The sequence below is a fragment of the Pseudomonas sp. B21-009 genome, assembly GCF_024749345.1.
Classification (GTDB): domain Bacteria; phylum Pseudomonadota; class Gammaproteobacteria; order Pseudomonadales; family Pseudomonadaceae; genus Aquipseudomonas.
In genome coordinates this window covers 55,442-112,232 of sequence record NZ_CP087199.1, presented here as the reverse complement: position 1 = coordinate 112,232, position 56,791 = coordinate 55,442, and the positions used below count along the sequence as shown (strand labels likewise).

Sequence of the window (56,791 nt, the reverse complement as noted above, 5' to 3'; positions counted from 1 at the left end):
CGGCACCGTGCGCCAGGAGTTGCTGGCCACCGTCCTGCATGAGCTGACCCACATCTATGATCGCGCCCGTTTGTGGCAGGGTGCCGAGCGACAGCTGATCACCCGTTGCACCCGACAGCAGAACAGCCAGGGCAAAATCGGCCTGCCTGAGCAGTGCCGCGGCCAGACCGAACGCCGCTTTACCCTCAGCGATGATCCGCGACTGCTCGACCTGGCCGGCTGGCCGCAATATGTCGGCCGCCGTGGCGAGCGCGAGCAGCACAACCGCCAGGTGGCGCGCAGCCCCGACAGTTATGAGCTGAGCAGCCCCAAGGAATTCATTGCGGTCAACATGGAGTACTTCCTCCTTGACCCAAGCTTTGCCTGCCGCCGCCCGGCCTTGCAGGCCTACCTGAAAGCCCATTTCGACTGGGCACCCGAACATCCAGCGTGCCCGGGCGCCTTGCCGTTCCTCAATGCCGGCAACGACTTTGCCAAATCGCCGCTGGGCGAGATCAACCCCGAGCGCGTCTACGCGGTGGATTACCTGCTGGCCGAAGCCAATCAGAACTGGGTCAGCCGTTGGGGCCACAGCATGTTGCGCCTGGTCATCTGCGCCCCCGGGCGCCCACGCGGGCCGGACTGCCGCCTGGACCTGGACCAGCACCTGGTGCTGTCGTACCGGGCGTTCGTCAACGACGTGCAGCTGTCGAGCTGGGACGGCTTGACCGGCGCCTATCCGTCGCGGCTGTTCGTCTTGCCACTGGCGCAGGTGATCGACGAGTACACCAAGACCGAACTGCGCAGCCTGGCCTCGATTCCGCTCAAGCTCAACCGCGACGAGCTGGAAAGCCTGGTGCGCCAGGCCGCCGAGATGCACTGGAGCTACGACGGCAACTATTACTTCCTGTCGAACAACTGTGCGGTCGAAACCCTCAAGCTGTTACGCAGCGGTACTGCCAACCCGCGCCTGAACGACCTGGACAGCATCGTCCCCAATGGCTTGCTCGAAGTGCTCGAAGGTCGCGGCCTGGCTGATGTCAGCGTCCTCGATGATCCGCGCGAGGCACTGCGCCTGGGTTATCGCTTCGACTCCTACCGCGACCGCTACCAGGCCATGTTCCTGGTGCTGAAAAAGCAACTGCCGATCAAGCAGGACAGCGTCGAGGCCTGGCTCGAGCAATCGGCCGAACAGCGCCAGCCGTGGTTTGCCCAGGCCGACCTGCGTACCAGCGCAGCGTTGCTGCTGCTTGAACAAGCCAGCCTGCGCCGCCAATTGCTGCTGGCCCAGGACGAGGTCAAGCAGCGCTACCTGAGCGGGCGCGAGCGCAACGACGCCAGCGTCGGCAAGGCCAACAACACCCTGCAGCAGATTCTCGCCAACAGCGGCTTTCTCAGCCGCCCGGCCGAACTGCTGGGCAGCAGCGGCTACGGTCTGCCCCAGGCCAGCGAGCGCGAGAAACTGCTGAGCGAAACCCGCCAGCGGCAAAAACAGCTGCAAACCCTCAGTGCCGACCTCGACAAAGAGGTGCGGGCCTTGCTCGGCCCGGACCGCGCCGCGCAAATCAAAGCGGTCGAGGCCAACATCAAGCAGGTCGGCGAACACCTGCGCGCATTGCACAAAGCCGCAGGCGGGCTGCAATTGCCCTGAGCCGGTGGTTGACTTTGTAACTGTCTGTGCCACTATTTCGCCGCTATAAAAATGGCGTTTTGATGCCATTTTGCTAGATGAAGGCCTCGCTTCGGGGCCTCTCGCAAAATCTCTTTCTATCGACGTGACAGCCTGGCTGTGAAGGGCAGGGCTGCGCACGAACGACCGTTGGCATGGTGGGATTATATGGACGTAGTCGGAGACGACCGCGAGTACGAGTGGTCGCTGGATGGGCAACGCTGGTTGCAGGATGCCCACGGCAGGTTCTCCCTGACCCACGTCGCTGGCAAGGCGCTGGAAGGCGATCAGCCTGACCTGGATTTCCTCGTCGGGGCGCAGCAAGCGCCTGACGGGCAGTCCTGGCTGCCGGCCAGCTTCCGCCATTGCCCGCAGACCGGCGCGCCCCTTGAACCTGTTCGTTACGCTCTCCAGCAGCGCTGGTTGCCACCTTATGGCAACGGTAGCGGCCGGCGGGTGGTGGAGGGCAGTTGCAAGCTCGACGCTGCCGAGCAGACTGTCGCCGCCGTGTACCAGCGCCTTGATCGCGCCAGCCCGCGCAACCTCAATGCCGCGCGCAAGTTCGACCAGCTGCCACGCAGCAACGGTTTGAATTTCCTCGTCGCCAACCTCGGCGGCCATCGCGAGGCGCTGTTTGCGCTGGCGCGCGATGGCAGCCTGTTCCGCTGGCAGCGCAAGGCCGAAGAATGGGTCGGAGTGCTGCCGCACAGCACCCCGATCGGTCGCTGCAGCCTGCAAAGCTGGGCCTGGGGCGTGAGCCTGCGCGAGCAGGGCAGCCAGCAACATCTGCTGCTGGCTTGTGACGAGGGCGCGACTGAAGTGCGCGTCGATCCGCTCGCTGGCCGCTACCACCTGGAGCGCTGCCCTGGCCGCGCTATCGCCGCCCCCGGCGAACTTGAAGAGCAGGTGCTGATTCCCCAGCAGATGCCCGATGGCAGCTTCTGCGTGGTCGCCCGCCAGAATGATCAGTGGCTCGCACACCCGATTGCCCTGGCCAATCCGCAACACCTGCACAATCTCTCGGCGCCGCTGCGCGACCCGGCCTCGCGGCGCCTGCTGTGGATCGGCGCCCACGGCTACTTGAGCGTCAAGCTCGGTGAAAGCCTCGAAGCCCAATGGCTGAGCTGGCCGCCCGGCGCCCAGGCGCGCCCCGAATATGGCCCGCCGTTCGTCAATGGCTACGGCATCTGGCAGCAACTGTTCGAAGGCAGCGAGCAGTACTGCCTGCGCCTGGACTCCGACGAGCGCAAGGAAGTCAAAGGCTCGCGCCTGAGCACCGGGCAGCTGAACTACATGTTCAACGTGCGCCTGGACGCCCCGTGGGGTGAACACGACGTCGACAACAACCCCGCCGACCGCGAAGTGGTGTACCCGTTCATCGAGTTCAGCGACAACCCGCACCTGCTGTCGTGCCGGGTGCGCTGGCCCTCGAGCCTGCAGCAGTTCTTCGGCAATGAGCAGCCCGTCGAGACCGAGTACTGCCTTGAGCGCATCGGCCAGCCGGCCTTGAGCCTGCTGCTGAAGGTGGCGCAACCGTGGAACGCGCAGTGGTTCTGCTACGACAACGCCCTGTGGCTGTACATCGATTCGACTGGAGCGCTTTACCGATGGAACGCCTGAACCGCCTGCTACGCCACAGCCTGCTGCTCGTCCTGAGCCTGGTCTGCATAAGCGCCCATGCGGCGCCACTGCGCCAGGTGTTGCTGGTACAGAACTCCGGCTGGATGGAGCCGTTCTACCTCGACCCGGCCTCGGGCTTCAAACCGCTGGTCACGCAACTGGCTGCCAGCGCCGCCGGCAGCGGCGAAGTGGTGATTGGTGCCTTCAACCAGGCCGACAGCAGCCACCCCTCGCCGCAATGGACATACCGCGGGCCAGGCACCCACGCCAAGCTCGCCGACAGCGTCAATGCCCTGAGCCTGGCCCGCAAGGCCAGCGGCGCCTATGCCGACACCGACTTCAAGGAAGCCTTGCTGGCGGCGATCAACACCGGCCTGGAAGGGCGCGAAGGCATCATCTGGATCGTCACCAACAACAAGAACAGCCCCAACAACAGCAACGAAACCCAGCTCAAGAACCGCGAGTTCTACGACCTGCTGCACAAGGAAGCAGTGATCAGCCGCATCGCCGCCTTCCCGCAGAAGATGCCGGTCAAAAGCAGCAATTTCGAGGCTAACGGCCTGATGATCTACGCCCTGGCCTATGGTGCCAACGCCGGTGCCGCGCTCGAGCAGGTGCTGGCCCAGCCGGCCCTGGCAACACTGCTCAAAGACGCCGGGGTGCGCCTCAAGCCACTGACCCAGGCGGCCGTGCGCTTTATTCCGACCGGGGTAAAAGACACCCCGGACGTCAGCGCCGAGCTCGCACCCGACCAGCAAACCGTGGTGCTCAACATCGATGTCGACGGCTCGCCGAAAACCGCGGTGCTGCTGGGCCGCTTCGAGAACCAGTTCAACCCCTACCAGATCCACTCGGCCAAGGTCGCGATGAGCCTCGATATGCCGGGCGAAGCCCTGCAGTCGTCGATCTCCCTGGACCGCATCGAAAACCTCGAGCCAGGCGCCCGCTCCGAAGAGCTGTCGATCAGCCTGCAATTGCCACCGCTGCCTTCGCAGTGGTCCAGCGAAGTGCTGCTGTCCAGCGGCTACCAGCGTGCCGGCGCCATCGAAGTGCGCCTGAGCGAACAGCAGTTGCAGATTTCCCAGCAGTTCATCGAGCGCATGAACGAACTGTTCCCCAACGATGCCTTGCCGGACGTGTTCCTGCCCTCCAGCGAGGCCAGCGCCTCGGCTACCCGCCTGCCGATCGTGTTGCAGATCAGCTACCCGCTGGGCCCGGTGCTGCTGTTGCTGGCCCTGTTCGTGTTCGCCTTGTTCGGCCTGCTGCTGGCCAAGAGCCTGGTCGGCGGCAAGAAGCCGGTCACGGTCATGGTCGAAGGCGTGGCCCAGCAGTACCCGCTCAAGCCGTTCAGCAGCGCCAGCGTCTACGACGCCCGGCAGAACAAAGTCGCGACGGTAAAGCGCGGCCTGTTCGGCGCCACCCTTGAAAAGCTCGCCGCCGACGTCGCCGTGCGCCTCAAATAACCTTAGGACCCTGTCATGACCCAAACCAGCTCCCTGCCAGCCCCAGTAGAAAACGAAGCCGCTCCGGCCACCAGCACCTCCACCCTGAGCGTGCCGACGCCAGTGCTGGACCTGGGCCCGAAAAAAGTCGACAGCCGCGATGCCCTGGTCGGCGTGGCCGTGTTGGTGGTGCTGGCGTTGATCTTCTTCGTGATCAAGAACGCCTACGCCAACTGGCGCGTGCGTGAGCGCGTGGCGCCAAGCCGTGCCAACGCCTCTGGCTGGTTCCTGTTCCTCGGCCTGCTGCTGGTTTCGGCCATGGCGGTGCTGGCAGTAATCAACTCCGGGCAGTTCCTCACCCCGCTGTACCTGGCGCCACTGGCGGGCGTGGCCGGCATTTCGCTGGTGGCCTGGCTGATGACCTTCTCGGCCAAACGCTGAGCCAGGATTGCTGCGCCCGCGTCAGGCCAGGCCTGACGCTTCAACCGATGATGGATTTAGTACGCCGAGCTGACTCGGCCAGCCCAGCCAGGGCTCATGGAGTTTGAAGATGAACGAGAATGCACAACCTTCCGGCCCGGCGGCGCTGAACGCGGTCAGCGAGAAGATCCACCCGACGCTGTTCATCGCCCTGGGCGGTACCGGCATGAAGGTGAACATCCGCCTGCGCCGGCGCATTCTCAATGCGATCTGGGGCGGCAACAACCAGGTTCAGCAGATTGCCGATTTCCCCCTGGTGCAGTTCGTCAACTTCGACCTGGATGCCGGCGAAGTCACTCAGGACGGCAAGTCGATCAAGACCGACGTGCTCGCCGAGCAGGTCGCCTTCACCTCCGAAGAGAAGATCATCGAGCCGCTCAACCTGAGCAAATACACCCACTCGATGGACGAGCTCAACCGCCACCGGGAAGTGGCCGAGTGGTTCCCGCTGACCCCGGACAAGATTCGCGCCCTGGGTATCGACCCGTCCAAGGGTGCCGGGCAGATCCGCGCGCTGTCGCGCCTGTACTTCTACGACAAGTACCCGGTGATCCGCGACAAGCTGCGCGACAAGGTCAACCGCCTGCTGGCCAACATCGGTGGCCATGCCGACAAGCTGAAAAAGCTCGGCCTGGAAATCGACCCGGGCAAGATCCGCATCGTCATCAGCGGTTCGGCCGCCGGCGGCACCGGTTCCGGCTCGTTCCTCGACATGGGTTACCTGGCCAAGGCGATCCTCAAGGAGAACAACATTGCCGGCAAGGTCGACCTGTTCTTCGTCCTCCCCGGCGGCTTCCATGCCTTCAACACCGAGCGCGTGCAGGCCAACGGCTACGCGGCACTGATGGAGCTGGAAACCAGCATGCGCGGCAACCGCCTGGTCAAGCACTGGGACGCAACCGACAACCTGTTCATCGACAGCCGTCCGTACGACGACGTCTACATCGTCGACAACAGCAACGTCGCCCAGGCCAAGACCAGCGACCAGGAAGACATCTACGAGATGCTGTCGGACGTGCTGTTCACCGACTTCACCTCCCAGGACTTCGCCAACAAGAAGCGCTCGATCGCGGTCAACCAGAACCAGCACAAGATCCGCTCCTACACCGTGCGCCTGCCGCAGGACTACGGCGACGATACCGAGCTGCGCTTCCCGTGCTCGTACTCCGCGCTGGGCCAGGCGGTGCTCGACACCCAGATCGATGCACGGCAGAACGTGCGCCTGAGCCGTCAGGTGCAGCAGATGCTCAAGGCCTTCTTCGGCATCGCCAACGCCGCGGCCAACGACAACCGGCCAACCGACCGCGAGCGCGATGACTTTTTGCGCGAGCAACTGAACGTCACTGCGCGCACCTTCACCGAGCTGCCGGACTTCCTTTCCAAGGTCGAGCTGACCCTGGCCACCGGTGAGTTCACCCACTATCAGGTGGCTGACGACCTGCTGCTGGTCGAGGGCGACAACAGCGTCACCGCGCAGATCGAGCAAAAGGTCGAGATGCTCTTCGAGCGCCTGCAAAATGGCGGCGCCGACAAGGACCAGTGGCTGACCCACGTGCGTGAAATCCAGCAGCAGCTGGAGCGCGACACCAAGGGCAGCAACATCGACAGCGCCGAGCGCAACCACGAAGTGCGCATCAAGGAAAACCGCCAGCGCCGCCTGGCCGAACTGGTACGCGAAGACGCCCTGCCGGAAAAACTCTTCCGGCGCCTGGACGACGATGAGCGGGGCGGCCTGGATTACACCCTGGCGCTGGTCGAGATGCTCAAGGACCGCCTCGAAAACGAAGGCAGCGGGATCATCCCGGCGCTGGAAAAGAACGCCGCGCGCTTCAAGGAACTGGCCGAGAAGCTGGAGTCCTCGGAGCTGGCCCGCGAGTTCGAACGCCTCAAGGAAACCACCGGCGGCGGCCTGATGGCCCGCCTGAGCGGCAAGGACAAACAGGCCGAGACCGTACTCACCCAGGTCAAGGACACCTTGCGCGACAGCCTGCTGTTCTACGTGCGCCATGTCGCTGCCCGTGAAGCGGCGCAACTGCTGCGCGAGCTGTCCGAGTGGCTGGGCCGCAAGGAGTCGGTCGACCACAGCGGCCGTGCAGTATGGAACGGCTTCGTTGGCCGCCTGCAGGACGGACGCAATGCGGTTGACCAGCTGTTGCGCCGGATCGAAACCGATATCAGCAAGATCGACGCCAGCATCAAGGAAAAACACGCCACCCTGATCCCGCTGGCGCTGGTGCAAAGCAGCGAGGAACAGGTCGTCGATGGCGCCCAGGTGCGCGAGTGGGCCAAAGACGCCTTCAAGGACTTTGGCGGCTCCAAGGTGCTGTTCGGCAAACTGCAGGACGAAGAGGGCCAGGAAGAATTGCTGGGCAAACTGCGCAGCAAGGCCGTGCAGCAGTTGCCCAAGCAAAACCAGGGCATCGACCCGCTGCTCAGCGCCCTGGCCGCGCTGACCCCGGACGAACAGCGGGAAAAATTCCGTCAGCTACTGCAACGGGCCATGCCTTGGGCGCCGCTGAACCTCACCGGCGGCTTCGGCATCGTCAAGGACCGCTACACCTGCCTGGTGGGCGTGCAGGATGCCAACGAATTCAAGCGCACCTACGGCGCCATGCTCGCCCAGTGCCTGCCGCAGGGCACCGGCATGACTGCCGGGCAGATCCAGTTCGTCGAGTCCGGCACCCCGGGCAAGCTGATCTGCTTCACTGAGCTGAGCGGCTTCCCGCTGCCGGCCCTGACCCCGCTGCCGACCTACCTGGCCAGCTACCGCAAGGAAAGCACGACGATTCCGCTGCACAGCCACAAGCGTATCAGCCAGTTCGTACAGCCGATCCAGTTCACCCAGGAGCAGTACCGCCAGTTCGCCGAAGACTTCAAGCTGTACCTGCACGCGGTGGCCGTTGGGGTGTTGCGGCGCAACCCGTCGGAACGTTACGAGCTGATGATCGACCAGGACTACTTCAGCATCGGTGACGAGTTCGCGATCCGTCAGAACGGTCTGAACCAGGTGCAACGCAAAGACATCGAAGACCAGTTGCGCCAGCGTTACGAGCAACTGCGCAGCCCGCAGCAGCTGGCGGCCATGGTCGCGCTGTTCGAAGACCTGCGCCGCGGCGCCTACAAGCCGCAGATGCGCCAGAACGAGCTTGGGGTGTCGTCGCTGTACCAGACCTTCCCGTACAAGATCGCTGAGCTGCTGAAGAACGAGTACGACAACCGCCTCAAGCGCCAGGCCCCGGATACCGCGGAACGCCTGGTAGAGCAGGCGCGAGCGCTGCTGGAGCAATTCGCCGAACCGGTCAACGGCTCACGCGCCGACGTCTATCGCGACGAAGTGCATGACGAGCACAGCGAAAAACGCACCCTGCGCAAGGAGTGCTTCAGCAGCGGCTGGCTCGACGCGCTGTTCCAGCCGTCCGCCAGCGCCGCACCGGCACCGATGCCGGGCATGGCTGCGCCACCGCCAGGTGTTGCCGGTATCGCGCCGCCACCGGTGGCTACGCCGCAGTTCAGCTATCACCTGAGCGTGGCTGGCAGCAACTACGGCCCGTACACCAGCAGCCAGCTGCAGCAGTATGTGCAAACCGGCCAGATCACCCGCGACAGCCTGCTGTGGCGCGAAGGCATGGCCGCCTGGCTGAGCGCCGGACAGATCCTCGAGCTTGCCCATCTGTTTGCCCCGGCCCCTGCTGCGGCGCCGCCGGTAGGCACGCCACCGCCCGTCGCGCCGATGGCACCACCGCCTGTGAACTGAGGAAGGCCTGAGCCCTATGTCCGCATCTGCGAAAAAACCGGCCTTCCCCCTCAACTGCGCCAATGGCGAGTGTGGCAAGGCCCTGTGTGGCCCGGTGCTGTTCTGTCCATATTGCGGTGCCAGCAGCCAGGTGGTGACCAGCGCACCGGTTGCCGCTCCGGCAGCCATGGCAGCGGTCGCTGTCGCGAGCGAAACGCCGACAGCCCCAGCACCGGTGGCCAAAGCGCCCGAGCCGCCACGGCAAGTGACCATCTCCAGCGCCGAGATCGAGCGCGCCGTGGCAGCCACCGCGCCGCCGCAAGCGCCGGTCGTGGCCCAGGTGAGCAAACCACGCAATGTCGCGCGCCAGGCCGCGCTGGCCATCGCCGTGCTGGTTGCGGTGGGTGGTTATGCGGCCTATCAGATGAACGCTCGCAAGGCCTTGCAGCAGTTCGAGGCAGAACTGGCCGCAGGGCAGGGCTGCCTGCGCCTGAACCAGTACAACTGCGCACTGGAAAAGGCCGAAAGCGCCCTGCGCATCGAAAGCAAGGACCCGCGCGCCATCAGCTTGCTGCAACGCGCACAGGCCGGGCTAGAGGGTCAGCAACGCGATCAGCAGGCCCAAGCCCAGGCCGCCGCCGCTGCCGCAAGCGCTGCAGCAACGCGCAAGGCAGCAGCCGAACAGGCGCAGCGCGAGCAGCAAGCCCGTGAGCTGGCGGCCAAGGAGCAACAGCTTCATGACGAACAGACCCAGCTTGCCAAACGCCAGCAACAGCTGGAGCAGCAGGCGCGCTCGGCACCCCCAGTACAGCCGCGGGTGGCACCTGTTGCCCGGCCGGTGCAACGACCGGTGGCGCCGGCAGCCAACGCCGGGTTGGTGGGCCAGCAGCTGAGCCAGGCGCGCAGTGCCCTGGCCCGCCGCGACGGCGCCACCGCGCGCTCACTGGCCAACCGGGTGCTCAGCCAGGATCCGGGCAACCGTCAGGCGCAGATCATCCTGCGCCAGGCCGAACAGCTGCGCGGTCAGTCGTTCAACACTCCCAAGGGCCTGGGCGGGGTGATCATCGAGTAAGCCGCTGAACGCCTAGAGCGTCTCCCCGGGCTCGCCGGGCAGATGCTCGTCCAGGTGCAACCAGGGTAGGCGGCTATCGATCCAGATATGTCGGTTCGGTGCCGCCAGCTGCGGCTGGTCGAGAGTGGTCACGGTAACATCGATGCTCTGCGGGCTCAGATCGGTGGTCAGCGCCACATGCGCCCCGCACCGGCTGCAGAAATAGCGCACGCAACTGGCAGACGAGTCGTAGCGCTGCGGCGTACCGCTCAACCATTGGAAATCCTCGCAACTCACCGTCAGCCAGGTGATCAGCAAACCACCACTGACCCGTCGGCACACCGAGCAATGGCAGTGGGCAACATCCGTCAACGGACCTTGAATCCGGTAGCGCAGGGCGCCGCAATGGCAGCCGCCTTCGTACGTATCACTCATCGCTCCCTCCTGTTGCCTACAGGCTGATAACCAACAATGCACCTCTCGTCGGCTTTGGGCCAGCGAAAGCTGGCTGAAAGCTTCCCACCTTAGGATTGCCACCACTACCGGCACAAGACCGGTCAGCCAGGGCCCCGTTCGTTGCATGCGGCGCCCGGCCCAATTAACAACAACAATGGTGATACTGATGCTTTCCTACGCCCGCCTCCCTGCAGCAATCCCTCCGTTATTCCACGCGCTGCGCCCTGTGCGCTGATCCGCCCGAATCGTTCTTCCTTCGCCGCGCTACGCCTGGAGTACTCCCATGCTGACCTTCCTCGGCTTTGCCATGGTCATCACCTTCATGTACCTGATCATGACCAAGCGCCTGTCGGCCTTGATCGCGCTGATCCTGGTACCGATCCTGTTCGCCCTGTTCGGTGGTTTTTCCGCCAAGATCGGCCCGATGATGCTCGAAGGCATCAGCAAACTGGCGCCGACCGGGGTCATGCTGATGTTCGCGATCCTGTATTTCGCCCTGATGATCGACTCCGGCCTGTTTGACCCGGCCGTGCGCAAGATCCTCAAACTGGTCAAGGGCGACCCGCTGAAAGTCTCGGTCGGCACTGCCGTGCTGGCCCTGGTGGTGTCGCTGGATGGCGACGGCGCCACCACCTACATGATCTGCGTGGCCGCCATGCTGCCGCTGTACAGCCGCCTGGGCATGAGCCCACGGATCATGGCCGGCCTGATCATCCTTGCCGGCGGCATCATGAACATGACCCCCTGGGGTGGCCCGACCGCGCGCGCCGCCAGCGCCCTGCATGTCGACCCCTCGGACATCTTCGTACCGATGATTCCGGCGATGCTCGCTGGTGTCGTCGCCCTGTTGGCGATTGCCTACGCCTACGGCAAGCGGGAACGCGCGCGCCTGGGTGAACTGCACCTGCCCGGTGATGAGATCGATCACAGCGAAATCAGCGTTTCGCAGTTCCCCGACGCCCGTCGCCCGAAACTGCTGTGGTTCAACGGCGCGCTGACCGCCGTGCTGATGGTCTCGCTGATCATGGGTCTGCTGCCGCTGCCGGTGCTGTTCATGATCGCCTTCAGTATCGCCATGATCGTCAACTATCCGTGCCTGCAGCAGCAGAAAGACCGTATCGCCGCCCATTCGGGCAGCGTGCTGGCGGTGACCGGGCTGATTTTTGCCGCCGGTATCTTCACCGGCATCCTCTCCGGCACCGGCATGGTCGATGCCATGTCCAAGAGCCTGCTGGCGGTCATTCCTGATGCGCTGGGGCCTTACCTGGCGGTGATTACCGCAGTCGTAAGCATGCCGTTCACCTTCTTCATGTCCAACGACGCCTTCTACTACGGGGTGTTGCCGGTACTGTCGGAAGCGGCCAGCCACTATGGCATCTCGCCGGTGGAAATGGCCCGCGCGTCGATCGTCGGCCAACCCGTGCATCTGCTCAGCCCGCTGGTACCCTCTACCTACCTGTTGGTGGCCCTGGCCGGCATCGAGTTCGGCGATCATCAGCGCTTCACCCTGAAGTGGGCAGTGCTGATCTGCCTGTGCATAATGCTCGCCGCGCTGCTCATGGGAATTTTCCCCCTGTTCAGTAGCCTATAAGACAACAGAATCACCTAACCGCTGCCGCGCCCCATCGCCTGGGGCGTTGTGCTTACATCGTTCGAAGGAATACACATGGAATGGCTGACCAGCCCAGAGATCTGGGTTGCCTTTTTACTCTGACGGCGCTTGAGATCGTTCTCGGTATCGACAACATCATCATGATCTCGATCCTGGTCAGCCGCATGCCCAAGCACATGCAGCAGCGCACCCGGATCTTCGGCCTGGCGCTGGCCATGGTCACCCGCATCCTCCTGCTGCTGTCGATCACCTGGGTCATGCGCCTGACCGCCGACCTGTTCGTGGTGTTCGGCCAGGGTATTTCCGGGCGCGACCTGATCCTGTTCTTCGGCGGCCTGTTCCTGTTGTGGAAAAGCTCCCAGGAGATCTACCACGGCCTGGAAGGTGAAGACGAAACCAGCGACGAGCCAAGCGGCGCCGGCGGCAAGTTCTTCTACACCATCATCCAGATCGCCATCATCGACATCGTCTTCTCCCTAGACTCGGTGATTACCGCGGTGGGCATGGTTTCCCACGTACCGGTGATGATCGCCGCGATCGTCGTCGCGGTGCTGGTGATGATGCTCTGCGCCGGCGCCATCAGTAACTTCATCGACAAGCACCCGTCACTGAAGATGCTCGCCCTGTCGTTCCTGATCGTGGTCGGGACCGTGCTGATTGCCGAATCCTTCGACGTTCACGTACCCAAAGGCTACGTCTACTTCGCCATGGCGTTCTCGCTGGCGGTCGAGGCGATCAACATCAAGATGCGCACGGCCATGGCCAAGAAGAAGCAACAGAGCGATCCGGTGAAACTTCGCAAGGACATCCCGGGTCAGTAATCCCGGTGCTGGTGAAAAGGGCCCTGCGCAGGGCCCTTTTTTCATCTTGCGTCATGACAGTTTTGTTTCAAAGGCTGGCGTGGCTATGCGATGCTGGCGCCACGGCCATTGGCCGACTACAGCTTAAGTGAGCACTGGGAAAAACCGCCTGGCAGCAGGACAGGCTCACGGCATCATCCATTTGCCCCGCTGGGGCGCACAACAGGGGGCCTTTTCAATGCTGACCCTGCTCAATCTGCTTTCCGCCGTGGCGTTGCTGATCTGGGGCACGCACATCGTGCGTACCGGTATCCTGCGGGTGTACGGCTCGAACCTGCGCCGGGTGCTGAGCCAGAACATGTCCAAGCGCCCGCTTGCGTTTATCGCCGGCATCCTGGTGACGGCGATGGTGCAAAGCAGCAACGCCACGGCGATGCTGGTGACCTCGTTCGTCGGCCAGAGCCTGATGGGCCTGACCCCGGCGCTGGCGATCATGCTCGGCGCCGATGTCGGTACCGCGCTGATGGCGCGGGTGCTGACCTTTGACCTGTCATGGCTGTCGCCGCTGCTGATCTTTCTCGGGGTAATCTTCTTTCTTTCCCGCAAGCAGACCCGCGCCGGGCAACTGGGCCGCGTCGGTATCGGCCTGGGCCTGATCATCCTCGCCCTGCAGCTGATCGTCGAAGCGGCGGCGCCGATCACCCATGCCCAGGGGGTGAAGGTACTGTTCGCCTCGCTGACCGGCGATATCCTCCTCGATGCCCTGGTCGGCGCCCTGTTCGCATTGATTTCCTACTCCAGCCTTGCCGCCGTGCTGCTCACCGCCACCCTGGCCGGCGCCGAGCTGATCAGCCTGCCGGTGGCCATCGGCCTGGTCATTGGCGCCAACATCGGCAGCGGCCTGCTGGCCTTTCTTAGCACCAGCATGCAAAACGCCGCCGGGCGCCAGGTGGCACTGGGCAGCTTGCTGTACAAGCTGATCGGCCTGGTGCTGATCATTCCCGTGCTGCATCCGCTGGTGGCGTGGATGGACAGCCTGAGTTTCAGCCCCCAGGAGCTGGTGATCGGCTTTCACCTGCTCTACAACACCCTGCGCTGCCTGATCCTGTTGCCGACGGTGACGCCCATGGGCCGCCTGTGCAGATGGTTGCTGCCCGAGCGCGAAGAAGCCAACGGCCGCGCCCGTCCGCGTCACCTCGACGCGACCGCACTGACCACGCCAAGCCTGGCCCTGGCCAACGCGGTGCGCGAAACCCTGCGCATGGGCGACCTGGTCGACAGCATGCTCGATGCCATGCTCAACGTGTTGCGCGGTACCCAGACCGCCATGACCCAGCAGATGCGCGGCCTGGGCGAGGACGTCGAGGCGCTGTACAACGCCATCAAGCTGTACCTGGCGCAAATGCCCCGCGAAGACCTCAGCGAGCAGGACAGCCGGCGCTGGGCGGAGATCATTGAGCTGGCGATCAACCTCAAGCTGGCTGCCGACCTCATCGAGCGCATGCTGCGCAAGGTCCAGCAGCAGAAGACTTCGCAGCGCCGCGAGTTTTCCGAGGTGGGCCTGGAAGAACTGACCGGCCTGCACAGCCAGTTGCTGTCCAATCTGCGCCTGGGCCTGTCGGTGTTTCTCAGCGCCGACCCGGAAAGCGCCCGCCAACTGCTGCGGGAAAAACGCCGCTTCCGCGCCCAGGAGCGGCGCCTGGCCCATGCCCATGTCAGCCGGTTGCAACGTAAAGTGGTGCAAAGTATCGAGACCAGTTCGTTGCACCTGGAGCTGATCGCCGACATGAAACGATTGAACTCCTTGTTCTGCAGCAGTGCCTATGTGGTATTGGGCGGCGCCGATACTGGCGGCCTGCTGCTCGACAGCGTGCCGGACGACGCTCATTCACCGTGATCGCGACACCCCAAGAACTCCCGCAAGGAAGCTCGCCATGCGTTGCCTGATGTTCATTTGCCTGCTGCTGGGCTGCGCGCCCGGCTTTGCCCTCGACCGCTCCCAGGTCGAGGGCTACCTGCTGCCCAACGGTCTGCAGGTGGTGCTCAAGTCAGGTTACGAACGCAACCATGTGTCGATCCGCCTGGTGGTCGGCGTTGGCTTCGATGATTTTCCCTGCGAGCGCCAGGAGCTGCCACACCTGCTCGAACACCTGTTGTTCAGCGGTATCGACGAGGGCGGTGAGGGCGGCCTGGAAGAGCGCATGCAAGCCCTGGGCGGGGAGTGGAACGCCTATACCAGCAGCGCCGATACCACCTTCGTCATCGAGGCGCCGGCACGCAACCAGCGCAAAGTGCTCGACCTGCTGCTGGCGGTGATCAACGACACCCAGATCGATGAAAAAGCCCTGCAGCTGTCCAAGCGCATCGTCGAGCGCGAAGACGGCGGCCATTACTCGCACCTGCAGCGCTGGCTCGATCGCCAGGACCTCGGCCATCGCGCCAGCGACCAGCTGGCCGTGGAGTTGGGGCTCAAATGCGCCGAACGTTCGTCGATCGAGGACATGACCCTGGAGCAGGTCAACGACCTGCGCCAGCACTGGTACGCGGCCAACAACATGACCCTGATCGTGGTTGGCGGCCTCGACCGCCTGCTGCCGGCTTATCTGGAACGCACCTATGGCGAGCTGCCAGCGGTCGAACCAGGCGAGCGCCGGGTACTGGACGGCGTCACCCACAAAGCCGAGGCACGCCGGGAGTTGATTCGCGGCTGGCTGGGCGACAGCGCCCGCCTGCACTGGCTGTTCCTCGAACCGGTGCTGAACAACGACCACAGCCAGACCTGGGACCTGCTGCAGCGCTACCTGGACTGGGCGCTGTACGACGAATTGCGGCTCAAGCACGGGTTTTCCTACGGCCCGTTCAGCCAGCGCGAGAGCTTCGGCGATACCGGGCTGATGGTACTCAACGCCGACCTCGACCGCGCCGATGTCGATGCCGCCGAGCAGGCCCTGGCGGCCATGCTCGAGCGCCTGCGCAAGAACGGCCTGGACCCGGCGACCTTCCAGCGCATCAAGCAGGCTGCCATCGACCGCGAAGCCTGGTCGACCCAGGGCAACAGCGCCCTGGCCGATTACTACTGGGGCGCCTTGAACGACTTTGACGAAGGGCGCTTTGCCGATCCGGCGCGGGCCTTGCGCCGGATCAGCCTGGAAGATGCCAACCAGGCCCTGCAGCAGTTGCTGGCCGAGCCCGGCTATGTGCGGATCGAGAAGCCACTGCTCAGCTACGACGAGCTATATGGCTGGGTGGCGCTGGCGGTGGGGGTGTTGTTGGCCGGGGTGCTTATCTGGGGGCGGCGGCGTTCGCGCTGAAATCATCGCGGGGCAAGCCCGCTCCTACAGAGTATCCTGTGCAGGTTTTTACCTGAACTTGCGAACACCTTCATGCCTCTTTACCTCCAGCGCTTGATCGAGCTGATCAAGCGCTACCCCGGGGTCATCGCCCTCGGCGGTTTCATCTCCGGTGTCGGCAGCTTCATCCTGGTCGATCGCCAGGAAAGCCTGGCCAGCTGGATTGCCATCGTCATGCTCATCAGCTGGATCTGGCTGATGCTCGAGAACACCTTCACCAAGGTCTTCGCCAAGGTCTTCAAGCGCGAAATCCCCCAGCCGCTGTTGCGCTACGCAACGCAGATGATCCACCAGGAAAGCCTGTTCTTCGTCCTGCCGTTTTTCTTCGTCACCACCACCTGGAACAGCGGCCAACTGGTGTTCACCGGCATTCTCGCCGCCGCCGGGCTGATCTCGATCATCGACCCGCTGTACTACAAGTGGCTGGCCCCGCGGCGCTGGCTGTACCTGGCGCTGCATACCCTGACGCTGTTTGCCGCGTTGCTCACCGCGCTGCCGATCATCCTCCACCTGACCACCTCGCAGAGCTTCAAGCTGGCCCTGGGCATCGCCATGCTGCTGTCGTTCCCAAGCCTCGCCAGCAGCTTCCCGATCAGCCACTGGCGCCGGGGGATCATGCTGGTGGTGATGACCCTGGCCGTCGGCGCCGGCGGCTGGATGCTGCGTTCCTGGGTGCCGCCGGCAACCCTGTGGATGACCGAAGTGGCAGTCAGCACCCAGGTCGAGAACCGCACCCCGGGCAAGAGCCTGGAGCAGATCAAAGCCAGTGAAATACGCGCAGGCCTCTATGCCTTCACCGCGATCAACGCCCCACGCGGGCTGAACGAGCGGATTTACCACGTCTGGCAATTCGAGGGCAAAGAGGTTGACCGCATCGCCCTGGACATCCATGGCGGGCGCAAGGAAGGCTACCGCGCCTGGACCCACAAGCAGAACTTCCCCGGCAACCCGGTGGGGCGCTGGCAGGTGCGGGTGCTCACCGAAGACGGCCAGGTCATCGGCGTACTGCGCTTCAAGGTGGTTGACGATGGTCAAGCACCCGCGGCCGAGTAACGCTATGCTCTGAGGCTGCGAACCGTTGGTCGGACTGCATGGAGCCTATGACTACACACGCCAGCGCCACCCTGGACACTGCAAGCAGCCCGCCACGGCTGCGGATCGTCGGTGACTGGACCCTGGCCAACTACACCAGCCTCAAGCGCAGCAGCGACAGCCTGGCCGGCCAGTACGACGCCTCTACCGAGGTCGACCTCGACCAGCTCGGCAAGCTCGACACCGCCGGCGCGGCGTTGCTGGTCGAGCTGCTGGGCGCCGAACGCCTGGCGCGGCTGACCGAAACCGCCACGCACTTGCCCGCCGCCAGCCAGGCGCTGCTCAAGACCGTGTATTGCTCGGTGCAAGACTTCTGCATCCCGGAAAAACAACCCGAGCGCTCGGTACTGATCCAGCTGCTCACCCGCATTGGCCGCGCAGTTGACACCCTGTGGCAAGACACCCTGCAGATCCTCGGCTTCGTCGGCCTGATCCTGCAAACCCTGTTCCTGCGCCTGTTCCAGCCCAAGCGCTGGCGGGTCACCTCGGTGGTTGCGCATATCGAGCAGACTGGCCTGGACGCCGCGCCCATTGTTGCCTTGCTGACCTTTCTGGTGGGGGCGGTGGTGGCCTTTCTTGGCGCCACGGTGCTGGCCAGCTTTGGCGCGAGCATCTTTACCGTCGATCTGGTGGCATTCTCGTTCCTGCGGGAATTCGGCGTGCTGCTGACCGCCATCCTGATGGCCGGGCGCACCGCCAGTGCCTTCACCGCGCAAATTGGCTCGATGAAGGCCAACGAAGAGATCGACGCCATCCGTACCCTGGGCCTCGACCCGGTTGAATTGCTGGTGGTGCCGCGGGTGCTTGCACTGCTGATCGCACTGCCGTTGCTGACCTTTGTCGCCATGCTCTGCGGCATTATCGGCGGCGCGGTGGTCTGCGCGCTGTCACTGGGTATCTCGCCGGCGATGTTCCTGTCGCTGCTGCAAAGCGATATCGGCGTGCAGCACTTTCTGGTCGGCCTGGTCAAAGCCCCGTTCTTCGCCTTCCTGATCGCCGCCATCGGCTGCCTTGAGGGCTTCAAGGTCAGTGGCAGCGCCGAATCGGTCGGCGCCCACACCACCTCCAGCGTGGTCCAGTCGATCTTCGTGGTCATAGTCCTGGATGCCGTGGCGGCGCTGTTCTTCATGGAGATGGGCTGGTGAGCGAGATCCACACAAAGCCACGTGAAGCGGTGATCGAGGCCCGCGGCATCTGCAACCGCTTCGGTACCCAGAGCGTGCACGAGCAGCTCGACCTGGACCTTTGCCGCGGCGAGATCCTCGCCGTGGTCGGTGGCTCGGGCAGCGGCAAGTCGGTGTTGCTGCGCAGCATCGTCGGCCTGCGCCGACCCAACGAAGGCCAGGTGCGAGTGTTCGGCCAGGACTTGAGCAGCGCCAGCGACGAGCAACGCTCGCTGGTCGAGCGGCGTTTCGGCGTGCTGTTCCAGAAGGGCGCGTTGTTCTCGTCGCTGACTGTCACCGAGAACGTCGCCTTGCCGCTGATCGAACACGCAGGCCTGAGCCGCGCCGATGCCGAGCACCTGGCCGGGGTCAAGCTGGCGCTGGCCGGCTTGCCGATTTCGGCGGCAGACAAATACCCGTCGTCGCTGTCCGGCGGCATGATCAAGCGCGCGGCCCTGGCCCGGGCGCTGGCGCTGGATCCGGACATCCTGTTCCTCGACGAACCCACCGCCGGCCTCGACCCGATTGGCGCAGCGGCCTTCGACCAGTTGATCCTGACCCTGCGCGACGCCCTGGGCTTGAGCGTGTTCCTGATCACCCACGACCTGGACACCCTTTACACCATCACCGACCGCGTCGCCGTGCTGTCGCAGAAGAAGGTGCTGGTGGCCGGGCCTATCGCCGAGGTCGAAGACACCGACGACGCCTGGATTCACGATTATTTTCATGGCCCGCGTGGCCGCGCGGCGTATCAGGCCGCTACAGCGCCCAAGGAGCTCTGAGATGGAAACCCGTGCACATCATGTCCTGATCGGCCTGGTCACCGTGCTGGTGGTGGCCGGCGCCATGCTGTTCGGCCTGTGGCTGACCAAGTCGAGCGTCGACAGCACCTTCAAGGATTACCAGGTGGTATTCAACGAGGCCGTCTCCGGTTTGTCCCGGGGCAGCTCGGTGCAGTACAGCGGTATCAAGGTCGGCGACGTCACCAGCCTGCGCCTGGACCCCAACGACCCGCGCCGGGTCCTGGCCCAGGTGCGCCTGAGCGCCGATACGCCGGTCAAGGAAGACACCCTGGCCAAGCTGACCCTGACCGGCATCACCGGCACCTCGTTCATCCAGCTCAGTGGCGGCACGCCGCAAAGCCCGGAGCTCAAGGGCAAGGACGGCAAGTTGCCAGTGATCGTCGCCTCACCGTCGCCGATTGCCCGCCTGCTGGACGACAGCAGCGACCTGATGACCAACATCAACGCCCTGGTGCACAACGCCAACCAGCTGTTCTCCGAAGACAACGTCACCCGCCTGAGCAACACCCTGAGCAACCTTGAACAGACCACCGGCGCCTTCAACGACCAGCGTGGTGACATCCGCGAGGGTATCCAGCAACTGGCCCAGGTCGGCAAGCAGGCTGGCGCCATGCTCGAACAGACCAGCGAACTGATGCGCAACGCCAATGGCCTGCTCAGCAGCCAGGGCAAGCAGATGTTCGGCAGCGCCGAGCAAGCCATGCAGTCGCTGGCGCAAAGCACCGAAACCATCAACAAGCTGCTCAATGACAATCGTGAAGCCATCGATGGCGGCGCCCAGGGCTTCAACCAGCTGGCGCCGGCCATCCGCGAGCTACGCGACACCCTGACCTCGCTCAAGGGCATTTCCCAGCGCCTGGAAGCCAACCCCAGCGGCTACCTGCTGGGCCGTGACAAAAACAAGGAGTTCGAGCCATGAGCCGTACCTGTCGCTACCTGGCCCTGGCCACTGCACTGAGCCTGGGCAGCGCCTGCTCGATCCTGCCGCAGGCCGAGCCTGCCGATGTTTATCGCCTGCCTTCGGCGCAAAGCACCCGCTCGCTGACACAAAGCGCGCCGTGGTCGCTGCGGATCAACAAGCCAATCGCCAGTGATGCCCTGAACAGCCCGCGCATCGCCGTGGTGCCGCAGGGCAACCTGATCAGCAGCTACAAGGGCGCGCGCTGGAGCGACCCGGCGCCGACGTTGCTACGCAACCGCATGCTCGATGCCTTCCAGCGTGACGGCCGCGTGCAGCGCCTGAGCGCCGACGACAGCAACCTGCAAAGCGATTATGAAATTGCCGGCGAACTGCAGGCCTTCCAGAGCGAGTACAGCGCCGGCGGCCTGGCTGTGGTGATCCGCTACGACGCCCGCCTGGTGCAGGGCCGTAGCCAGCGCATCCTTGCCAGCCAGCGCTTCGAAGTACGCCAGCCGTTGAGCGACAAGCAGGTAGCCGCGGTAGTCAGCGGCTTCGGCTCAGCCAGCGACCAGTTGATGAAACAACTGGTCGACTGGACGGTAAACCAGGCCGCTCAGCTTCAGGCGAAGAACCAGTAGCAGACGAAGATCGCCGCGATCACCCCGGACAGCTCGGCCAGCAGCGCACAACCCACCGCATGGCGGGCGCGCTGGATGCCGACGGCGCCAAAATACACCGCCAGCACATAGAAAGTGGTTTCGGTGCTGCCCTGGATGGTCGCTGCCACCAGGGCCGGGAAGCTGTCGACGCCGTGGGTCTGCATGGTTTCGATCAGCATTGCCCGCGCCGCACTGCCGGAGAACGGCTTGACCAACGCGGTGGGCAGGCCCTCGACAAAGCGCGTGTCCCAGCCCAGCCACGCGACTGCATGACGGATACCATCCAGAGCCAGCTCCAGCGCCCCTGAGGCGCGCAGCACGCCGACGGCGCAGAGCATGGCAACCAGGTAGGGCAACAGGCTTTTGGCGACGTCAAAGCCCTCCTTGGCGCCTTCCACGAAGGTTTCATAGACCTTCACCCGCTTCAGCGCGCCGACCACCAAAAACAGGATGATCAGGCCGAACAGGGTCAGGTTGCCGAGAATCGACGACAGCCCCGCCAGCGCGGTAGCCGACAGGGTGCCGAGAAACGCCATGAAACCGCCCAGCAGCAACGCACCGGGAATCAGGTACGCCAGCACCACCGGGTCCCACAGGCGCAGGCGCTGCATTACCGCCACCGACAGCAGGCCGACCAGGGTCGAGGCGCTAGTGGCGAGCAGGATCGGCAGGAACACCAGGGTCGGGTCCATCGCCCCCTGCTGGGCGCGGTACATGAAGATGGTCACCGGCAGCAGGGTCAGCGACGAGGCGTTGAGCACCAGAAAGAGGATCTGCGCGTTGCTGGCCGTGGTCGAGCTGGGGTTGAGCTCCTGCAGCGCACGCATGGCCTTGAGGCCGATAGGCGTGGCGGCGTTGTCCAGGCCCAGGCCGTTGGCGGCGAAGTTGAGGGTGATCAGGCCCAGGGCCGGGTGACCGGGCGGGACTTCCGGCATCAACCGGGCAAACAGCGGGCCGAGGACCTTGGCCAGCCATTCGACGATGCCGGCTTTTTCGGCAATCTTCAAAAAGCCCAGCCACAGCGTCAGGGTGCCGAACAGCAGGACCATGACCTCGACCGAAAGCTTGGCCATGGCAAAGATGCTTTCGACCATTGCCGCGAAGATCCCGGCGTTACCGCCCACCAGCCATTGGGCCATGGCCGAAATGGCCGCGACAATGAAAAAACCAAGCCAAAGGCCGTTGAGCATCCGTTGTTCCCCCCAAAGATGGCGCAAATGATAGCGGGCCGGGTTGGCTTCGCGCCATAAACGTCGAGTTACTCCCGATGTAGCCAACAAAAAAGCCCCGACCAGGTCGGGGCTTTTCGTACAGCCAGGTTAGCGCTTACTTGCTGGCAGTTTTGCCAGCCGGTACGGCTTCCTTGCTGCGCCAGTGCGGCAGCGAGTTCCAGTAGCGCTGGCCCTTGGCATCGTCGTACATGCCTTCCCAACGAGCGATAACCAGAACCGCCAGGGCGTTGCCGATTACGTTCAGGGCAGTACGGGCCATGTCCATGATGCGGTCGACACCGGCGATGAAGGCCAGGCCTTCCAGCGGGATACCGACGCTGCCCAGGGTGGCCAGCAGGACCACGAAGGACACGCCCGGTACACCGGCGATGCCTTTGGAGGTGACCATCAGGGTCAGCACCAGCAGCAGCTGCTGGCTCAGCGACAGGTCAATGCCGTACAGCTGGGCGATGAAGATCGCCGCGATGCTCTGGTACAGAGTCGAACCGTCAAGGTTGAACGAGTAGCCGGTCGGTACCACGAAGCTGCAGATGGCTTTCGGCGCACCGTAGGCTTCCATCTTCTCGATCACGCGCGGCAGCACGGTCTCGGAGCTGGCGGTGGAGTAGGCCAGGACCAGTTCGTCCTTGAAGATGCGCATCAGCTTGATCACCGAGAAGCCGAACAGGCGGGCGATCAGGCCAAGGACCATGAAGGCGAAGAAGGCGATGGCGAAGTACACCAGCAGCACCAGCTTGGCCAGCGGCAGCAGCGAGGCGAAGCCGAAGTTGGCGACGGTCACCGCGATCAGCGCGAACACACCGATTGGCGCGTAGTTCATGATCATGTGAGTGACCTTGAACATGGCTTCGGAGACGCCCTGGAAGGTTTTCACCAGCGGGTCGCGGATGTCTGCCTGCAGGCTCGACAGGCCCAGGCCGAACAGCACCGAGAAGAAGATGATCGGCAGCATCTCACCGCGCATCAGCGCTGCGAAGATGTTCGACGGGATCAGGTTGAGGATGGTTTCGATGAACGCATGCTCATGCTGAACCTCGGCCGCCGTGGCCTGGTACTTGGAGATATCGACGGTACCCAGGGTGCTCATGTCGATGCCGGCGCCCGGGTGGAACAGGTTGGCCAGGACCAGGCCGACGACGATGGCGATGGTAGTCACCACCTCGAAGTAGATAATGGTCTTGAGGCCGATACTGCCGAGTTTTTTCGCATCGCCAACCCCGGCGATACCCACGATCAGCGACGAAATCACGATCGGGATGACGATCATCTTGATCAGGCGAATGAAGATGTCACCGGCAGGTTGCAGGACGTTACTGATCCACCATGCCTTTTCTGCACTGAAATGGTTCAGTAAAGCGCCGATTGCAATCCCCAGTACCAGACCGATGAGGATCTGCCAGGCGAGGCTTAGCTTTGCCTTCTTCATGTCGTTACCTTTTCTTCAAGTGGAAACGGCCACCAGGCTGATAACCTCGACCCAGAGCTGTTGCCAGCAATCCGTATCGTTTCTTGTTATCTACCGATGGCACCGTAAAAGGTCACCGCAAGCGAGCGTAGGAACGCTCAGGCCAGCGAAAAAAGGCGCAACTATTCCCACGTGGGGGGGCTCCGTCTAATGCCGTAAACGACTACCCCATGCCGAATCGGCATGAGGTTTATCGGCCAAAACGTACGTCACAATGGGTTATTCGCCTACCGTTCGGAAATCCGACGATGGCCAAAGCGCCATAATCCGGCCGATATAGAGGTATGCGCCCGAGTGACAAAGGGCGTTGTTCGACAATCCGAATGGGTGAAATCGCAGCGACTTTGCCAGGACGGCGGGGCGAAAAAATATCGATGTACGGTCGGGCAAAAATATGCGTCGACAGCTTCGGTAGGAAAAACGAATTTGTTGCGGGGGAAAAAGCGATCGCCGTAAAGAGCGCTACGGAAGTCCGGTCGGACACCTCTGCCTGAAGGCAGTTGTCCGACCCGCAACTTCCGCTACCGCTTCACCTGACCCGGCCCTCATCGGAGGTACTCCCTGTACCCCTAGGCCCCTCCGATCCTGAAACAATCAGAGCAGCCCGGCCCCCTGGTCATGCGCCTGCCTTCCTCGGGCGGCGCAGCATAGAAGCCTGAAATGAAAAAAGGTTCAGCTTCTATATATGTACAGAAGTGTGAGCAACACCTCAGTACCAGTTCGGATCACGTTTGAGCTGCTCCTTGAGCAGGGCCTGCATGCCTTCGTCCGGCTTGCCCAGCCAACGGTAGTCGGCGTGGCGTGTGGGCGACTTGTCGGACGGCAGGCCTTCGGGCACTTCTACCAGCATTCCGTAGGCTTCGTCCTTGTCCCAACTGAAGGCGACAATCAGACGCTTGTTCAGGCACTTCTGCTCGGATTCGCACAACGGTCCGACCAGATACTTGTCGCCATCTTCCTCAACCGCCGACATCTGTTGCTCGGAAGTACCACTCAGGTTGAGGACCCATTCGGGCAAGCGTTCTTCGTTTTTGACCACGTCCTGCCAGGTTTCCCGGTATTCGGGGTCCGAGCCAAGAATCTGGTTGGCCCGGACCTGGCCGTCATTGGCCGCCATTGCCGCTGCGCTGCCGCCCATGATCAGGGCGGCAACCAGGGCTCTGCCTAGCGTTGTGCTCATACTCAGCCCCTACCGCGGCGACCAAAGAAGAAGGACACCACGAACAGCACCAGGAAGATAATGAACAGAATCTTCGCGATACCGGTAGCGGCGCCGGCGATACCACCGAAGCCCAGCACGGCAGCGACAATGGCGATAATCAGGAAGGTGATGGCCCAACTCAACATGGTGATTCTCCTTACCGTTTTTGGAAGAGGTCCTTGGGTGCTCGGTTAAAACACCCAGCGATCACGTGGTGCAGCAGTGTCGACAACGGCAGGAGTGGTCACCGGCGTAGACAGTGCGACCCTGGCCTGCAGCGCAGCTACCGGGCGTTGTGCCTGAACCTGCGCCACCAGCGCGGCCTGGGCAGCCAGCTGCTCGGCACTGCGCGCGGTTTCCCAGCTGTTGTAGAGCTGGCCGGCAATCAGGGTCAGCAGCAGCGCCAGGCTGAAAAACAGACCCTGGCGCAGCTGAAGCGAAGAAACCTGCACTAGGGTGGCGGTTTGGCGGTTCATGCCGTGCTCCTCCTGCTGCTTTTATTGTTGACTTGATGTAGTCATTGCAGCCTGCATGCCAGCCTTTGGAGCTATTTTTTATCCTTATAAATCAACAAGTTATGTACACACATCGGTTCAGCCTAAAACGTATCCTGCACGATCGGGCTCAAGCGTTCGTGCGTTTTGCATGATCAGCCCTGCACCTTGGTTGCTACCTTGAGCATGTCGGCATCCACCCCGCGCACGCCGCGAATCTGCCGGGCGACCTCGATGGCGATGGTCTTCTGTTCGCTGCTGACCACCTCGCCGGACAACCGCACCACGCCATCCTGGGTCGCCACTTTGATGTTCGGGCCATCGAGGTTGCGGCTGTACATGAAGCTGGTCTGCACCTTGGCATTGATCCAGGCGTCGCTGAGCTGCGGCTCGGTCACCTGCTGCTGGCGCTCTTCACGCTGCCTGGCCAGATCGGCCGCACTCAGGCTGATGAGGTTGTTGACCAGGTAAACGCCCTCGGTGGAGCTGGCCAGTACCCCCGCCAGCTCTTTGGCTTCGGCGCTACTGACCTGGCCGCGCAGGGTCACCACGCCCTCACGGCTGTCGACTTCTATAGGTGCTGCCTGGGTGTGGGTGCTCCACAGCAGACGCGCGCGAATGATCGAGGCGAGGGTCGCGTCTTCCAGGCGCTGGGCATAGGCGCGCCGCTCCAAAGGTTGCTCGACCAGTTCGGCATTGACCTTGAGGTCGTTCTGCACCGCTTCGATGCCGCGGGTGGCCAGAGCAACGGCTTCGGCCAGCTGGCGCTCGACCTGGTTCTCAACCTCGCCGCGCAAATGCGCCGTACTGCCCTCGACCCTGACCTCGATCTTGTATGGGTTGAGCAAGCGGTTGAGCGCCAGGGCGGTTTGCAAGGCGCCTTCCTGGCGCGCCTGCTGCACGCTGGAAGCCGGTGATTCGGCGGCGCTGCTGGCCATCGGCAGCAGCAGGAACAGGGCAGTGGCGACTGCCAACGGATAGGGCGCGAACATGAGAAAACCTCCGAGGGCTCAGAGTCTTTTGTCTTCGCAGTACTCGTGCCAGTTCCTTGCGGATAAACAACTGCTGATTTTTCAGTGAGTTAGATAAGTGTTGGGCGAACGGCTACCATGCAGGCAACGGAATGAATCAGAATGAACCATGCAACTTGCCCGATTTTTCCGACACTAACCTAGATCATTCTCAAAGGAGCGTAGGAAATGGAGTCAGCCCAGGAACATCAAGGCCGTATTCTGCTGGTCGACGATGAGTCCGCCATCCTGCGAACCTTTCGTTACTGTCTTGAAGATGAAGGCTACAGCGTTGCCACCGCCAACAGCGCGGCGCAGGCCGAAACCCTGCTGCAACGGCAAGTCTTCGACTTGTGTTTCCTCGACCTGCGCCTGGGCGAAGACAACGGCCTGGATGTTTTGGCGCAGATGCGTATCCAGGCGCCATGGATGCGCGTGGTGATCGTCACCGCGCATTCGGCGGTCGACACGGCGGTGGATGCGATCCAGGCCGGCGCCGCCGATTACCTGGTCAAGCCCTGCAGCCCGGACCAGTTGCGCCTGGCCACGGCCAAGCAACTGGAAGTCCGTCAGTTGTCGGCGCGCCTCGAAGCGCTGGAAGGCGAAGTGCGTAAGCCCAAGGACGGCCTCGACTCACACAGCCCGGCCATGATGGTGGTGCTGGAAACCGCTCGCCAGGTTGCCACCACCGACGCCAACATCCTCATTCTTGGTGAGTCCGGCACCGGTAAAGGCGAACTGGCCCGCGCCATTCACGGCTGGAGCAAACGCGCGCGCAAGGCCTGCGTGACCATCAACTGCCCGTCGCTGACGGCCGAGCTGATGGAAAGCGAGCTGTTCGGCCACAGCCGCGGGGCCTTTACCGGTGCCAGCGAAAGCACCCTGGGGCGGGTCAACCAGGCTGACGGCGGGACCTTGTTCCTCGATGAAATCGGCGATTTCCCGCTGACCCTGCAGCCCAAGCTGCTGCGCTTTATCCAGGACAAGGAATACGAGCGCGTCGGCGACCCGGTGACCCGCCGCGCCGACGTGCGAATTCTCGCCGCGACCAACCTCAACCTCGAGGACATGGTCCGCGAAGGGCGCTTTCGCGAAGACCTGCTGTACCGCCTGAACGTCATCACCCTGCACCTGCCGCCCCTGCGCGAGCGCAGTGAAGATATCCTCACCCTGGCCGATCGCTTCCTTGCCCGCTTCGTCAAGGAATACTCGCGCCCGGCCCGCGCCTTCAGCGACGAGGCCCGCGCCGCGCTGCTCAACTACCGCTGGCCGGGCAACATCCGCGAACTGCGCAACGTGGTCGAGCGGGCGAGCATCATCTGTGCCCAGGAGCGCGTCGAAATCAGCCACCTGGGCATGGCCGAACAACCGGCCAGCAATGCCCCGCGCATTGGCGCGGCACTGAGCCTGGATGAACTGGAACGCGCCCATATCGGTGCGGTACTGGCCACCAGCGAAACCCTCGACCAGGCCGCCAAGACTCTCGGAATCGACGCCTCGACCCTGTACCGCAAGCGCAAGCAGTACAACTTATGAAACTGGCGATGAAGCTGCGCACGCGGCTTTTCCTCAGCATTTCGGCGCTGATCACCGTCGCCCTGTTCGGCTTGCTGCTGGGCCTGGTCAGCGTGCTGCAGATGGCCAGCGCGCAACAGGCGCTGGTGCGGGAAAACTCGGTAACCCTCGACCTGGGCCTGAAGCTGCGGCAGAACCTGGGCGAGCAGTTGACCCTGCTGCTGGATGACGCCCCGGACAAGCCGGCCCTCGAAACCTTGCAACGCCAGTTCCAGCAACTACTGGACGAAGGCATCAACCATGACGACGAAAGCCCGGGCGACCAGGGTTTTGCCAAGGCCAACCTCGACTACCAGGCCTTTTTGCAGGCTTACCGCAACAGCGCTGCCACCTCGAAAAGCCTGGGCGCCGACCAGCCCCTGGGCCATGCCTTCAACCTGTTGCGCAGCGACCTGGTCGAATCGCACAAGCGCGCTTTGCAGCACATTAATGAAAGCGAGCAGAAAGCCCATGACCGCGCCCTGCTGATTGGCGGTTTGCTCGGCCTGGTGGGCCTGACAGTATTGATTCTCGGTTTTGTCACCGCCCATGGTATCGCCCGCCGGGTCGGCCAGCCGATCGAAGCATTGGCCAAGGCGGCCGACCAGATCGGCCAAGGTAACTTCGAGGTCACCCTGCCGGTGTCCCACGCCCTGGAGCTGAACCAGCTGACCCGCCGCTTTGGCCTGATGGCCGAGGCTTTGCGCAAGCATCAGGCAACCAACATCGACGAAGTGCTGGCCGGCCAGCAGCGCTTGCAGGCGGTGCTCGACAGTATCGACGACGGCCTGCTGATCATCGATCGCCAGGGTCATCTGGAGCATCTCAACCCGGTCGCCCAGCGCCAACTGGGCTGGGAAGATGCGCGTCTGGGCACAGGCCTTGGCGATGCCCTGCAACGCCCGGAGCTGGACGAGCAACTGCGCCTGGTACTGCGCGGCGGCACCCTCGACCGCGTGCCTGACGACCTCAGCCTGGAAATAGATGAAGAAACCCGGCTGCTTTCCTACAGCCTGACGCCGGTATGCCACCCACAAGGGCAAATCCTCGGCGCGGTGATGGTGCTGCACGATGTCACCGAGCAACGTGCCTTCGAACGGGTACGCAGCGAGTTCGTCCTGCGCGCGTCTCATGAACTGCGCACGCCAGTGACCGGCATGCACATGGCCTTCGGCCTGCTGCGCGAACGCCTGAAGTTTGCCCCCGGCTCGCGGGAAGCCGATCTGTCCGACACCATCGGCGAAGAGATGCAGCGCCTGAACCAGCTGATCAACGACCTGCTGAACTTCTCTCGTTACCAGAGCGGCCTGCAAAAACTCGACCTGACCCCCTGCGCCATCGACGAACTGCTCGGCCGGGCCTGCGAACGCTTTGCCGCCGCGGCCAACGACAAACAGATCGAGCTGCAGGTCGAGCTGACTGCGCCGCTACCGCGTATCCAGGCCGATCCGGCGCAATTGGACCGGGTCATGGACAACCTGCTCGACAACGCCGTGCGCCATACGCCAACCGCCGGGCGCATCCGCTTGCATGCACGCCGCCACGCCGAGCGGGTGATTATCAGCATCGAAGACAACGGCGAGGGCATTGCCTACGGCCAGCAGGGCAGAATCTTCGAACCTTTCGTCCAGGTCGGACGCAAAAAGGGCGGTGCCGGCCTGGGCCTGGCGCTGTGCAAGGAGATTGTCCAGTTGCACGGCGGGCGCATGGGTGTGTACTCGCGGCCCGGGCAAGGCACTCAGTTCTATATGGCCTTGCCAGTCTGAATCGCCTGCGGCTCAGGCTTCGTCGTCGATGCGCCGGGGCCCGAGCCGCCGGCCGCGGGTGATCAGCTCGATGAACTGGCGTGCATTGAGCGGATGGGCGAACAACCAGCCCTGGCCATAATTGACCCCTTCGCTATTGAGCAGCAGGGCCTGGTCTTCGTACTCGATGCCTTCGGCAATTACCCGTAGCTGCAGGGCATGGGCCATGCGGATGATATGCGGGGCCACGCCGCTGCTCGCTGCGTCATGGCCCAGGGCATCGATAAAGGCCTTGTCGATCTTCAGGCAGTCGACCGGCAAGGTTTGCAGGTAGGCCAGGCTGCAATAGCCGGTACCAAAATCATCGATCAACACCTGGTGCCCGACGGCCCGCAAGGCCTGCAGGTTGTCCCGGGCCACCACCACATCGATCAACCCACGCTCGGTAACCTCGAAGGCAATCTGGCTGGCCGCCACGTGGTGCATGGCCAGCAGGCGTGCCGCCACCCGGCCGATTCTCGGCACCATCACATCGCAAGCGGCAAGGTTGACCGAGATGTACAGCTGGCGGTTGGCGCGCAGCAACTGGCCGAGTTGCTCGAGCACCCGCTGCAGGACGAAATCGGTGATCTGGCGGATCTGCCCGGTGTTCTCCGCCAACGGGATGAACAGGTCCGGGCTGGTTAGCGTGCCATCCGAGCGACGCCAGCGCACCAGTGCTTCGGCTCCGACACAGCGGCGGCTGTTGAGCTCGAAAATAGGCTGGTAAAGCACCTGCAATTCGCCCCGGCGCAGCGCGCCCTGCAGCTCCGAACTCATCGAGCGACGTTGGCGAATCAGCTGTAACACCAGCCAGCCAATGCACCAGGCCAGTACCAGGCTACCGGGGAACAACAGCCAGAGAATGCCGTTCATCTTCAGCGGCATGCTGGCCCTGGGCGCGATCAGCACCAGTTGATAGTCCGGTGACTTGGTCGGCATGCGGTAGATCAGCCGATCCGGGAGCTCCAGCAGCGAACCACTTGAGGCCGGCGGCCAATCGGCGGACGGCGGCCAGACCTGCGGCGGGCCCAGCACCGGTACCGCCCGTGTGCCGTTGTCGAGCACCACCAGCAGGCTGCCTTCGGGCGGCAGGTCAACCACGTCGGTGATGTGCCCGCGAGAGGTGGCGACCAGGAACTTGCCCCGGCCCAGCATCAGCGCCGCCAGGTTGTCATCCGGCTCGGTGGTAGTGTTAAGCCAGTAGCTATAGGTCGGGCCCTGGATATCCGCAGGCCGCAGCGGGTTGATGGTGCGCTCGCCAACCCGGTTGGAACAGGCAACATTACCATCGACGTAAGCGGCTTCGTAGACGAAGCGATAATTGAAGGCGACCTGCTGCAAAGCCGTCAGCATGCTGGCATCGCACCCGCGCACGGGTTGCGACTGCAATTGATCGACGCCTTCGCGCAGCTGACCGAAGATCTGCTCCAGGCGCACCAGAAAGCGCTCGCCCTTGGCGTTCATCTGCTCGATTTCGCTTTGCTGCATCTGGTGCATGGCCACACCGACGCTGGCCATGAGCAGCAGGATCGCGCTGGCCGTAGCCGCGAGTGTGGCCAGTAACCAGGGACGATAGAGCAAATGGCGCAACACCGAGAGGGCAGCTGACATCAATAATTATCCAGTTGAATACCAAGAGGTATAGCAACTGCCAGTCAAGTCAGCCTGCCCGTTGGGCGGTGGGGGCTCAACGACGGCTGTTGAGCACCTGCAACATGGCCGCCGTCTGGGCATCCGGCACGCCATCGAAACGCTGCGGGCGAAAGCGCATCTGGAAGGCTGCCAGCACGTGCTTGGTGCTGACATCATTCTCGCCGGTTTGCTCGATGGCGTAGCCGAAGCGCTTCAACTGCTGCTGATACCAGCTGATGCTCGGTGGATTGACGCTGAAGTACGCCTGCTGCTGGGCCACGGCCTGGGCATTCGGCCAGACCCCAAGGCCTGCGTCCGCCAGGCGCTTCCAGGGGAACATCGGCCCCGGGTCGAGCTTGCGCAGCGGGGCGATGTCGCTGTGGCCGATGATGTAGCGCGGCTTGATGTTGTTGCGCTTGACGATGTCCTTGAGCAGGACGATCAGCGCCTGGACCTGCGCCTCGGTGTACGGGTGCCAGACCCGCCCGGTCGGCGTGTCGGTATAGCCGGGGTTGACGATCTCGATGCCGATCGAGGTGGAATTGAGCCAGGTGCGGCCATCCCACTGGCTGTCACCGGCGTGCCAGGCCCGGCGGCTCTCGTCCACCAGCTGGTAGACAGTGGCCGGCGAGTCGCCGATCAGGTAGTGGCTGCTGACTTCGCCGTGGGTGAGCAAGTTCAGCGAACGCTCCAGCGAAGCATTGGTGTAATGCAGGACGACGAACTGGATGCGTTCGTCCTGGTTGACCGAAGTATGGCTGCGGTCGATCCGCAAACCGCTGGTGCAACCTGCCAGCGTCAGCAGCAGGAGGGCGGTGAAAAACGCTTTCATGAAGAGGGCACTGTGATGAGAGTCTGCAAAGCGTAAGCTTAACGTATCCTCGCCCTTGCCACTCAGCCCTGTTCGACGCGATTTCGACCAAGATGTTTCGCCCGGTACAGCGCTTCGTCTGCCCGCTTGAGCACCACCTCGCTGCGCTCACCGCTGCGAAACGCGCTGATGCCTATGGACAGGGTAATGGTCACCCGCTCGCCCTTGAAGTGGAATGGGCAGGCTTCGATGGCTGCCCGCAGAGCCTCCGCCAGCTGACAGCCAGCTGGCAGCGAGGTTTGCGGGATCAGCAAAACAAACTCCTCACCACCAAAGCGGGCGATGAAATCCTGGCTGCGCAGGCGCTTGCGCAGCACGCTGGCGACAATTTTCAAAACCTTGTCACCGGCCAGGTGGCCATAGCTGTCGTTGATACGCTTGAAATGGTCGAGGTCGAGGATCGCCATCAACAGATGGCCGCCGCTTTCCTGCCATTGCAGTACTTCCTGATCGACCCGTTCCGACCAGGCGGCGCGGTTGGGCAGCCCGGTGAGCGGATCAATCAGGGCTTTCTGGCGCTGCTCTTCAAGGTGCTCGCGGTAGCCCAGGGCTTCCTGCTCCATGCTCGCCACCCGCTCGGCCAGGCCTTGCAGACGGCTGGCCATGTCCTGCTCGCGCTGGTCACGCTGCTGCTGGTGCTCGTCCATGGTGCCGAGCAAGCCTTCGAGGCGGTTTTCCAGGATGTGCTTGAGGCTGCCCAGGTCGGCCGCTCCCTGTACGCTGCTTTGCAGGCCATCGACCTGCTCGCGCAGCTGGCTGTCGAGGTCGCGGGCTGCCGAGGTGTTGTCGGCGTGGCCTGCGCTGGCTTCGTGCAGGTGGCTCTGGAACGACTCCAGGCGCTCGTTGAGTTGCTGCAGGTAGGCTTCAAACTCGTGCTGGCCGCTGTCGTTGATTGCCAGCATCAGCACCGCCAGGTCATCCAGCACCGGCAGCAGCTCGTACCAGTTCAGGCCGTGCTCCAGGCGCTCGCGCATTGACTGCGCCTGGGCCTTGTGGCGTTCGGGCAGGGTCAGGTCGTCGAGCAGGCCGAGCAGGGTGTCTTCGATATGCGCCGCGACCGAGCTATAGGTGGGCTCGGTGCCGTCGGGCAGGGCGAACTGGGCCTCTTCGTCATCTACCGGCTCTGCTTCTGCCAGGTCAGCCTGCGGCTCGTCCGGGCTGTGCTCGAGCAAGGCCAGTACATCCTGCTCGGAGTCCAGTGTGACCGGCTCGGGTAGCGCTGGCAGTTCAACTTCAGCTGCTGGCTCGATTGGCAGCTCGGCAACCGGCTCAGGCTCGGATGTACCTTCAAACTGCGGCTGCGCGCTGGCTTGGGGCTCCACGGCTGCAGACTCATACGCCTCGGCAACGACCTCTGCAGCAACCGGCAAGGGCTGCAGCTCATCAACATCGACAGCGGCGGGTTCGGGCGCCACGGCCACGGGCTGTTCTCTGACCTCAGTTGCCGCCGGTACCGCAACGGCGAGAGCCGGTTGCAGGGCTTCTTCCGGCTCGCCGTCGCGATTACCGAACAGGCGCTGCAACAAACCCGGGCGTTGCGCTTCTTCAGGCCGCTCCAGCGCCGACAGCGCCTGGCCCTGCAAGCCGCTCAACTCTCCCAGCAGCAGGGGCATCTCGCGCGACTGGCTGGCGCGGGCCTCGACCTGCTTGGCGAACTTTTTCAGCGGCCGGCTGACGTCGCTGGGCAAGGGCAGGGTTTGCAGTTGGCTGACCAGTGAGGTGAGGGCGGTGGTGACCTGGGCGATTCGGGTTTCCCGGCGCTGCTCGGAATCGAGCACGGCCTTTTCCAGGCGCGGGATCAAGCCGGCGAGGGCGGCGTCCATGTTGTCGGTGCGGATCACCTCGCGCATTTCCTTCATGCACTGGTCCACCGCGCGGTCACTGCCTTCGGCGGCCAGCGTGCTGCGCACAAGGCCACGGCGCAACAGGTCGAGACGAGCCTCCCAACGGCGCTCCAGCTTCTCTTGCTGTTCGATACTCTTGAGGTATTTTTCTTTCCAGCGCTGGGCTTCGTCGGTCATGCCTGGGTCCGCAGAGGGTAATGGCAATTAGCTCAAAGCGGGCAGCGTATCCACAGCAAGGGCATCAGGCAAACGAATCTCAACCGCGACCGGTAGATGATCGGAAATAGGCTGGGCCAGAACCTCGACCCGCTCCAGGGTCAGGCTCGGGCTGAGCAGAATATGATCAAGGCAGCGTTGCGGCCGCCAACTGGGGAAGGTGGCTTGAACCTGGGGCGCGATCAGGCCCAGGTCGCGCAGCGGCGAGTGCTCTAGCAGGTCGGTGGCATGGGTGTTCATGTCGCCCATCAAAACCTGATGGCGGTAGCCGCCGATCAGTTCGCGAATGTAGGCAAGCTGCCGGGCGCGGGTCTTGGACCCCAGGGCCAGGTGCATCATTACCACCACCAGGGCGTCTTCACCCTCGCCGAAACGCACCAGGATCGCCCCGCGGCCAGCCGGGCCGGGTAGCGGGTGGTCTTCAAGCAGTTGCGGCTTCAGGCGGCTGAGCACACCGTTGCTGTGCTGGGCCAGGCGTCCGAGGTTGCGGTTGAGCTGCTGGTACCAGTAAGGGAAGGCGCCGAGCTGGGCCAGGTGCTCGACCTGATTGACGTAGCCTGAGCGCAGGCTGCCGCCATCGGCCTCTTGCAGGGCAACCAGGTCGAAGTCGGCGAGCAGGTCGCCGATCTTTTGCAGGTTGCCGGCCCGCCCGGTGTGCGGCAGCAGATGCTGCCAGCCACGGGTCAGGTAATGGCGGTAACGCTCGGTGCTGATGCCGACCTGGATGTTGAAACTGAGCAGCCGCAGCCGGCCGTCCTCTGGCAGGCCGTTAGCCTGCAGGTGATGTTGATTGACCTGCGGATCACACAGGCCAACGCCTCGCTCGGTTCTCCAGCGGCGCATGGCTGGCGCCGCTTACTTAGCGGCGCGCTCCTTGTCGATGAGGTAGTCAGCAACGTTCAGCACGCCTTCCGGTCCCTTGGCGCTGCCCAGGTCAAAGCGATACTTGCCGTTGACGACCATGCTCGGAACGCCGGTGATCCCGTACTTCTTCGCCAGGTCCTTGGCCTGCTTCACCTGGCCCTTGATGGCAAAAGAGTTGAAGGTGGCGAGGAACTTGGCGCGATCAACGCCTTGGGTTTCGAGGAAGTCAGCCATCTCTTCCGGCTTGGTCAGGCGCTTGCGCTGAACCTGGATCGCCTCGAACACGGCAGCATGAACCTTGTGTTCGACACCCATGGCTTCGAGAGTCAGGAACATCTGCCCGTGAGCATCCCAAGGGCCGCCGAACATGGCCGGAATGCGCTTGAAGTTGACGTCTTTCGGCAGCTTCTCGACCCACGGGTTGACCACTGGCTCGAAGCTGTAGCAGTGCGGGCAGCCATACCAGAACAGCTCGACCACCTCGATTTTGCCAGGGACCGACACCGGAACCGGGTTGCTCAGCTCGGTATACTGGTCGAAGGCTACCGGTTCGGCGGCCAGGGCAGTCATGCCGAAGAGGCTGGCGGTGACCAGCGCGGCGCCGAGAATCAGATTACGCATGCTTTACTCCTGAGCAGTCTATTGAGTCGCCTTGGCGCGACCGGTCGTAGGACAGGCCGAGGCTGGCCCGAGTTCGTTAGTGTAACGGCAGCGGGCACAAAAAAGGGCGGCCGAAGCCACCCTTTTCATCTTTGCGCCGCAGTATTAACCCAGCGTTAAAGCACGGATCAATGCAGACCCTGGATGTAGCTGGACAGTGCTTCGATGTCCTTGTTGCTCAGCTTGGCGGCAATGGTGCGCATGGTCGTGGCATCGCCATCGTTGGTGCGGTTGCCTTCGCGGAAGTCGGTCAGCTGCTTGGCTACGTAGCTGGAGTGCTGGCCACCCAGGTGCGGGAAACCGGCCAGGGCGATGCCTGCGCCGTTAGGCGAATGGCAGCCGGTGCAGGCCGGCAGGCCTTTTTCGACGTCGCCGCCATTGAACAGCGCGCGACCGCGCTCGACCAGCTTCGGATCAGCCGCGCCAACGCTGCCTTTCTGGCTGGAGAAGTAGGCGGCGATGTCGGCCAGGTCCTGGTCGCTGAAGGCGGCCAGCATGCCGGTCATTTCCAGCACGGTGCGCTTGCCCGACTTGATGTCGTGCAATTGTTTTTCCAGGTACTTCTCACCCTGGCCTGCAAGTTTCGGGAAGTTCGGCGCCAGGCTATTGCCGTCCGGATTGTGACAAGCGCCACATACAGCAGTTTTGGCCTGACCAGCAGCGGCATCCCCTTTGATAGGCTCTGCGGCATTGGCTGCACCGGTGATGCCCAAGGTCAACAGCAGACTCACGAGTAGTTTGTTCATCAGCTAATCCAACTACGGCTAAGGGTGAAAGAGTTATGTATCGGGACTCCGGCTCATCCACTGGATGATCGCCTGGTAGTCCTCGGCACTGCAGTCCATGCACAATCCACGCATTGGCATAGCCTTGAAACCCTGGGTGACATGCACCACCAGTATCTCCATACCCTTCGCCAGTCTTGGCTCCCAAGCCGCACGATCACCCGCTTTCGGTGCCTGTGGCAGCTGCCCGGCGTGACAAGCCGCACACGTGCGGTTGTACAACGCCTCGGGATCCTGTGTAGCCTGAGCGCTGAATAACGGTATCAAGACACCGACAACAAGCAGCCATTTCGTCATGCGAACGACCTTTCAGGGTTGGGGGCTGCACTGCGTTCTAATGCGCAAGCTTGAATCCGATGCCCCCGTGCACATCCTCCTACGCTGGGATAATGCGCACACAAAATCTGGGGCATTATATACTCCCGTTACTGAAACGGAAACGACACCGCTTGCCGAGCCCGCCTCTGGCAACGCCCACACCGGATATCCCATGCAAGTCAAAAACCCCATCCTCGGCCTCTGCCAACAGGCCAAATTCGCCATCAGTGCTGCCAAGGTCGACCAGTGTCCGCCCGACCAGGGCTATGAAGTGGCCTTTGCCGGCCGCTCCAACGCTGGCAAGTCCAGTGCCCTGAACACCCTGACCCACGCCAGCCTGGCGCGCACCTCGAAAACCCCGGGGCGCACCCAGCTGTTGAACTTCTTCAGTCTGGACGATGAACGGCGTTTGGTCGACTTGCCGGGCTACGGTTATGCCAAGGTGCCGATCCCGCTCAAGCAGCACTGGCAGCGCCACCTGGAGGCCTACCTGGGCAGCCGCGAGGCCTTGAAGGGCTTGATCTTGATGATGGACGTGCGCCATCCGATGACCGACTTCGACATGATGATGCTCGACTGGTCGCGCGCTTCGGGCATGCCGATGCATATCCTGCTGACCAAGGCCGACAAACTGACCTTCGGCGCGGCCAAGAACACCCTGCTCAAGGTGCAGGCGGAAATTCGCAAAGGCTGGGGCGACAGCGTCTCGATCCAGCTGTTCTCGGCGCCCAAGCGCCAGGGCCTGGAAGAGGCTTACGGCGTTTTGGCACGCTGGATGGAACTGGCGGACAAGCCCGCAGAATAAGGGCCGCCCGGCAAACGCCGGGCAAAAAAAACCCCGGACTTCGTATGGGGAGGGGGAAGTTCGGGGTCCAAGTTCCGGACCGCTAGGGCGGGGTCCAGATATCTGCCAACACTTAACACAACATAGGAGCATCGAAGGGCTTCACCAGCCATTCAGTTACTCTGAGTCGCGGTTCACCGGTTTAGTTCCTGACGTTTAAAAACTATTTGCGATAGATGGGAAATTTCCGGCGCTAATGGCATCAGGCCAGCTAAAAAGCCGCGACGATATGCCGCAGCTTTTCCCCGAATTTCAGCGCATTTTTAGTGCGCTTCGTCCCAATTTGACCCCACACCGACCTCAACCAGCAGCGGAACGTCCAACTGCGCGGCACCGCTCATGTGTGGACGAATTTGCTCGCGCACTTGCTCGATCAGGTCTTCGCGCACCTCCAGCACCAATTCGTCGTGCACCTGGAGGATCACCCGGGCATCCAGCCCCGAATCGCTCAGCCAGTTATCCACAGCGACCATCGCGCGCTTGATGATGTCGGCTGCCGTGCCCTGCATCGGCGCGTTGATCGCCGTGCGCTCGGCACCTTTGCGCAGGGCCGGGTTCTTGGCGTTGATCTCCGGCAGGTACAGGCGCCGGCCAAACAGGGTTTCGACATACCCTTGCTCGGCAGCCTGGGCGCGGGTGCGCTCCATGTAGGCCAGCACGCCCGGGTAACGGGCGAAGTAACGATCGATGTAGGCTTGGGACTGTTTGCGGTCGACGCCGATCTGCTTGGCCAGGCCAAAGGCGCTCATGCCGTAGATCAGGCCGAAGTTGATGGCCTTGGCGCTACGGCGCTGATCAGTAGTGACCTGCTCCAGCTCGACGCCGAAGACCTCGGCAGCAGTAGCGCGGTGCACGTCCAGGTCGTTGCGAAACGCGTGCAGCAGGCCTTCGTCCTGGGCCAGGTGGGCCATGATCCGCAGTTCGATCTGCGAATAGTCCGCCGCCAGCAGTTTGTAGCCCGGCGCAGCGACGAAGGCCTGGCGAATACGCCGGCCTTCGGCGGTACGGATCGGGATGTTCTGCAGGTTCGGGTCGCTGGACGACAGGCGCCCGGTGGCCGCCACCGCCTGGTGGTAGGAGGTGTGGATACGCCCGGTGCGCGGGTTGATCTGCTCCGGCAGGCGGTCGGTGTAAGTGCTCTTGAGCTTGCTCAGGGAGCGGTACTGCATCAGCACCTTGGGCAGCGGGAAGTCCATGTCGGCCAGTTCCGCCAGCACCGCTTCGGCAGTGGAAGCCTGGCCCTTGGCGGTCTTGTTGAGCACCGGCATGCCGAGCTTGTCGTAGAGGATCACACCAAGCTGCTTGGGCGAACCGAGGTTGAATTCTTCGCCAGCGATTTCGAAGGCCTGGCGCTCCAGCTCGGCCATTTTCTCGCCCAGCTCGATGCTCTGCACGCCCAGCAGCTTGGCATCGACCAGCGCACCCTGGCGCTCGATCTTGGCCAGCACCGGCACCAGCGGCATTTCGATGTCGGTCAGTACCGACTGCAGGCTTGGAATGCTCGCCAGCTTCTGCTGCAGGGTCTGATGCAGGCGCAGGGTGACATCAGCGTCTTCGGCGGCATAGGGGCCGGCCTGTTCCAGGCTGATCTGATCGAAGGTCAGTTGCTTGGCACCTTTGCCGGCGATGTCGGTAAAGCCGATGGTGGTGTGGTTCAGGTACTTGAGCGCCAGGCTGTCCATGTCGTGACGGGTGGCGGTGGAGTCAAGCACGTAGGACTCGAGCATGGTGTCGTAGGCCACGCCCTGCATCTGGATGCCATTGGCAATGTCGCCACCGATGGCGCAGTTGGCCAGGATGTTCATGTCGTACTTGGCGTTCTGCGCCACCTTGACCTTGCCCGGGTCTTCCAGCAGCGGCTTGAGCGCCAGCAGCACGCTGTCGCGGTCAAGCTGCTCGGGCACGCCCATGTAGGAGTGGGTCAGCGGCACATAAGCGCCTTCATGGGCCTGGACCGCGAACGACACACCGACCAGTTGCGCCTGCTGGGCATCGAGGCCGGTAGTTTCGGTGTCGAAGGCAAACAGCGGCGCCTGGCGCAGCTTCTCCAGCCAGGCATCGAAACGGGCCTGGTCGAGGATGGTTTCGTACTGGGCCTCGACCACTTCCTGCGGCGCTTCGACCACCACTTCCTGGCCGGCGCGCTTGGCATCGCGCTGAACTTCGTCGACCCAGCTCTTGAACTCCATCTCGGTGTACAGCGCCAGTAGTGCGTCACGATCAGGCTCGCCGCACACCAGCGCATCGACTTCGACGTCCAGTGGCACGTCGATCTTGATGGTGGCCAGCTCGTAGGACAGGAACGCCGCGTCGCGGTGTTCTTCTAGCTTGGCCGGCAGGGTCTTGGCGCCGCGAATGGCCAGGGTCGGCACCTTGTCGAGATTCTGGTACAGGTCGCTCAGGCCGCCACCGATACCGGTCAGCAGGCCCACCGCGGTCTTTTCACCCACGCCCGGCACGCCTGGGATGTTGTCGACCTTGTCGCCCATCAGGGCGAGGAAGTCGATGATGTGTTCAGGACCGACGCCGAATTTCTCGTGCACGCCAGCGACGTCGAGCACGGTACCGGTCATGGTGTTGACCAGCGTAATGTGGCCGTCGACCAGCTGGGCCATGTCCTTGTCGCCGGTGGAGATGATCACCGGGCGCCCGGCCGCGGCGCTGCTGCGCGCCAGGGTGCCGATCACGTCGTCGGCTTCTACGCCTTCGACGCACAGCAGCGGATAGCCCAGGGCGCGTACGCTGGCGTGCAGCGGCTCGATCTGCACGCGCAGGTCGTCGGGCATGCTCGGCCGGTTGGCTTTGTATTCGGCGAACATTTCGTCGCGGAAAGTGCCGCCCTTGGCGTCGAAGACCACCGCGAACAGGCTGTCCGGATACTGCTTGCGCAGGCTCTTGAGCATGTTCAGCACGCCCTTGACCGCGCCGGTCGGCAGGCCCTTGGAGGTAGTCAGTGGTGGCAGCGCGTGAAAGGCGCGGTACAGGTACGAGGAACCGTCCACCAGGACGAGGGGAGCTTGGCTCATGTGCAGAATCAACCTTTTCGACGGGCCCGGCGCTAGAATGTCCGGAACATTGACGACAAAGGGACAAGGTTATCATGCGTACACTAAATCGCCTGTTGCTGCTCAGCCTGTTGGCAGTCACTCCGGTCGTCGCCGTGGCAGCGGATGACGCGCCATCGGCTGATCCAGAGGTAACCATTCGCACGGAAGGCGACAAAACCATCCAGGAATACCGGCAAAATGGCTTCCTGTATGCAATCAAGGTGACGCCCAAAGGCGGCAAACCTTATTTCCTGGTACGTGCCGATGGCTCGGACGGCAATTTCGTCCGCTCCGACCAGCCGGACATGCTGATCCCGTCGTGGAAAATCTTCGAGTGGAAGTAGGCCGTACCCTTTACATCAACCTGGCACTTCCCTGCTGAAGTGCCCGTATGGGCAATTTTTGATCATGTCAGTCTTCACCCCCCTGACCCGGCCTGAGCTGGAAACCTTTCTGGCGCCGTACGGCCTGGGCCGCCTGCGGGACTTCCAGGGCATTGCCGCCGGTACCGAGAACAGCAACTTCTTTGTCAGTCTGGAACAGGGCGAGTACGTGCTGACGCTGGTCGAACGCGGGCCGATCCAGGACCTGCCGTTCTTCATCGAACTGCTCGACGTACTGCATGAGGCCGACCTGCCGGTGCCCTACGCCTTGCGTGGCAACGACGGCGTAGCCCTGCGCGAACTGGCCGGCAAACCTGCGCTGCTGCAACCACGGCTGCCGGGCAAGCACATCAAGAGCGCCAATAATCAGCACTGCGTACAGGTTGGCGAACTGCTCGGGCACCTGCACCTGGCCACCCGCGACAAGGTCCTGGAACGCAAGACCGACCGCGGCCTGGACTGGATGCTGGAAACCGGCGCCGAACTGATGCCGCGCCTGAACGCCGAACAACGCCAGTTGCTGCAGGCGTGCCTGGACGAAGTTGTCGAGCACAAGGCGCAGATCATGGCCCTGCCGCGGGCCAACCTGCATGCCGACCTGTTCCGCGACAACGTGCTGTTCGAAGGCACCCACCTGACCGGCCTGATCGACTTCTACAACGCCTGCTCGGGGCCGATGCTCTACGACCTGGCGATTACCCTGAACGACTGGTGCTGCGACGACGCCGGCATCATCGACGGCCCACGGGCGCGGGCGTTGCTCGGCGCTTATGCAGCGCTGCGACCGTTCACCTCGGCCGAGGCCAACCTGTGGCCGGTGATGCTGCGCATTGCCTGCGTGCGCTTCTGGCTGTCGCGCCTGATTGCCGCCGAATCATTTGCCGGGATGGACGTGCTGATTCACGACCCGGCCGACTTCGAAGTACGCCTGGCGGCGCGCCAGCAGGTAGAGATAGCGTTGCCGTTCGCGCTGTGAAACATCGCGGGGCAAGCCCGCTCCTACAATAGGTTGGAGCGGGCTTGCCCCTGCGATCGGGGCGTCACAACTTCTCCAGGCACCCCGCCAGATCATTCCCCAGCGTCTCCAGCAACTGCTCGTAGCCCTGGGCACTGGCCGGCACCGTACCACCCAGCGCGTCCAGCTCCGCCAGGGTCACCGGCAGCCCCGCCGTCAGCGTCTCAGCCAAACGTGGGCGCAGTGGCGGCTCGCTGAACACACAGGTCTTGCCCACTTCCTGCAGGCGTTTGCGCATCGCCGCCACGTGTTGGGCACCCGGCTGCACTTCGGCGGCCACGCTGAACACCCCGGTGTGTTTCAGACCATAGGCCGACTCGAAGTAGTCAAATGCCTCGTGAAAAACGAAGAACGGTTTGCCGCTGACACCGCTCAAGCGCTTTTTCAGGCGCCCATCCAGCGCATCCAGACGCTCGCCGAAGGCCTTGAGGTTGCTCTGGTAGCGCGCGGTATTGGCCGGGTCGGCAGCGCTAAGGTCAGCGGCCATCTTGGCGGCGATCACCCGGGCGTTGACCGACGACAGCCAGAGGTGGGCATCGAGACTGCCGGGGCGGTGATCATGGTCATGATCGTCGCCATCTTCGTCGTGCGAGTGGCTATCTTCGCCAAAATGGCGCAGGTGCAGGCCGGGCAGTGCCTGCACGGCAACACTTGGCTTGCTGCGGCCTTTGAGCACACGCGGCAGAAAGCCCTCCATATCCGGGCCGATCCAGTACAGCAGGTCGACGTCGGTCACCCGCCGTACGTCGGAAGGACGCAGGGCGTAATGGTGCGGCGAGGCGCCTGGCGGCAGCAGCACTTCAGGCGTACCGACGCCGTCCTGAACCGCCGCAGCGATCTGTTGCAGGGGCTTGATGCTGGTCAGCACACGCACTTCGGCCTGTGCCTGGGCCATCACCAGAGTGGCGATAAAAGCGACAAAAAGGGCAAAAATTCGGGACACGATGACCACTCACAGGGGCTGAAACAGGTAACATAATAACGTCTCTAATCAGAACCGTCGCCGCTCATGCCTAAAACCCCGCTGGCCAACCGCCCCCACGACCACTCCCATTGCGTACACAGCGCCCTGGCCGAGGCCGATGCGCTGTGCGCACGCCAGGGTGTGCGCCTGACCGCTTTGCGCCGCCGCGTGCTGGAGCTGGTGTGGCAGAGCCACAAGCCGCTGGGCGCCTACGACATCCTCGCCGTGCTGAGCGAGCAGGACGGTCGCCGGGCCGCGCCGCCGACCGTGTACCGGGCGCTGGATTTCCTCCTGGAAAACAGCCTGGTGCACCGCATTGCCTCGCTCAACGCCTTTATCGGCTGCAGCCACCCCGAGCACGCGCACCAGGGCCAGTTCCTGATTTGCCGCGAATGCCACGTGGCCATCGAGCTTGAGCAGCGCAGCATCAGCGACGCCATCGTCGCCAGCGCCAAAGACGTCGGCTTCAGCGTCGAAGCACAAACGGTCGAAGTGGTCGGCCTGTGCAGCAACTGCCGGAGCGCCTGATGAGCAATGCGCTGATTCGCCTCGAGCAGGTGGGCGTGAGCTTCGCCGGCCAAGCGGTGCTCGACAGCATCGACCTGGCCGTGGAACCGGGGCAGATCGTCACCCTGATCGGCCCCAACGGCGCCGGCAAGACCACCTTGGTACGCGCCGTGCTCGGCCTGCTCAAGCCGCATACCGGTACGGTCTGGCGCAAGCCGCGGCTGCGCATCGGCTACATGCCGCAAAAGCTTCAGGTCGATGCCACCTTGCCGCTTTCGGTACTGCGCTTCTTGCGCCTGGTGCCCGGTGTTGATCGCGCCGCAGCGTTGTCGGCACTCATGGAAGTCGGCGCCGAAAAGGTCATCGACAGCCCGATCCAGGGGATTTCCGGCGGCGAGATGCAGCGCGTGCTGCTGGCCCGCGCACTGCTGCGCGAGCCCGAGCTGCTGGTGCTCGATGAGCCGGTGCAGGGCGTCGACGTCGCCGGCCAGTCCGAGCTGTACAGCCTGATCACCCGTCTGCGCGACCGCCATGGCTGCGGCGTGCTGATGGTTTCCCACGACCTGCATCTGGTCATGAGCACCACCGACCAGGTGGTCTGCCTCAACCGTCATGTCTGCTGCTCCGGCCACCCCGAGCAGGTCAGCGGCGACCCGGCGTTCGTCGAGCTGTTCGGCAGCAACGCGCCGAGCCTGGCGATCTATCACCACCATCACGACCACGCCCACGACCTGCACGGCTCGGTGGTTGCCCCGGCCAAAGGCGGCCACGTTCATGGAGATCACTGCAAGCATGGCTGATTTTCTGCTTTACGCCCTGCTCGCAGGTTTGGCCCTGGCACTGGTCGCCGGCCCTCTGGGATCCTTCGTGGTCTGGCGGCGCATGGCCTATTTTGGCGACACCCTGTCCCACGCTGCGTTGCTCGGCGTCGCCCTGGGTTTCGTGCTGGATGTCAGCCCGGCGCTGGCGGTGACTGTCGGCTGCCTGTTGCTGGCGATCTTGCTGGTGACCTTGCAACAACGCCAGCCGCTGGCCTCCGACACTCTGCTGGGGATTCTGGCACCGAGCACGCTTTCCCTTGGCCTGGTGGTGCTGAGCTTCATGCACGATGTGCGCATCGACCTGATGGCCTACCTGTTCGGCGACCTGCTGGCGATCAGCCCGGGGGATCTGGCCTGGATTCTCGGCGGCAGCGCTGCGGTGCTGCTGTTGCTGGTGGTGCTGTGGCGCCCGCTATTGGCAGTCACCGTGCACGAAGAGCTGGCCATGGTCGAAGGCTTGCCGGTTGCCGCGCTGCGCCTGGCGCTGATGCTGCTGATCGCGGTGGTGATTGCCGTGGCGATGAAGATCGTCGGCGTCCTGCTGATTACCTCGCTATTGATTATTCCCGCCGCTGCGGCGCAACGTCACGCCCGCTCGCCGGAACAAATGGCCCTGGGCGCCAGCCTGCTGGGGGTTACCGCGGTGTGCGGCGGCCTGGCGTTGTCGTGGTTCAAGGACACGCCGGCCGGGCCGTCCATCGTGGTCTGCGCCGCAGTGCTATTCTTGCTGAGCCTGGCACTGCCCCGGCGCTGAAGACGTGGGGTGCAGCCAAAGCGGTTGCACCCTGCGACATTTAAAAACGCGCGGGGTCCTGAAGAGTTATTTTCGAGTCTGCGGACTGGGTGTAGACTTGCTCGCTTTTTGCGCAAATAGAGAGTCGCAGGAATGAAGCCGTTCGCCTCCCGTTATCTGCTCCTTGCCGCGTTTTCACTGATCCTCGCCGCGTGCTCCAGCACCCCGGCCGACAACGCTGCCGTGCCTGCCCAGCCTGATGCCTGGCAGCAGTTGGAGCAAAGCATCGCCAGCAGCGAGCTGGCCACTGCCGAAGATCAACTCGCCACCCTGCAAAGCCAGGCGCCGAATGACAGCCGGATCGAGCAGTACCAGCGTCAATTGGCCGAAGCCTATCTGCAACGCAGCCAGATCGTCCTGCAAAAGGGCGATGTGAACGCGGCGGCCACCGCCCTGGCCCGCGCCCGTGCGCTGATGCCCAAGGCGCCGGCGCTGACGGGCGGCGTTAACGGTGCTATCGCCCAGGCGCGCAAGGCCGAGCTCGATAAAGCCGAGGCCGCCCTGAAAGCCGCCGAAGCCCGCCCTGCCGCCAAGCTGATTGACCCGACCGCGCCAAGCACCGTGGTTGCGTTGAAAACCACCAATATTCGCGAAATGCGCAAGCAACTCGATGACATCGCCAGTGATGTGATCAATTACCAGTGCGATGTGGTGTTCCAGGTGCCGCGCAAGCAGGATGCACCCTGGCTGCAAACCTTGCTGGGCAAACGCGTTAAAAAACTCGACGGTGATTTTGCCTTGCAGCAAAGCCACGAGATTCACCGCAACCAACCTGCCCAAGCGGTGCTGATCCCACGCCGCCCATGACGAAACAGGGTGCCCTGATGGGCACCCTGTTTGGGCATCACGCCGGAATGGCTTTCGCCGCGGCCTCACGCTCCCACACCCGATGCTTGCTGATTGCAGTGATGAAGGCCTTGTAGGCTTTGTCATCATTGCCCAGCAGCAAGCCGCTGTCGGCCTTGAGCCCCAGCTTGTCGAGCACGGCTTGCGCCTCGCTGGCCAGGCCAATCGGCTTGAGGTGCTTGTAGGCTTCAAGCAGAAAGTGCAGCGCCACGCCGTCACCGGCCAGGGCCTGAAGCGAAGCCTTGCCGCCCGGCACCCAGGCCGCATCGAAGATCACCGACGGCATGCCTTCCATCGAGGCATCCACGGCCAGCGCCTTGCCCTGGGCGGTTTTTACCGGCGCCGAACTCGGGCCAAGGATCTTGATCTGCGCGCTCTCGGCTTCCAGCGCCTTGACCAGGCTATCGACACTGTCGCCATCCACGCCATCAGCCACCAGCACTGCAACCTTGCGGCCCTTGATGCCTTCGCCGAGCAGGTTCATCTGGCTCAGCGCCGGTGACTCCTTGAGGCTGGTTTGGGGCACATCCACCGTACCTTTCTTCGGCGCCGGCAGGCCAAGGTTGGCAGCCAACCGCGCCGCCAGCTTAAGATCGATGTTGGCAAGAATTTCATTGACCTCACGGGCGCGGATGTACTCCCGCTCAACTTTGCCCAGTTCGAAGCTGTAGGCGCTGATGATGTGCTCCTGCTCGGTCGGGCTCATGCTCTGGAAGAACAATCGCGCTTGGGAGAAATGGTCGGCGAACGACGGGCTGCGCTGGCGCACTTTGTGCGCCTCGATGCGCTCCGGATACGACTCGAAACCACCATCGCTGGCTGCCGGCGCAGTCTCCTTGGGCCAGCCACCGTCGATCGAGTTGGGCTCGTAAGAGGCACGGCCCTTGTCCAGCGTGGTGCGGTGCTGCGCATCGCGCTGGCCGTTGTGGTTAGGGGCTAGCGGACGGTTAATCGGGATCTCGTGAAAGTTCGGCCCGCCTAGCCGGCTGATTTGGGTATCGGTGTAGGAAAACAACCGGCCCTGCAGCAGCGGGTCGTTGGAGAAGTCGATGCCGGGGACGATATGCCCAGGGCAGAAGGCAACCTGTTCGGTTTCAGCAAAGAAATTGTCCGGGTTGCGGTTAAGCACCATCTTGCCCAGCGGCGTCACCGGTACCAGCTCTTCGGGGATGATCTTGGTTGGGTCGAGCAAGTCGAAGTCGAACTTGTGCTCGTCTTCTTCGGCGACGATCTGCACGCCGAACTCCCATTCCGGGTAATTACCGGTTTCAATCGCTTCCCACAGATCGCGGCGGTGGTAATCGGTGTCTTTGCCCGCCAGCTTCTGCGCTTCGTCCCACAACAGCGAACACACGCCGGCCTTGGGCTTCCAGTGGAATTTGACGAAGCTCGATTTGCCCTCGGCATTGATCAGGCGAAAGGTATGCACGCCGAAGCCCTGCATGGTCCGCAGGCTTTTAGGAATGGCGCGGTCGGACATCGCCCAGATCACCATGTGCGCCGACTCCGGCACCAGCGAGACGAAGTCCCAGAAGGTGTCGTGGGCCGAGCCGCCGGTGGGCATTTCGTTGTGCGGTTCAGGTTTTACTGCATGGACGAAGTCGGGGAACTTGATCGCATCCTGGATGAAAAACACTGGCATGTTATTGCCGACCAGGTCGAAGTTGCCTTCGTCGGTGAAGAACTTCACGGCAAAACCGCGCACATCGCGCACGGTATCACCCGAGCCACGCGGGCCCTGAACGGTGGAAAAGCGCACGAACACCGGGGTGATTTTCTCCGGGTCCTGGAGAAAACCGGCCTTGGTCAGCGCGGCATGCGATTCATAGGCCTGGAAGTAGCCATGAGCCCCAGTACCGCGGGCATGGACGATGCGCTCGGGGATGCGCTCATGGTCAAAATGCGTGATCTTTTCACGCATGATGAAGTCTTCCAGCAGCGACGGGCCACGGTCACCGGCTTTCAGGGTGTTCTGGTTGTCGGCAACCTTGACCCCCTGGTTGGTGCGCAGCGCCTGGCCGGTGGCGTCACTGCGAAATGTTTCCAGGCTTTGCAGCTTGGCGTTGGTATTGGCGCGGTCCGGGGTCTGGGTACCGGCGAGTTGGCTTTCCTTGGGTGGGTTCTTCTTGCTGGGCATCAGTGTGCTCTCCTCACTCAATCAGTCCTACGGTTCGACCCCACGGCGGGCGCTATTCAGTAGTGACTGATGGCCCCTGCAGGCGTTCCTTCGGATTGACCACTGATCGCGTTATTCCAGTAGCATTGGTCAATTGCGAAATAAATGCTAAGAACCTCTATACGAACAGGCTAAAATGCGCGCCCGGCTAACCGCTGACCCCATTCCCATGCGCCCCACAAGGTTCGCTACGTGATCGAGTTTCAAAATGTTCATAAAACCTACCGCGTAGCCGGTAGGGATATCCCCGCACTGCACCCGACCAACCTGAGCGTCGAAGACGGCCAGGTGTTCGGGCTGATCGGCCATTCCGGCGCCGGTAAAAGTACCCTGCTGCGCCTGATCAACCGCCTTGAAGCGCCAAGCGGCGGCAAGATCATCGTCGACGGCGAAGACGTCACTGGGTTCAACGCCAACGATCTTCGTCGATTCCGCCAGCAAGTCGGGATGATCTTCCAGCACTTCAACCTGCTGGCCTCCAAGACCGTTGCCGATAACGTAGCCTTGCCGCTGACCCTGGCCGGCGAGCTGTCACGCAAGGAAATCGACACCCGCGTCAACGAGTTGCTGGCCCGCGTCGGCCTGGTCGATCACGCGAAAAAATACCCGGCACAGCTTTCCGGCGGCCAGAAGCAGCGCGTCGGCATCGCCCGCGCCCTGGCCACCAAGCCGAAGATCCTGCTGTGTGACGAAGCCACCAGCGCCCTCGACCCGCAGACCACCGCCTCGGTGTTGCAACTGCTGGCCGAGATCAACCGCGAACTGAAGCTGACCATCGTGCTGATCACCCACGAAATGGACGTGATCCGCCGGGTCTGCGACCGCGTGGCGGTGATGGATGCCGGGCAGATTGTCGAGCACGGCCCGGTGGCCGATGTATTCCTGCACCCGCAGCACCCGACCACCAAGCGCTTCGTCCAGGAAGACGAGCAGATCGACGAAAACGAACAGCGCGACGACTTCGCCCATGTGCCAGGACGCATCGTGCGCCTGACCTTCCAGGGCGATTCGACCTACGCGCCGCTGCTGGGCACCGTCGCCCGGGAAACCGGTGTGGACTACAGCATCCTCGCTGGCCGCATCGATCGCATCAAGGACACCCCGTATGGGCAGCTGACCCTGGCCGTCACTGGCGGCGACATGGAAGCGGCGTTCGCCCGCTTCACTGCGGCTGATGTTCATATGGAGGTACTGCGTTGATGGACGCCTTGAGTTTCTTTGCCAATGTCGACTGGGCCGAAATCTGGCTGGCTACCATCGACACCATGATCATGCTGTTCGGCTCGCTGTTCTTCACCGTGCTGCTCGGCCTGCCGCTGGGCGTGTTGCTGTTTCTTTGCGGCCCGCGCCAGCTGTTCGAACAGAAGGGCGTGTACGCGCTGCTGTCGCTGGTGGTAAACGTCCTGCGCTCGCTGCCGTTCATCATCCTGCTGATCGTGATGATTCCGTTCACCGTGCTGATCACCGGCACCTCGCTGGGCGTCGCCGGGGCCATCCCGCCCCTGGTGGTCGGAGCCACGCCGTTCTTCGCACGCCTGGTGGAAACCGCGCTGCGTGAAGTCGACCGCGGCATCATCGAAGCCACCCAGTCGATGGGCGCCACCACCCGCCAGATCATCACCAATGCCTTGCTGCCCGAGGCCCGTCCGGGCATCTTCGCGGCCATTACCGTCACCGCCATTACCCTGGTGTCGTACACCGCGATGGCCGGTGTGGTGGGCGCTGGCGGCCTCGGTGACCTGGCGATCCGCTTCGGTTACCAACGTTTCCAGACCGACGTAATGGTGGTCACCGTGGTCCTGCTGCTGGTACTGGTTCAAGTCCTGCAGAGCGTGGGCGACAAACTGGTTGTGCATTTTTCCCGTAAGTAACCCCATGGGTCGGCACTGCCGACGCACCGGGGGCCGGACTGGCCCTCACAAGGAGTGATTTGATGAAAAAGCTGCTTGCTGTTGTCGCCGCCGTCGCGGCCTTCTCGGCCCAGGCCGAGACCCTGACCGTCGCCGCCACCCCGGTGCCGCACGCCGAGATCCTCGAGTTCGTCAAACCGGCCCTGGCCAAAGAAGGCGTGGACTTGAAGGTGAAGGTGTTCACCGACTACATCCAGCCGAACGTGCAAGTGGCCGAGAAGCGCCTGGACGCCAACTTCTTCCAGCACCAGCCGTACCTGGATGAGTTCAACAAGGCCAAGGGCACCCATCTGGTCAGCGTTGCCGGCGTGCACCTGGAGCCGCTGGGCGCCTACTCGAGCAAGTACAAGAAGCTCGACGAGCTGCCATCGACCGCTACCGTGGTCATCCCCAACGACGCCACCAACGGCGGTCGCGCCTTGCTGCTGCTGGACAAGGCCGGTGTGATCAAGCTCAAAGACAACAGCAACATCCTCTCGAGCGTCAAAGACATCGTTGAGAACCCTAAGAACCTGAAGTTCCGTGAACTGGAAGCGGCAACCATCCCGCGGGTGCTGACCCAGGTCGACCTGGCGCTGATCAACACCAACTACGCGCTGGAAGCCAAGCTCAGCCCTGAGAAGGACGCACTGGTCATCGAAGGCAGCGATTCGCCTTACGTGAACATCCTGGTTGCCCGCCCGGACAACAAGGACTCGGAAGACATGAAGAAGCTGGCGGCTGCGCTGCACTCGCCTGAGGTGAAGAAGTTCATCGAAGAGAAGTACAAGGGCGCGGTAAAGCCGGCGTTCTGATTCAAAGACCTATCGCGGGTCAAGCCAACTCTCACAGGTCAGGTGATCTCTGTGGGAGCGGGCTTGACCCGGGATGCTTTTAGTCGCGCTTAACCAGCCCAGGCAACTGCGCAACCAGCTTCTGGTTGTTGAACGGCGCGCGGATAAACCCGCGCTGCTTGCCGTCCGGCCCCAGCAACGCCAGGTTGCCGCTGTGATCGACCGTGTAGTTCGGCTTGCTGGTATCGGCAGGAATGAACGGAATGCTCACCGCATTGGCCAGCTTCTGGATGTTTTCCAGCGAGCCGGTCACCCCGCGAAAATCCTTGTCGAAATAACCCAGGTACTGCTTCAGCTGTGCCGGGGTGTCGCGGTTCGGGTCGACGCTGACCAACACCACCTGCAAACGCTCAACAGCCTCTTTGGGCAGCTCGCTTTTAACCTGGCGCAGCTGGGCGAGGGTGGTCGGGCAGATGTCCGGGCAGAAGGTGTAGCCGAAGAACAGCAGCGACCACTTGCCCTTGAGCTCGTCCATCACCACAGGCTGGCCCTGCTCGTCGGTCATTTGCACGGCAGGCACGGTGCGGCTCTGCGGCAGCAGGATGATGCCAGCATCGATCAGCTCGGTCGGGTTGCCTTCGCTGCGGCCATTGAGCACCTTGTTGACGGTAAGCCCGAGGATCACGGCGACCAGGGCAACGAGAATAAAGACGGTTTTCTGGGTTCGAGTCATAGGTTCAACAGTAGGTAGTGGTCAACAAGCAGCGCGATGAACAGCAGCAACAGGTACCAGATAGAGTACTTGAAGGTCTTGATCGCCGCGTGCGGCCGACTGCCACGGTACAACACCCAGGCCCACTGCAGGAAGCGCCCGCCCAGGGCCAGGGCGCAGGCCAGGTATAACGGCCCGCTCATGTGGATGGCGTAGGGCAACAGGCTGACCGCCAGCAACACCAGGGTGTACAGGAGGATATGCACCTTGGTGTAGTGCTCGCCGTGGGTCACCGGCAGCATCGGAATATCAGCCTTGGCGTACTCTTGCTTGCGGTGAATGGCCAGGGCCCAGAAGTGCGGCGGGGTCCAGGCGAAGATGATCAGCACCAGCAGCAATGGCTCGGCGCTGATGTGCCCGCTGATCGCCACCCAGCCCAGCAACGGCGGCGCAGCGCCGGCCAGGCCGCCGATAACGATGTTCTGCGGCGTGGCGCGCTTGAGAAAGCCGGTGTAGATCACCGCGTAGCCGAGCAGCGAGGCCAGGGTCAGCCAGGCGGTCAGGGCGTTGGTGAACACCAGCAGCAATGCCATGCCCAGGGTCGCCAGCAGCAGGGCAAAGGTCAGCGCCGCCGCCGGTGCCACGCGGCCCTCGGCAATCGGGCGTTTATGGGTACGCGCCATCAAGGCATCGATGCGCCGGTCGACCACATGGTTGACCACTGCCGCACCACCGGCGCAACAGGCAATGCCCAGGTTGCCGAACAGCAGGATGGTCCACGGCACCCCGGCACGGGTGGCGAGGAACATGCCGACCAGCGAGGTGATCAGCATCAGCACCACCACCTTGGGTTTGGTCAGTTCGAGGTAATCGCGCCAGCCTGCCTGCAGCCTGCGCTCGCTCAGAAGCGTCGCCATGAATTATCTCCCAGATAATGAACGACTCCGCCGCTCGCCAGCGGGGTCAGGCGCCAGCCCTGGCTGACCCGGCGGACCTTGGCCTGGGCAACCAGGCGAATGCGGTAATTGACCAGCACCATGCTCAGCAACAGCAGCGCGCCACCGGCGTTATGCGCCACGGCCACGGCCAGCGGCAGATGGAACAGCACGTTGCTGATGCCCAGGCTCACCTGCAGCGCCAGCGCCGCCAATACCAACCCGGCCAGCCGGCTCAAACCATGCCGGTGCAGCTTCCAGCTCAAGACCAGCATGACCGCCGTCACCAGCAAAGCGCCCAGGCGGTGACTCATATGGATCGCCGTGCGCGCGTCACTGTCGAGCTGGCCACCGAGGTAATTGGGGCCGATATGCTGGGTCAGGTGGAAGCCGTTGGCGAAGTCTGCCTGCGGCCACCACTGGCCATGGCAGGTCGGCAGGTCGATGCAGGCCACTGCCGCGTAGTTGGCGCTGACCCAACCGCCCAGGGCGATCTGGCCGATCACCACCAGCAAGCCCAGCGCCGCCACCCGGCGCACGCTCAAAGGCAGCTTGGGCAATGGCGCAAAGGCCCGTGACAGGCGCAGGCTGAGCAAAAACAACAGGCTCAAGGTGGCAAAGCCGCCCAATAGATGTGCCGTGACCACCTGCGGCCACAGCTTGAGAGTCACCGTCCACATGCCGAAAGCCGCCTGGGCGAACACCACGCCAAGCAACAACAGCGGCAGGCGATAGGGCTGGCCGTCGCGGCCATGGCGGCGCCAGGCCTGCAGGGCGAGCAGGGTGATCACCAGGGCCAGGGTGCCGGCAAAGTAGCGATGGACCATTTCGTTGCGGCCTTTGTGCGCTTCCACCGGAGTGTCGGGAAAGTGCAACTCGGCGTGGGCCAGCTGTGCTTCAGTTTTGGGCACGCTGATAAAGCCATAGCAGCCGGGCCAGTCAGGGCAGCCCAGGCCGGCATGGGTCAGACGGGTGTAGGCACCGAGCAACACGACAACCAGTGCCAGCAGGGTGGCGAAGACGGCGAGGCGAAATCCAGGTCTGGCCATGGCAATGTCCTACCCGATATTGGACAGCTTCAGCAGGTGGCGCAGGTCATTGAGCAAGTCCTTGCCCTTGACCCTGGCGTCGTAGCGCAGCACCAGGTTGCCGTGCGGGTCGACGATCCACAGCTGGGCATCCTGTTTGCCCTGGCTGAGCGCGCCATAGCGCGACAGGTCCAGGGGGTAGCGTTGCAGTTGCGGGTACTCGCGCTCGAGCTTGGCCTGGTAGTCCGCCGTCAGTGGCTGGGCGGTGGCCAGGGCATGGCTGGCACGGCTGGCATCGCGGCCCAGGCCGATCTGGATCTGCCGGGCCAGGTACACCAACTGTTGGCAGTCCAGCCCGCACTCTTTGGGCGTGCTCACCAGCAGTTGCCAGCGTCCTTCCTCAGCGCTGACGCCAAGGTCGGCGAGGGTCTGGCCGTTGCCAATCATTTCGCCGTGGTAGCTGCGGCTGTCGGGCACCCAGAATTTGAGTTTGTACATGCTGGTGGCGAGGATCATCGGGCCGAGGACCACCAGCAGGATCAGCAGCAGTTGCAGGCGCCCACGCGCACGATTGCGCGGTTGCCTGCCCTCAGACATGTTGAGTGGACTTGTGGCGGCTCCCATGCTGTTTCTCCTTGTTGTTATGCCAGCCGAAGTAGAGGTAGAGCAGCACCAGGGCCAACGCCAGGGCAAACCACTGCACGGCGTAACCCAGGTGTTTTTCCGGGCCCAAGGCGACCACCGGCCAGTCCAGCCGGTAGCTGGCCGGGCCCGGTTCCAGGCGTAACTCATGGGCAAAACCTTCGCGGCCCAGTTGCGGCCACAGTGCACCGGCGTCAATCGCCGTGATCAGCCGCGGCCAGCTGCCGCCTTGCGGGTCGGCATGTAGCTGGAAGGTGGTGCCCGGGGCGACATACACCGAGGCGTCCAGGCTCAAGGCTTGCTCAGGGGTGCTGAACTGCACCGGGATGCGCCGGTCCGGCCACGGCAGCCAGCCGCGATTGATCAACAGCCACAGGCCGCTGGCCTGGTCGAGAAAGGGTTGCAGCAGCTCGACGCCAACCTGGCCATCGCGCATGCGGTTATCCAGTAACAAGCTGTGCTGGCTATCGAACTGGCCGTACAGGTGCACCCGGCGATAGGCCGGATCGGCGATCTGCAGCAACTGCGTGCTGCCCACCGCGTCGCCGGCACTGCGTTCGGCATACACCTGCAGCAGCTGGCGCTTCTGCTCGGCGCGTGCCAGCTGCCAGCAGCCCAGTGCGATCAATCCCGGCAGCAGCAGGAGCACCACCAGGGTCGGCACGATGCCGGGGCGAAAGCGCTTCACCGGGCCCTCGAAAGGTCAGTCGCTATACTTGTACTCATCACTGCATCCCCCCGGAGTTTCGCCATGCTCAAAGCCGCGATTGTCCTGATGCTGTTGGCGACCATCGCCAGCCTGTTCAGCGGCCTGTTCTTTCTGGTCAAGGACGACGGACAGTCGACTCGCCTGCTCAAAGCCCTGACTATTCGTGTCACCCTGGCCGCCTTGACCCTAGCCCTGGTGACCTGGGGTTTCTACAGCGGCCAGTTGGTTTCTCACGCGCCGTTCTGAACCCGGCTACAGCACGTAAACGAAGATAAACAGCCCCACCCAGACCACATCGACGAAGTGCCAGTACCAGCTGGCCGCCTCGAAACCGAAGTGTTTGTCGGCGTTGAAATGCCCGCGCAGGATGCGCACCAGCATCACGATCAGAATCAGGGTGCCCATGGTCACGTGGGCGCCGTGGAACCCGGTGAGCATGAAGAAGGTTGCGCCATAGATACCCGAACCCAGGGTCAGCCCCAGTTCGGTATAGGCTTCGTGATACTCGTAGGCCTGCAGCACCAGGAACGACAAGCCAAGGAGGATGGTCAGCGCCAGCCAGGCCTTGAGTGGCCCGCGATGGTTCTTGCGCAAGGCATGGTGGGCGATGGTGATGGTGACGCTGGAGCTGACCAGCAAAATGGTGTTGATCAGCGGCAAGTGCCAGGGGTCGATGATGTCTTTGGGCGGCGGAAACAGTTTCGGGTCTGGCGTGTGCAGTAGCGGCCAGGAGAACTCGAAGTTCGGCCACAGCATGTGCGCCACGCCCTTGGCGCCATCGCCCCCAAGCCAGGGCCCGGCCAGGTTGCGCACGTAGAACAGCGCGCCAAAGAAGGCGATGAAAAACATCACCTCGGAAAAGATGAACCACGACATGCCCCAGCGGAACGAGCGGTCCAACTGCGGACTGTAGAGCCCGGCGCGGCTTTCCTTGACCACCGCGCCGAACCAGCCGAACAACATGTAGGCCAGGCACAAGGCACCGAAGAAAAAGATCCACGGCCCGTGGGACTCCGGCCGCCCGGCCTTGAGGTCGTTGAACCAGGTGCCGAGGCCGAACACAGTGATGAACATGCCGACCGTGGCAATGATCGGCCACTTGCTTTGCGCCGGTACGTAATAGTGCTCATGGGAAGCCATCGTGGTGTTCTCCTTATCGGGCGCCCTGTGCAACCGGGTCCGCCAGGTGTGCGACCGGCGGGTGGCGAGCGGTGATATCGAACAGCGTGTAAGCCAGCGTCAGGTGTTTCACATCCTTGGGCAGGTCACGGTCGACGATGAAACGCACCGGCATTTCGATGCGCTCCCCCGGCTGCAGCACCTGCTGGGTAAAGCAGAAGCATTCGGTCTTGTGGAAATACGCCGCCGCCTCGGCTGGGGTAATGCTGGGGATGGCCTGGGCGCTCATGGGTTTGTCGGTCGGGTTGCGAGCGATGAACACCATCTGGTTGACCGCCCCCGGGTTGACGTCGATCTGGTCGGCGGTGGAATAAAAATCCCAGACCATGTCGCTGGCGTTGGTCGACATGAACTGCACCTTCACCGTGCGGTTCAGGTCGCTGACCTGGGTGCCTTCGTACTGGCCGCCGGTCTTGCCGTTGATGCCGAACGCCTTGCACATCACGTCGTAGATCGGCACCAGGGCAAAACCGAAGGCGAACATCACCACGGTCAGCAGCATCAGCCGCCACACCAGGCGCTTGAGCGAGGTCCCTTCACTCATGGCTGCATCCTCAGGCCGAAGCGGTTCATTTCACTTCCGGTGGAGTCTGGAAGGTGTGGTAAGGCGCCGGTGACGGCACCGACCATTCCAGCCCTTCGGCGCCATCCCAGGGTTTGGCCGGCGCCGGAGCGCCGCCGCGAATGCACTTGATGACGATGAACAGGAAGAAGATCTGCGTGGCGCCGAAGGTGAAGGCGCCAATCGAGGAGATCATGTTGAA

Annotated in this window: 52 protein-coding genes and 1 pseudogene (2 of these 53 cut by a window edge); 28 read left to right on the top strand and 25 right to left on the bottom strand. The window is 63.1% G+C overall.

The window, feature by feature from the left end; genetic code table 11:
- From LOY34_RS00530 to LOY34_RS00505, 6 genes are all read left to right on the top strand, one after another.
- Positions 1-1,630, top strand: the 3' portion of a protein-coding gene (locus LOY34_RS00530) for a DUF4105 domain-containing protein (RefSeq protein WP_195885394.1). 329 nt of this gene lie to the left of the window's left edge; 1,630 of the gene's 1,959 nt are visible here — the last part of the coding sequence; its start codon lies off the left edge, out of view; it ends in the stop codon at positions 1,628-1,630.
- A gap of 186 nt (positions 1,631-1,816) precedes the next feature.
- Positions 1,817-3,268, top strand: a complete 1,452-nt coding sequence (locus LOY34_RS00525) for a hypothetical protein (protein WP_195885393.1) — start codon at positions 1,817-1,819, stop codon at positions 3,266-3,268.
- Positions 3,256-4,731, top strand: coding sequence for a hypothetical protein (locus LOY34_RS00520; RefSeq protein ID WP_195885392.1), 1,476 nt, complete (start codon positions 3,256-3,258; stop codon positions 4,729-4,731). Before LOY34_RS00525 ends, LOY34_RS00520 begins: the two co-directional genes overlap by 13 nt.
- Positions 4,732-4,746: 15 nt before the next feature.
- Positions 4,747-5,151, top strand: coding sequence for a hypothetical protein (locus tag LOY34_RS00515; RefSeq protein WP_045200613.1), 405 nt, complete (start codon positions 4,747-4,749; stop codon positions 5,149-5,151).
- Positions 5,152-5,260: 109 nt separating this feature from the next.
- Entirely contained in the window at positions 5,261-8,944 is a 3,684-nt protein-coding gene (locus tag LOY34_RS00510) for a tubulin-like doman-containing protein (protein ID WP_195885391.1), read from the top strand.
- Between the two features lie 16 nt (positions 8,945-8,960).
- Positions 8,961-9,995 (top strand): hypothetical protein, encoded by a 1,035-nt coding sequence (locus tag LOY34_RS00505; RefSeq protein WP_195885390.1) that lies wholly within the window; start codon positions 8,961-8,963, stop codon positions 9,993-9,995.
- A gap of 12 nt (positions 9,996-10,007) precedes the next feature.
- Here LOY34_RS00505 and LOY34_RS00500 read toward each other — a convergent pair whose 3' ends face one another.
- A complete protein-coding gene (locus LOY34_RS00500; protein ID WP_093377550.1) occupies positions 10,008-10,409 on the bottom strand; it encodes a GFA family protein in 402 nt (133 codons plus the stop codon).
- A 304-nt stretch (positions 10,410-10,713) separates the two neighbouring features.
- Between LOY34_RS00500 and LOY34_RS00495 the strand changes: the two genes are divergently transcribed.
- The 9 genes and pseudogenes from LOY34_RS00495 to LOY34_RS00455 all read left to right on the top strand — a co-directional run bounded on the left by LOY34_RS00495 (position 10,714) and on the right by LOY34_RS00455 (position 20,789).
- Complete coding sequence (locus LOY34_RS00495) at positions 10,714-12,021, top strand: CitMHS family transporter (protein WP_045200619.1); 1,308 nt, start codon at positions 10,714-10,716, stop codon at positions 12,019-12,021.
- A 75-nt stretch (positions 12,022-12,096) separates the two neighbouring features.
- A pseudogene (locus LOY34_RS00490) lies at positions 12,097-12,863 on the top strand (TerC family protein).
- A gap of 217 nt (positions 12,864-13,080) precedes the next feature.
- Positions 13,081-14,739, top strand: coding sequence for a Na/Pi cotransporter family protein (locus LOY34_RS00485; protein ID WP_195885389.1), 1,659 nt, complete (start codon positions 13,081-13,083; stop codon positions 14,737-14,739).
- A gap of 37 nt (positions 14,740-14,776) precedes the next feature.
- The gene (locus LOY34_RS00480; RefSeq protein ID WP_195885388.1) at positions 14,777-16,153 is read left to right on the top strand and encodes a pitrilysin family protein; all 1,377 of its coding nucleotides are present in this window, start codon (positions 14,777-14,779) and stop codon (positions 16,151-16,153) included.
- 72 nt (positions 16,154-16,225) lie between these two features.
- Entirely contained in the window at positions 16,226-17,245 is a 1,020-nt protein-coding gene (locus LOY34_RS00475; protein ID WP_045200627.1) for a DUF5924 family protein, read from the top strand.
- Between the two features lie 38 nt (positions 17,246-17,283).
- Positions 17,284-18,429 (top strand): ABC transporter permease, encoded by a 1,146-nt coding sequence (locus LOY34_RS00470; protein ID WP_045200628.1) that lies wholly within the window; start codon positions 17,284-17,286, stop codon positions 18,427-18,429.
- Between the two features lie 5 nt (positions 18,430-18,434).
- Positions 18,435-19,229, top strand: a complete 795-nt coding sequence (locus tag LOY34_RS00465; protein ID WP_195885937.1) for an ABC transporter ATP-binding protein — start codon at positions 18,435-18,437, stop codon at positions 19,227-19,229.
- 1 nt (position 19,230) lies between these two features.
- Positions 19,231-20,169, top strand: coding sequence for an MlaD family protein (locus LOY34_RS00460; protein WP_045200632.1), 939 nt, complete (start codon positions 19,231-19,233; stop codon positions 20,167-20,169).
- Positions 20,166-20,789 carry an ABC-type transport auxiliary lipoprotein family protein gene (locus LOY34_RS00455; protein WP_195885387.1) on the top strand — a complete coding sequence of 208 codons (624 nt, stop codon included), beginning with the start codon at positions 20,166-20,168 and terminating at the stop codon, positions 20,787-20,789. The genes LOY34_RS00460 and LOY34_RS00455 overlap by 4 nt, the downstream gene beginning before the upstream one ends.
- Here LOY34_RS00455 and LOY34_RS00450 read toward each other — a convergent pair.
- From LOY34_RS00450 to LOY34_RS00425, 6 genes are all read right to left on the bottom strand, one after another.
- Positions 20,771-22,000 (bottom strand): nucleoside recognition domain-containing protein, encoded by a 1,230-nt coding sequence (locus LOY34_RS00450; protein WP_045200636.1) that lies wholly within the window; start codon positions 21,998-22,000, stop codon positions 20,771-20,773. The two genes, LOY34_RS00455 and LOY34_RS00450, sit on opposite strands and share 19 nt — an antisense overlap.
- 136 nt (positions 22,001-22,136) lie before the next feature.
- Positions 22,137-23,468 carry a glutamate/aspartate:proton symporter GltP gene (gene gltP, locus LOY34_RS00445; protein ID WP_195885386.1) on the bottom strand — a complete coding sequence of 444 codons (1,332 nt, stop codon included), beginning with the start codon at positions 23,466-23,468 and terminating at the stop codon, positions 22,137-22,139.
- Between the two features lie 748 nt (positions 23,469-24,216).
- A complete protein-coding gene (locus tag LOY34_RS00440) occupies positions 24,217-24,687 on the bottom strand; it encodes an inhibitor of vertebrate lysozyme family protein (protein ID WP_045200641.1) in 471 nt (156 codons plus the stop codon).
- A gap of 2 nt (positions 24,688-24,689) precedes the next feature.
- Complete coding sequence (locus LOY34_RS00435) at positions 24,690-24,854, bottom strand: DUF1328 domain-containing protein (RefSeq protein WP_010222609.1); 165 nt, start codon at positions 24,852-24,854, stop codon at positions 24,690-24,692.
- Between the two features lie 45 nt (positions 24,855-24,899).
- Positions 24,900-25,184: a hypothetical protein gene (locus LOY34_RS00430; protein ID WP_093377582.1), complete on the bottom strand. Its 285-nt coding sequence runs from the start codon at positions 25,182-25,184 to the stop codon at positions 24,900-24,902.
- A gap of 173 nt (positions 25,185-25,357) precedes the next feature.
- Positions 25,358-26,194 carry a BON domain-containing protein gene (locus LOY34_RS00425; RefSeq protein WP_045200645.1) on the bottom strand — a complete coding sequence of 279 codons (837 nt, stop codon included), beginning with the start codon at positions 26,192-26,194 and terminating at the stop codon, positions 25,358-25,360.
- Between the two features lie 207 nt (positions 26,195-26,401).
- Here LOY34_RS00425 and algB point away from each other — a divergent pair, with 207 nt between their 5' ends.
- Both algB and LOY34_RS00415 read left to right on the top strand, forming a co-directional pair.
- The gene (gene algB, locus LOY34_RS00420; RefSeq protein WP_038997810.1) at positions 26,402-27,748 is read left to right on the top strand and encodes a sigma-54-dependent response regulator transcription factor AlgB; all 1,347 of its coding nucleotides are present in this window, start codon (positions 26,402-26,404) and stop codon (positions 27,746-27,748) included.
- Complete coding sequence (locus tag LOY34_RS00415) at positions 27,745-29,532, top strand: KinB sensor domain-containing domain (RefSeq protein WP_230090913.1); 1,788 nt, start codon at positions 27,745-27,747, stop codon at positions 29,530-29,532. The genes algB and LOY34_RS00415 overlap by 4 nt, the downstream gene beginning before the upstream one ends.
- Before the next feature lie 12 nt (positions 29,533-29,544).
- On the opposite strand, the gene LOY34_RS00410 is transcribed toward LOY34_RS00415, so the two are convergent.
- The 7 genes from LOY34_RS00410 to LOY34_RS00380 all read right to left on the bottom strand — a co-directional run bounded on the left by LOY34_RS00410 (position 29,545) and on the right by LOY34_RS00380 (position 36,722).
- Positions 29,545-31,164, bottom strand: a complete 1,620-nt coding sequence (locus LOY34_RS00410; protein WP_045200651.1) for an EAL domain-containing protein — start codon at positions 31,162-31,164, stop codon at positions 29,545-29,547.
- Between the two features lie 76 nt (positions 31,165-31,240).
- The gene (locus LOY34_RS00405; protein ID WP_045200653.1) at positions 31,241-32,017 is read right to left on the bottom strand and encodes an N-acetylmuramoyl-L-alanine amidase; all 777 of its coding nucleotides are present in this window, start codon (positions 32,015-32,017) and stop codon (positions 31,241-31,243) included.
- 62 nt (positions 32,018-32,079) lie between these two features.
- On the bottom strand, positions 32,080-34,077 hold the full coding sequence (locus tag LOY34_RS00400; RefSeq protein WP_195885385.1) for a diguanylate cyclase: 1,998 nt from the start codon (positions 34,075-34,077) through the stop codon (positions 32,080-32,082).
- Between the two features lie 27 nt (positions 34,078-34,104).
- Positions 34,105-34,959, bottom strand: a complete 855-nt coding sequence (locus tag LOY34_RS00395; RefSeq protein ID WP_258664147.1) for an endonuclease/exonuclease/phosphatase family protein — start codon at positions 34,957-34,959, stop codon at positions 34,105-34,107.
- Positions 34,960-34,971: 12 nt separating this feature from the next.
- The gene (gene dsbA / locus LOY34_RS00390) at positions 34,972-35,601 is read right to left on the bottom strand and encodes a thiol:disulfide interchange protein DsbA (RefSeq protein WP_195885384.1); all 630 of its coding nucleotides are present in this window, start codon (positions 35,599-35,601) and stop codon (positions 34,972-34,974) included.
- Positions 35,602-35,768: 167 nt separating this feature from the next.
- Positions 35,769-36,386 (bottom strand): cytochrome c, encoded by a 618-nt coding sequence (locus LOY34_RS00385; RefSeq protein ID WP_045200661.1) that lies wholly within the window; start codon positions 36,384-36,386, stop codon positions 35,769-35,771.
- 33 nt (positions 36,387-36,419) lie between these two features.
- Positions 36,420-36,722, bottom strand: a complete 303-nt coding sequence (locus LOY34_RS00380) for a cytochrome c5 family protein (protein WP_045200664.1) — start codon at positions 36,720-36,722, stop codon at positions 36,420-36,422.
- 193 nt (positions 36,723-36,915) lie between these two features.
- Between LOY34_RS00380 and yihA the strand changes: the two genes are divergently transcribed.
- On the top strand, positions 36,916-37,548 hold the full coding sequence (gene yihA, locus LOY34_RS00375) for a ribosome biogenesis GTP-binding protein YihA/YsxC (protein ID WP_045200667.1): 633 nt from the start codon (positions 36,916-36,918) through the stop codon (positions 37,546-37,548).
- Between the two features lie 302 nt (positions 37,549-37,850).
- Here yihA and polA read toward each other — a convergent pair whose 3' ends face one another.
- Entirely contained in the window at positions 37,851-40,613 is a 2,763-nt protein-coding gene (polA, locus tag LOY34_RS00370; protein WP_195885383.1) for a DNA polymerase I, read from the bottom strand.
- A 74-nt stretch (positions 40,614-40,687) separates the two neighbouring features.
- Between polA and LOY34_RS00365 the strand changes: the two genes are divergently transcribed.
- Positions 40,688-40,978, top strand: coding sequence for a DUF2782 domain-containing protein (locus LOY34_RS00365; protein WP_045200671.1), 291 nt, complete (start codon positions 40,688-40,690; stop codon positions 40,976-40,978).
- A 64-nt stretch (positions 40,979-41,042) separates the two neighbouring features.
- Positions 41,043-41,993, top strand: a complete 951-nt coding sequence (locus LOY34_RS00360; protein WP_045200673.1) for a homoserine kinase — start codon at positions 41,043-41,045, stop codon at positions 41,991-41,993.
- A 64-nt stretch (positions 41,994-42,057) separates the two neighbouring features.
- On the opposite strand, the gene LOY34_RS00355 is transcribed toward LOY34_RS00360, so the two are convergent.
- Positions 42,058-42,975 carry a zinc ABC transporter substrate-binding protein gene (locus LOY34_RS00355; RefSeq protein WP_195885382.1) on the bottom strand — a complete coding sequence of 306 codons (918 nt, stop codon included), beginning with the start codon at positions 42,973-42,975 and terminating at the stop codon, positions 42,058-42,060.
- Between the two features lie 66 nt (positions 42,976-43,041).
- Between LOY34_RS00355 and zur the strand changes: the two genes are divergently transcribed.
- The 4 genes from zur (at position 43,042) to LOY34_RS00335 (ending at position 45,924) form a co-directional block, all read left to right on the top strand.
- Positions 43,042-43,524, top strand: coding sequence for a zinc uptake transcriptional repressor Zur (gene zur, locus LOY34_RS00350; protein ID WP_045200675.1), 483 nt, complete (start codon positions 43,042-43,044; stop codon positions 43,522-43,524).
- Positions 43,524-44,303, top strand: coding sequence for a zinc ABC transporter ATP-binding protein ZnuC (gene znuC, locus LOY34_RS00345; protein ID WP_045200677.1), 780 nt, complete (start codon positions 43,524-43,526; stop codon positions 44,301-44,303). Before zur ends, znuC begins: the two co-directional genes overlap by 1 nt.
- Positions 44,296-45,078, top strand: coding sequence for a zinc ABC transporter permease subunit ZnuB (gene znuB / locus LOY34_RS00340; protein WP_038997827.1), 783 nt, complete (start codon positions 44,296-44,298; stop codon positions 45,076-45,078). The genes znuC and znuB overlap by 8 nt, the downstream gene beginning before the upstream one ends.
- Positions 45,079-45,210: 132 nt before the next feature.
- Positions 45,211-45,924, top strand: a complete 714-nt coding sequence (locus LOY34_RS00335; RefSeq protein WP_045200680.1) for a PA5502 family lipoprotein — start codon at positions 45,211-45,213, stop codon at positions 45,922-45,924.
- 37 nt (positions 45,925-45,961) lie between these two features.
- Here the strand turns inward: LOY34_RS00335 and katE are convergent, their stop codons facing one another.
- Entirely contained in the window at positions 45,962-48,100 is a 2,139-nt protein-coding gene (katE, locus tag LOY34_RS00330) for a catalase HPII (protein ID WP_195885381.1), read from the bottom strand.
- Between the two features lie 231 nt (positions 48,101-48,331).
- Here katE and LOY34_RS00325 point away from each other — a divergent pair, with 231 nt between their 5' ends.
- The 3 genes from LOY34_RS00325 (at position 48,332) to LOY34_RS00315 (ending at position 50,843) form a co-directional block, all read left to right on the top strand.
- The gene (locus LOY34_RS00325; protein WP_258664144.1) at positions 48,332-49,339 is read left to right on the top strand and encodes a methionine ABC transporter ATP-binding protein; all 1,008 of its coding nucleotides are present in this window, start codon (positions 48,332-48,334) and stop codon (positions 49,337-49,339) included.
- Positions 49,339-50,010 carry a methionine ABC transporter permease gene (locus LOY34_RS00320; RefSeq protein ID WP_045200686.1) on the top strand — a complete coding sequence of 224 codons (672 nt, stop codon included), beginning with the start codon at positions 49,339-49,341 and terminating at the stop codon, positions 50,008-50,010. The genes LOY34_RS00325 and LOY34_RS00320 overlap by 1 nt, the downstream gene beginning before the upstream one ends.
- A 62-nt stretch (positions 50,011-50,072) precedes the next feature.
- Entirely contained in the window at positions 50,073-50,843 is a 771-nt protein-coding gene (locus LOY34_RS00315; protein WP_195885380.1) for a MetQ/NlpA family ABC transporter substrate-binding protein, read from the top strand.
- Between the two features lie 79 nt (positions 50,844-50,922).
- Here the strand turns inward: LOY34_RS00315 and LOY34_RS00310 are convergent, their stop codons facing one another.
- Genes LOY34_RS00310 through LOY34_RS00290 form a run of 5 tightly spaced genes read right to left on the bottom strand, consistent with a single transcriptional unit; the run spans position 50,923 to position 54,827 of the window.
- The gene (locus LOY34_RS00310; protein WP_093377622.1) at positions 50,923-51,555 is read right to left on the bottom strand and encodes an SCO family protein; all 633 of its coding nucleotides are present in this window, start codon (positions 51,553-51,555) and stop codon (positions 50,923-50,925) included.
- Positions 51,552-52,451 (bottom strand): heme o synthase, encoded by a 900-nt coding sequence (cyoE, locus tag LOY34_RS00305; RefSeq protein ID WP_195885379.1) that lies wholly within the window; start codon positions 52,449-52,451, stop codon positions 51,552-51,554. The genes LOY34_RS00310 and cyoE overlap by 4 nt, the downstream gene beginning before the upstream one ends.
- Positions 52,436-53,518, bottom strand: coding sequence for a heme A synthase (locus LOY34_RS00300; RefSeq protein WP_045200695.1), 1,083 nt, complete (start codon positions 53,516-53,518; stop codon positions 52,436-52,438). The genes cyoE and LOY34_RS00300 overlap by 16 nt, the downstream gene beginning before the upstream one ends.
- A gap of 9 nt (positions 53,519-53,527) precedes the next feature.
- A complete protein-coding gene (locus LOY34_RS00295) occupies positions 53,528-54,121 on the bottom strand; it encodes a hypothetical protein (protein ID WP_093377627.1) in 594 nt (197 codons plus the stop codon).
- Positions 54,087-54,827, bottom strand: a complete 741-nt coding sequence (locus LOY34_RS00290) for an SURF1 family protein (protein WP_195885378.1) — start codon at positions 54,825-54,827, stop codon at positions 54,087-54,089. Before LOY34_RS00290 ends, LOY34_RS00295 begins: the two co-directional genes overlap by 35 nt.
- A gap of 63 nt (positions 54,828-54,890) precedes the next feature.
- On the opposite strand from LOY34_RS00290, the gene LOY34_RS00285 reads away from it, so the two are divergent.
- Entirely contained in the window at positions 54,891-55,094 is a 204-nt protein-coding gene (locus LOY34_RS00285; protein WP_045200700.1) for a twin transmembrane helix small protein, read from the top strand.
- Between the two features lie 6 nt (positions 55,095-55,100).
- Here the strand turns inward: LOY34_RS00285 and LOY34_RS00280 are convergent, their stop codons facing one another.
- The 3 genes in view from LOY34_RS00280 to ctaD are tightly spaced (at most 25 nt apart) and all read right to left on the bottom strand, a layout consistent with a single transcriptional unit that may run on beyond the window.
- Positions 55,101-55,988 (bottom strand): cytochrome c oxidase subunit 3, encoded by an 888-nt coding sequence (locus LOY34_RS00280; protein ID WP_195885376.1) that lies wholly within the window; start codon positions 55,986-55,988, stop codon positions 55,101-55,103.
- Positions 55,989-56,001: 13 nt separating this feature from the next.
- Positions 56,002-56,571: a cytochrome c oxidase assembly protein gene (locus LOY34_RS00275; RefSeq protein WP_038997842.1), complete on the bottom strand. Its 570-nt coding sequence runs from the start codon at positions 56,569-56,571 to the stop codon at positions 56,002-56,004.
- Positions 56,572-56,596: 25 nt separating this feature from the next.
- On the bottom strand, positions 56,597-56,791 hold the final stretch of the coding sequence (ctaD, locus tag LOY34_RS00270) for a cytochrome c oxidase subunit I (RefSeq protein ID WP_045200704.1). Its footprint extends 1,395 nt past the window's final position; only the last 195 of its 1,590 coding nucleotides appear in the window; its start codon lies off the right edge, out of view; it ends in the stop codon at positions 56,597-56,599.

Coding starts and splice junctions, on each gene's coding strand:
- LOY34_RS00525 (WP_195885393.1), top strand. CDS start 1,817: ATGGACGTAGTCGGAGACGACCGCGAGTACGAGTGGTCGCTGGATGGG.
- LOY34_RS00520 (WP_195885392.1), top strand. CDS start 3,256: ATGGAACGCCTGAACCGCCTGCTACGCCACAGCCTGCTGCTCGTCCTG.
- LOY34_RS00515 (WP_045200613.1), top strand. CDS start 4,747: ATGACCCAAACCAGCTCCCTGCCAGCCCCAGTAGAAAACGAAGCCGCT.
- LOY34_RS00510 (WP_195885391.1), top strand. CDS start 5,261: ATGAACGAGAATGCACAACCTTCCGGCCCGGCGGCGCTGAACGCGGTC.
- LOY34_RS00505 (WP_195885390.1), top strand. CDS start 8,961: ATGTCCGCATCTGCGAAAAAACCGGCCTTCCCCCTCAACTGCGCCAAT.
- LOY34_RS00500 (WP_093377550.1), bottom strand. CDS start 10,409: ATGAGTGATACGTACGAAGGCGGCTGCCATTGCGGCGCCCTGCGCTAC.
- LOY34_RS00495 (WP_045200619.1), top strand. CDS start 10,714: ATGCTGACCTTCCTCGGCTTTGCCATGGTCATCACCTTCATGTACCTG.
- LOY34_RS00485 (WP_195885389.1), top strand. CDS start 13,081: ATGCTGACCCTGCTCAATCTGCTTTCCGCCGTGGCGTTGCTGATCTGG.
- LOY34_RS00480 (WP_195885388.1), top strand. CDS start 14,777: ATGCGTTGCCTGATGTTCATTTGCCTGCTGCTGGGCTGCGCGCCCGGC.
- LOY34_RS00475 (WP_045200627.1), top strand. CDS start 16,226: ATGCCTCTTTACCTCCAGCGCTTGATCGAGCTGATCAAGCGCTACCCC.
- LOY34_RS00470 (WP_045200628.1), top strand. CDS start 17,284: ATGGAGCCTATGACTACACACGCCAGCGCCACCCTGGACACTGCAAGC.
- LOY34_RS00460 (WP_045200632.1), top strand. CDS start 19,231: ATGGAAACCCGTGCACATCATGTCCTGATCGGCCTGGTCACCGTGCTG.
- LOY34_RS00455 (WP_195885387.1), top strand. CDS start 20,166: ATGAGCCGTACCTGTCGCTACCTGGCCCTGGCCACTGCACTGAGCCTG.
- LOY34_RS00450 (WP_045200636.1), bottom strand. CDS start 22,000: ATGCTCAACGGCCTTTGGCTTGGTTTTTTCATTGTCGCGGCCATTTCG.
- gltP (WP_195885386.1), bottom strand. CDS start 23,468: ATGAAGAAGGCAAAGCTAAGCCTCGCCTGGCAGATCCTCATCGGTCTG.
- LOY34_RS00440 (WP_045200641.1), bottom strand. CDS start 24,687: ATGAGCACAACGCTAGGCAGAGCCCTGGTTGCCGCCCTGATCATGGGC.
- LOY34_RS00435 (WP_010222609.1), bottom strand. CDS start 24,854: ATGTTGAGTTGGGCCATCACCTTCCTGATTATCGCCATTGTCGCTGCC.
- LOY34_RS00430 (WP_093377582.1), bottom strand. CDS start 25,184: ATGAACCGCCAAACCGCCACCCTAGTGCAGGTTTCTTCGCTTCAGCTG.
- LOY34_RS00425 (WP_045200645.1), bottom strand. CDS start 26,194: ATGTTCGCGCCCTATCCGTTGGCAGTCGCCACTGCCCTGTTCCTGCTG.
- algB (WP_038997810.1), top strand. CDS start 26,402: ATGGAGTCAGCCCAGGAACATCAAGGCCGTATTCTGCTGGTCGACGAT.
- LOY34_RS00415 (WP_230090913.1), top strand. CDS start 27,745: ATGAAACTGGCGATGAAGCTGCGCACGCGGCTTTTCCTCAGCATTTCG.
- LOY34_RS00410 (WP_045200651.1), bottom strand. CDS start 31,164: ATGTCAGCTGCCCTCTCGGTGTTGCGCCATTTGCTCTATCGTCCCTGG.
- LOY34_RS00405 (WP_045200653.1), bottom strand. CDS start 32,017: ATGAAAGCGTTTTTCACCGCCCTCCTGCTGCTGACGCTGGCAGGTTGC.
- LOY34_RS00400 (WP_195885385.1), bottom strand. CDS start 34,077: ATGACCGACGAAGCCCAGCGCTGGAAAGAAAAATACCTCAAGAGTATC.
- LOY34_RS00395 (WP_258664147.1), bottom strand. CDS start 34,959: ATGCGCCGCTGGAGAACCGAGCGAGGCGTTGGCCTGTGTGATCCGCAG.
- dsbA (WP_195885384.1), bottom strand. CDS start 35,601: ATGCGTAATCTGATTCTCGGCGCCGCGCTGGTCACCGCCAGCCTCTTC.
- LOY34_RS00385 (WP_045200661.1), bottom strand. CDS start 36,386: ATGAACAAACTACTCGTGAGTCTGCTGTTGACCTTGGGCATCACCGGT.
- LOY34_RS00380 (WP_045200664.1), bottom strand. CDS start 36,722: ATGACGAAATGGCTGCTTGTTGTCGGTGTCTTGATACCGTTATTCAGC.
- yihA (WP_045200667.1), top strand. CDS start 36,916: ATGCAAGTCAAAAACCCCATCCTCGGCCTCTGCCAACAGGCCAAATTC.
- polA (WP_195885383.1), bottom strand. CDS start 40,613: ATGAGCCAAGCTCCCCTCGTCCTGGTGGACGGTTCCTCGTACCTGTAC.
- LOY34_RS00365 (WP_045200671.1), top strand. CDS start 40,688: ATGCGTACACTAAATCGCCTGTTGCTGCTCAGCCTGTTGGCAGTCACT.
- LOY34_RS00360 (WP_045200673.1), top strand. CDS start 41,043: ATGTCAGTCTTCACCCCCCTGACCCGGCCTGAGCTGGAAACCTTTCTG.
- zur (WP_045200675.1), top strand. CDS start 43,042: ATGCCTAAAACCCCGCTGGCCAACCGCCCCCACGACCACTCCCATTGC.
- znuC (WP_045200677.1), top strand. CDS start 43,524: ATGAGCAATGCGCTGATTCGCCTCGAGCAGGTGGGCGTGAGCTTCGCC.
- znuB (WP_038997827.1), top strand. CDS start 44,296: ATGGCTGATTTTCTGCTTTACGCCCTGCTCGCAGGTTTGGCCCTGGCA.
- LOY34_RS00335 (WP_045200680.1), top strand. CDS start 45,211: ATGAAGCCGTTCGCCTCCCGTTATCTGCTCCTTGCCGCGTTTTCACTG.
- katE (WP_195885381.1), bottom strand. CDS start 48,100: ATGCCCAGCAAGAAGAACCCACCCAAGGAAAGCCAACTCGCCGGTACC.
- LOY34_RS00320 (WP_045200686.1), top strand. CDS start 49,339: ATGGACGCCTTGAGTTTCTTTGCCAATGTCGACTGGGCCGAAATCTGG.
- LOY34_RS00315 (WP_195885380.1), top strand. CDS start 50,073: ATGAAAAAGCTGCTTGCTGTTGTCGCCGCCGTCGCGGCCTTCTCGGCC.
- LOY34_RS00310 (WP_093377622.1), bottom strand. CDS start 51,555: ATGACTCGAACCCAGAAAACCGTCTTTATTCTCGTTGCCCTGGTCGCC.
- cyoE (WP_195885379.1), bottom strand. CDS start 52,451: ATGGCGACGCTTCTGAGCGAGCGCAGGCTGCAGGCAGGCTGGCGCGAT.
- LOY34_RS00300 (WP_045200695.1), bottom strand. CDS start 53,518: ATGGCCAGACCTGGATTTCGCCTCGCCGTCTTCGCCACCCTGCTGGCA.
- LOY34_RS00295 (WP_093377627.1), bottom strand. CDS start 54,121: ATGGGAGCCGCCACAAGTCCACTCAACATGTCTGAGGGCAGGCAACCG.
- LOY34_RS00285 (WP_045200700.1), top strand. CDS start 54,891: ATGCTCAAAGCCGCGATTGTCCTGATGCTGTTGGCGACCATCGCCAGC.
- LOY34_RS00280 (WP_195885376.1), bottom strand. CDS start 55,988: ATGGCTTCCCATGAGCACTATTACGTACCGGCGCAAAGCAAGTGGCCG.
- LOY34_RS00275 (WP_038997842.1), bottom strand. CDS start 56,571: ATGAGTGAAGGGACCTCGCTCAAGCGCCTGGTGTGGCGGCTGATGCTG.